The 50,381-nt window shown below is 33.8% G+C and carries 53 protein-coding genes and 7 pseudogenes; 51 read left to right on the forward strand and 9 right to left on the reverse strand.

Features of this window, described 5'->3' with window-relative positions; all coding sequences use genetic code 11:
• From ACEWK1_RS15565 to ACEWK1_RS15585, 5 genes are all read left to right on the forward strand, one after another.
• Window positions 1–611, forward strand: a 611-nt coding sequence (locus ACEWK1_RS15565) for a PKD domain-containing protein (protein ID WP_416636463.1), incomplete at its 5' end; no start/stop codon positions are given.
• A gap of 183 nt (window positions 612–794) precedes the next feature.
• Window positions 795–1,688: an Abi family protein gene (locus ACEWK1_RS15570; protein ID WP_098797082.1), complete on the forward strand. Its 894-nt coding sequence runs from the start codon at window positions 795–797 to the stop codon at window positions 1,686–1,688.
• A 1,428-nt stretch (window positions 1,689–3,116) separates the two neighbouring features.
• Window positions 3,117–3,710: a peroxiredoxin family protein gene (locus tag ACEWK1_RS15575; protein ID WP_098797083.1), complete on the forward strand. Its 594-nt coding sequence runs from the start codon at window positions 3,117–3,119 to the stop codon at window positions 3,708–3,710.
• Complete coding sequence (locus ACEWK1_RS15580; RefSeq protein ID WP_098797084.1) at window positions 3,707–4,504, forward strand: RnfABCDGE type electron transport complex subunit D; 798 nt, start codon at window positions 3,707–3,709, stop codon at window positions 4,502–4,504. The genes ACEWK1_RS15575 and ACEWK1_RS15580 overlap by 4 nt, the downstream gene beginning before the upstream one ends.
• A 248-nt stretch (window positions 4,505–4,752) precedes the next feature.
• Complete coding sequence (locus tag ACEWK1_RS15585) at window positions 4,753–5,823, forward strand: PIN/TRAM domain-containing protein (RefSeq protein WP_098797085.1); 1,071 nt, start codon at window positions 4,753–4,755, stop codon at window positions 5,821–5,823.
• Window positions 5,824–6,147: 324 nt separating this feature from the next.
• Here the strand turns inward: ACEWK1_RS15585 and ACEWK1_RS15590 are convergent, their stop codons facing one another.
• The 3 genes and pseudogenes from ACEWK1_RS15590 to ACEWK1_RS15600 all read right to left on the reverse strand — a co-directional run.
• Window positions 6,148–6,414: a Na+/H+ antiporter NhaC family protein gene (locus tag ACEWK1_RS15590; protein ID WP_176551056.1), complete on the reverse strand. Its 267-nt coding sequence runs from the start codon at window positions 6,412–6,414 to the stop codon at window positions 6,148–6,150.
• Complete coding sequence (locus ACEWK1_RS15595; RefSeq protein ID WP_098797087.1) at window positions 6,369–7,070, reverse strand: Na+/H+ antiporter NhaC family protein; 702 nt, start codon at window positions 7,068–7,070, stop codon at window positions 6,369–6,371. Before ACEWK1_RS15595 ends, ACEWK1_RS15590 begins: the two co-directional genes overlap by 46 nt.
• 479 nt (window positions 7,071–7,549) lie before the next feature.
• Window positions 7,550–8,595 (reverse strand): annotated as a pseudogene (locus tag ACEWK1_RS15600) (transposase); the annotation flags it as partial.
• On the opposite strand from ACEWK1_RS15600, the pseudogene ACEWK1_RS15605 reads away from it, so the two are divergent.
• The 14 genes and pseudogenes from ACEWK1_RS15605 to ACEWK1_RS15670 all read left to right on the forward strand — a co-directional run.
• A pseudogene (locus tag ACEWK1_RS15605) lies at window positions 8,585–8,992 on the forward strand (recombinase family protein); the annotation flags it as partial. The pseudogenes ACEWK1_RS15600 and ACEWK1_RS15605 overlap by 11 nt on opposite strands.
• On the forward strand, window positions 8,984–9,193 hold the full coding sequence (locus tag ACEWK1_RS15610; RefSeq protein WP_255301606.1) for a helix-turn-helix domain-containing protein: 210 nt from the start codon (window positions 8,984–8,986) through the stop codon (window positions 9,191–9,193). The pseudogene ACEWK1_RS15605 and the gene ACEWK1_RS15610, both read left to right, overlap by 9 nt.
• Window positions 9,194–9,385: 192 nt before the next feature.
• Window positions 9,386–9,787, forward strand: a complete 402-nt coding sequence (gene merR, locus ACEWK1_RS15615) for an Hg(II)-responsive transcriptional regulator (RefSeq protein WP_098797088.1) — start codon at window positions 9,386–9,388, stop codon at window positions 9,785–9,787.
• A 13-nt stretch (window positions 9,788–9,800) separates the two neighbouring features.
• Complete coding sequence (gene merF, locus ACEWK1_RS15620) at window positions 9,801–10,022, forward strand: mercury resistance system transport protein MerF (protein ID WP_098797089.1); 222 nt, start codon at window positions 9,801–9,803, stop codon at window positions 10,020–10,022.
• A 3-nt stretch (window positions 10,023–10,025) separates the two neighbouring features.
• Window positions 10,026–10,326: pseudogene (locus ACEWK1_RS15625) on the forward strand (putative mercuric transport protein).
• A 175-nt stretch (window positions 10,327–10,501) separates the two neighbouring features.
• A pseudogene (locus ACEWK1_RS15630) lies at window positions 10,502–10,654 on the forward strand (heavy-metal-associated domain-containing protein); the annotation flags it as partial.
• Window positions 10,655–10,685: 31 nt separating this feature from the next.
• Entirely contained in the window at window positions 10,686–12,326 is a 1,641-nt protein-coding gene (gene merA, locus ACEWK1_RS15635; RefSeq protein WP_098797091.1) for a mercury(II) reductase, read from the forward strand.
• 331 nt (window positions 12,327–12,657) lie between these two features.
• Entirely contained in the window at window positions 12,658–12,822 is a 165-nt protein-coding gene (locus tag ACEWK1_RS15640; RefSeq protein ID WP_176551057.1) for a hypothetical protein, read from the forward strand.
• 139 nt (window positions 12,823–12,961) lie between these two features.
• Window positions 12,962–13,228 (forward strand): glutaredoxin family protein, encoded by a 267-nt coding sequence (locus ACEWK1_RS15645; RefSeq protein WP_098797092.1) that lies wholly within the window; start codon window positions 12,962–12,964, stop codon window positions 13,226–13,228.
• A 271-nt stretch (window positions 13,229–13,499) separates the two neighbouring features.
• A complete protein-coding gene (locus ACEWK1_RS15650; RefSeq protein ID WP_098797093.1) occupies window positions 13,500–13,745 on the forward strand; it encodes a DUF2933 domain-containing protein in 246 nt (81 codons plus the stop codon).
• 143 nt (window positions 13,746–13,888) lie between these two features.
• Entirely contained in the window at window positions 13,889–14,290 is a 402-nt protein-coding gene (locus ACEWK1_RS15655; protein WP_098797094.1) for a MerR family transcriptional regulator, read from the forward strand.
• 122 nt (window positions 14,291–14,412) lie between these two features.
• On the forward strand, window positions 14,413–14,628 hold the full coding sequence (gene copZ, locus ACEWK1_RS15660) for a copper chaperone CopZ (protein WP_098797095.1): 216 nt from the start codon (window positions 14,413–14,415) through the stop codon (window positions 14,626–14,628).
• A 171-nt stretch (window positions 14,629–14,799) separates the two neighbouring features.
• Window positions 14,800–17,232, forward strand: a complete 2,433-nt coding sequence (locus ACEWK1_RS15665; protein WP_098796897.1) for a heavy metal translocating P-type ATPase — start codon at window positions 14,800–14,802, stop codon at window positions 17,230–17,232.
• A gap of 339 nt (window positions 17,233–17,571) precedes the next feature.
• Window positions 17,572–17,964 (forward strand): rhodanese-like domain-containing protein, encoded by a 393-nt coding sequence (locus ACEWK1_RS15670; protein WP_231309816.1) that lies wholly within the window; start codon window positions 17,572–17,574, stop codon window positions 17,962–17,964.
• Between the two features lie 211 nt (window positions 17,965–18,175).
• On the opposite strand, the gene ACEWK1_RS15675 is transcribed toward ACEWK1_RS15670, so the two are convergent.
• Window positions 18,176–18,562, reverse strand: a complete 387-nt coding sequence (locus ACEWK1_RS15675; protein ID WP_098796893.1) for a GerD family protein — start codon at window positions 18,560–18,562, stop codon at window positions 18,176–18,178.
• Between the two features lie 355 nt (window positions 18,563–18,917).
• On the opposite strand from ACEWK1_RS15675, the pseudogene ACEWK1_RS15680 reads away from it, so the two are divergent.
• The 7 genes and pseudogenes from ACEWK1_RS15680 (at window position 18,918) to ACEWK1_RS15710 (ending at window position 25,029) form a co-directional block, all read left to right on the forward strand.
• A pseudogene (locus tag ACEWK1_RS15680) lies at window positions 18,918–19,606 on the forward strand (peroxiredoxin).
• A gap of 13 nt (window positions 19,607–19,619) precedes the next feature.
• A complete protein-coding gene (locus tag ACEWK1_RS15685; RefSeq protein ID WP_098796890.1) occupies window positions 19,620–19,829 on the forward strand; it encodes a hypothetical protein in 210 nt (69 codons plus the stop codon).
• Between the two features lie 117 nt (window positions 19,830–19,946).
• Window positions 19,947–20,795 (forward strand): annotated as a pseudogene (locus ACEWK1_RS15690) (PLP-dependent cysteine synthase family protein).
• 692 nt (window positions 20,796–21,487) lie between these two features.
• Window positions 21,488–22,315, forward strand: a complete 828-nt coding sequence (gene lgt, locus ACEWK1_RS15695) for a prolipoprotein diacylglyceryl transferase (protein ID WP_098796888.1) — start codon at window positions 21,488–21,490, stop codon at window positions 22,313–22,315.
• Between the two features lie 324 nt (window positions 22,316–22,639).
• Entirely contained in the window at window positions 22,640–22,840 is a 201-nt protein-coding gene (locus ACEWK1_RS15700) for an anti-sigma factor domain-containing protein (RefSeq protein ID WP_098796885.1), read from the forward strand.
• 336 nt (window positions 22,841–23,176) lie between these two features.
• A complete protein-coding gene (gene cysK / locus ACEWK1_RS15705; RefSeq protein ID WP_098796882.1) occupies window positions 23,177–24,127 on the forward strand; it encodes a cysteine synthase A in 951 nt (316 codons plus the stop codon).
• A gap of 701 nt (window positions 24,128–24,828) precedes the next feature.
• On the forward strand, window positions 24,829–25,029 hold the full coding sequence (locus tag ACEWK1_RS15710; protein ID WP_098796879.1) for a hypothetical protein: 201 nt from the start codon (window positions 24,829–24,831) through the stop codon (window positions 25,027–25,029).
• 260 nt (window positions 25,030–25,289) lie between these two features.
• Here ACEWK1_RS15710 and ACEWK1_RS15715 read toward each other — a convergent pair whose 3' ends face one another.
• Window positions 25,290–25,790, reverse strand: coding sequence for a ubiquinol-cytochrome c reductase iron-sulfur subunit (locus tag ACEWK1_RS15715; protein WP_098796877.1), 501 nt, complete (start codon window positions 25,788–25,790; stop codon window positions 25,290–25,292).
• 162 nt (window positions 25,791–25,952) lie between these two features.
• Here ACEWK1_RS15715 and ACEWK1_RS15720 point away from each other — a divergent pair, with 162 nt between their 5' ends.
• The 23 genes from ACEWK1_RS15720 to ACEWK1_RS15830 all read left to right on the forward strand — a co-directional run bounded on the left by ACEWK1_RS15720 (window position 25,953) and on the right by ACEWK1_RS15830 (window position 43,273).
• Entirely contained in the window at window positions 25,953–26,108 is a 156-nt protein-coding gene (locus ACEWK1_RS15720) for an SHOCT domain-containing protein (protein ID WP_141549674.1), read from the forward strand.
• 151 nt (window positions 26,109–26,259) lie between these two features.
• Window positions 26,260–26,721, forward strand: a complete 462-nt coding sequence (locus ACEWK1_RS15725) for a cytochrome c maturation protein CcmE (RefSeq protein WP_098796874.1) — start codon at window positions 26,260–26,262, stop codon at window positions 26,719–26,721.
• Window positions 26,714–28,696, forward strand: coding sequence for a heme lyase CcmF/NrfE family subunit (locus tag ACEWK1_RS15730; protein ID WP_212137848.1), 1,983 nt, complete (start codon window positions 26,714–26,716; stop codon window positions 28,694–28,696). Before ACEWK1_RS15725 ends, ACEWK1_RS15730 begins: the two co-directional genes overlap by 8 nt.
• Window positions 28,689–29,189, forward strand: coding sequence for a cytochrome c-type biogenesis protein (locus tag ACEWK1_RS15735; protein WP_098796868.1), 501 nt, complete (start codon window positions 28,689–28,691; stop codon window positions 29,187–29,189). The genes ACEWK1_RS15730 and ACEWK1_RS15735 overlap by 8 nt, the downstream gene beginning before the upstream one ends.
• 15 nt (window positions 29,190–29,204) lie before the next feature.
• Window positions 29,205–29,555: a hypothetical protein gene (locus ACEWK1_RS15740; protein WP_098796865.1), complete on the forward strand. Its 351-nt coding sequence runs from the start codon at window positions 29,205–29,207 to the stop codon at window positions 29,553–29,555.
• A complete protein-coding gene (locus ACEWK1_RS15745) occupies window positions 29,545–30,477 on the forward strand; it encodes a hypothetical protein (RefSeq protein WP_098796863.1) in 933 nt (310 codons plus the stop codon). The genes ACEWK1_RS15740 and ACEWK1_RS15745 overlap by 11 nt, the downstream gene beginning before the upstream one ends.
• A 12-nt stretch (window positions 30,478–30,489) precedes the next feature.
• Window positions 30,490–31,191, forward strand: coding sequence for an ABC transporter ATP-binding protein (locus ACEWK1_RS15750; RefSeq protein WP_176551041.1), 702 nt, complete (start codon window positions 30,490–30,492; stop codon window positions 31,189–31,191).
• The gene (locus ACEWK1_RS15755) at window positions 31,178–31,855 is read left to right on the forward strand and encodes a heme exporter protein CcmB (RefSeq protein WP_176551040.1); all 678 of its coding nucleotides are present in this window, start codon (window positions 31,178–31,180) and stop codon (window positions 31,853–31,855) included. The genes ACEWK1_RS15750 and ACEWK1_RS15755 overlap by 14 nt, the downstream gene beginning before the upstream one ends.
• 1 nt (window position 31,856) lies before the next feature.
• Complete coding sequence (locus ACEWK1_RS15760; RefSeq protein WP_176551039.1) at window positions 31,857–32,549, forward strand: cytochrome c biogenesis protein; 693 nt, start codon at window positions 31,857–31,859, stop codon at window positions 32,547–32,549.
• A 10-nt stretch (window positions 32,550–32,559) separates the two neighbouring features.
• The gene (locus tag ACEWK1_RS15765; RefSeq protein WP_098796854.1) at window positions 32,560–32,682 is read left to right on the forward strand and encodes a CcmD family protein; all 123 of its coding nucleotides are present in this window, start codon (window positions 32,560–32,562) and stop codon (window positions 32,680–32,682) included.
• Between the two features lie 26 nt (window positions 32,683–32,708).
• The gene (locus ACEWK1_RS15770) at window positions 32,709–33,236 is read left to right on the forward strand and encodes a TlpA family protein disulfide reductase (RefSeq protein WP_098796851.1); all 528 of its coding nucleotides are present in this window, start codon (window positions 32,709–32,711) and stop codon (window positions 33,234–33,236) included.
• A gap of 33 nt (window positions 33,237–33,269) precedes the next feature.
• Window positions 33,270–34,178: a cytochrome c oxidase assembly protein gene (locus tag ACEWK1_RS15775; protein WP_098796849.1), complete on the forward strand. Its 909-nt coding sequence runs from the start codon at window positions 33,270–33,272 to the stop codon at window positions 34,176–34,178.
• 13 nt (window positions 34,179–34,191) lie between these two features.
• Entirely contained in the window at window positions 34,192–34,890 is a 699-nt protein-coding gene (locus ACEWK1_RS15780; protein ID WP_098796900.1) for a response regulator transcription factor, read from the forward strand.
• Window positions 34,887–36,296: an ATP-binding protein gene (locus ACEWK1_RS15785; protein WP_176551038.1), complete on the forward strand. Its 1,410-nt coding sequence runs from the start codon at window positions 34,887–34,889 to the stop codon at window positions 36,294–36,296. Before ACEWK1_RS15780 ends, ACEWK1_RS15785 begins: the two co-directional genes overlap by 4 nt.
• A 1-nt stretch (window position 36,297) precedes the next feature.
• On the forward strand, window positions 36,298–36,507 hold the full coding sequence (locus tag ACEWK1_RS15790; RefSeq protein WP_098796844.1) for a hypothetical protein: 210 nt from the start codon (window positions 36,298–36,300) through the stop codon (window positions 36,505–36,507).
• On the forward strand, window positions 36,507–37,700 hold the full coding sequence (locus ACEWK1_RS15795) for a F510_1955 family glycosylhydrolase (RefSeq protein WP_212137850.1): 1,194 nt from the start codon (window positions 36,507–36,509) through the stop codon (window positions 37,698–37,700). The genes ACEWK1_RS15790 and ACEWK1_RS15795 overlap by 1 nt, the downstream gene beginning before the upstream one ends.
• Window positions 37,701–37,764: 64 nt before the next feature.
• Window positions 37,765–37,998 (forward strand): SHOCT domain-containing protein, encoded by a 234-nt coding sequence (locus tag ACEWK1_RS15800; protein ID WP_251406353.1) that lies wholly within the window; start codon window positions 37,765–37,767, stop codon window positions 37,996–37,998.
• Window positions 37,999–38,202: 204 nt separating this feature from the next.
• On the forward strand, window positions 38,203–38,433 hold the full coding sequence (locus ACEWK1_RS15805) for a hypothetical protein (protein ID WP_098796839.1): 231 nt from the start codon (window positions 38,203–38,205) through the stop codon (window positions 38,431–38,433).
• A gap of 342 nt (window positions 38,434–38,775) precedes the next feature.
• A complete protein-coding gene (locus tag ACEWK1_RS15810; protein WP_098796837.1) occupies window positions 38,776–39,465 on the forward strand; it encodes a hypothetical protein in 690 nt (229 codons plus the stop codon).
• A 21-nt stretch (window positions 39,466–39,486) separates the two neighbouring features.
• Entirely contained in the window at window positions 39,487–41,406 is a 1,920-nt protein-coding gene (locus tag ACEWK1_RS15815) for a copper resistance CopC/CopD family protein (RefSeq protein WP_098796835.1), read from the forward strand.
• A 14-nt stretch (window positions 41,407–41,420) separates the two neighbouring features.
• The gene (locus ACEWK1_RS15820; RefSeq protein WP_212137852.1) at window positions 41,421–42,155 is read left to right on the forward strand and encodes a sulfite exporter TauE/SafE family protein; all 735 of its coding nucleotides are present in this window, start codon (window positions 41,421–41,423) and stop codon (window positions 42,153–42,155) included.
• Window positions 42,156–42,245: 90 nt separating this feature from the next.
• Entirely contained in the window at window positions 42,246–42,992 is a 747-nt protein-coding gene (locus ACEWK1_RS15825; protein ID WP_098799772.1) for a YwmB family TATA-box binding protein, read from the forward strand.
• Between the two features lie 176 nt (window positions 42,993–43,168).
• Complete coding sequence (locus ACEWK1_RS15830; RefSeq protein ID WP_251406362.1) at window positions 43,169–43,273, forward strand: hypothetical protein; 105 nt, start codon at window positions 43,169–43,171, stop codon at window positions 43,271–43,273.
• 200 nt (window positions 43,274–43,473) lie between these two features.
• Here the strand turns inward: ACEWK1_RS15830 and ACEWK1_RS15835 are convergent, their stop codons facing one another.
• From ACEWK1_RS15835 to ACEWK1_RS15845, 3 genes are all read right to left on the reverse strand, one after another.
• A complete protein-coding gene (locus ACEWK1_RS15835) occupies window positions 43,474–43,629 on the reverse strand; it encodes a hypothetical protein (protein ID WP_176551259.1) in 156 nt (51 codons plus the stop codon).
• Between the two features lie 707 nt (window positions 43,630–44,336).
• Window positions 44,337–45,014: a response regulator transcription factor gene (locus ACEWK1_RS15840; protein WP_098799773.1), complete on the reverse strand. Its 678-nt coding sequence runs from the start codon at window positions 45,012–45,014 to the stop codon at window positions 44,337–44,339.
• A 1-nt stretch (window position 45,015) separates the two neighbouring features.
• Window positions 45,016–46,386 (reverse strand): HAMP domain-containing sensor histidine kinase, encoded by a 1,371-nt coding sequence (locus ACEWK1_RS15845; protein WP_098799774.1) that lies wholly within the window; start codon window positions 46,384–46,386, stop codon window positions 45,016–45,018.
• Window positions 46,387–46,836: 450 nt separating this feature from the next.
• Between ACEWK1_RS15845 and ACEWK1_RS15850 the strand changes: the two genes are divergently transcribed.
• On the forward strand, window positions 46,837–47,421 hold the full coding sequence (locus tag ACEWK1_RS15850; protein ID WP_098799775.1) for a YdhK family protein: 585 nt from the start codon (window positions 46,837–46,839) through the stop codon (window positions 47,419–47,421).
• Between the two features lie 545 nt (window positions 47,422–47,966).
• Window positions 47,967–48,983 carry a stage II sporulation protein P gene (gene spoIIP / locus ACEWK1_RS15855; protein WP_212137854.1) on the forward strand — a complete coding sequence of 339 codons (1,017 nt, stop codon included), beginning with the start codon at window positions 47,967–47,969 and terminating at the stop codon, window positions 48,981–48,983.
• A gap of 502 nt (window positions 48,984–49,485) precedes the next feature.
• Here the strand turns inward: spoIIP and ACEWK1_RS15860 are convergent.
• Window positions 49,486–50,381 (reverse strand): annotated as a pseudogene (locus ACEWK1_RS15860) (IS110 family transposase); the annotation flags it as partial.

Here is a 50,381-nt window from a genome sequence, read left to right on the forward strand (position 1 = left end):
TAAATCCAGAAGGCTCATATGATGTCGATGGTACGATTGTTTCTTATGAATGGAGCATAGCACCAACTATTGGAGCAACGAGCAGCAGTACTGAAAAGTATCCAGAGTTTATTGCTACTTCTAGCCAGTATGAAGTTACTCTTAAAGTTACTGATAACGACGGAGATACGGATACTATTACGAAAACTATAGAAGTTAACATTGCAAAGCTTCAAGCATTTGTTACTCATACAGATGAATGGAGAAATAGATGGGCTGCTGAAGGGTTTAATCCTGATATTAATATGTTTAAAGCGGGTGAAAAGTTTGTTATTGAGTTAACAAGTACACCAGCTGCGTATGTATGGGGATCAATTGATTTAGGGGTAGATATAGGTAAAGTAGAAATTCCTTCCGCAAGTTTTAATCTAGTTTCCACGAGTTCAACGAAATATGTTTGGAGAGCGGAATTGTGGCAGGATAACTTTAAATACATTCCTAATGGCGAGTATTTATTTAACTTTTCTTCCATGCACCCTGTAAATTCACCCTACGTTCAAGCAGATGCAAACTACTTAGTAATGATTAACCAATCTATATACGATGCATTTAAGTTTCATAGAGCTAAATAATTAAAAGGGCAGAAAGCAACCTAACTCCTATAGATCTCTTTAGAACGATTACTCTCCAACTTAGATAATATAGATACCTTGACTATAATTTTAATAAGTATTAATATAAAGGTAACAGAACCCACCACGCCTCTTAACAATGCGGACCAAGGTGGGTCATTTTGTATTTAAGGGGTTATTTCTGTGAATTCTGATAACGATTATATGAAAATTAAACCACCTACTACATATAGAGAGCAAGTAGAAATTTTCCAAAAGAGAAACTTACATATAGAAAATTCAGAATTCGCTGAAAAATATTTACAAAGAGTTAATTACTACAGGTTAAGCGCATATGCAATAACATTCAAAGATCCTTTATGTAAGGAACACTATACAGAAAACTCAACGTTTGAAAAATTAACTTCGTTATATGAATTTGATCGAAGATTACGCCTTTTACTATTAGGAGTTCTAGAAACAATAGAAATATCTTTTCGCACTCATATTTCATATGAGATTGCTCATAAATTTGGTCCACTTGGGTATAAAGATAAAGAGAATTTCATTAAAGAAAAATATCATAAAGAATCCTTAGATGAATTAGAAAATCTAATAAGTAGAAGTCGCAAAGGTGAGCTCTTTATTGAGCACCATTTTAAAAAATATAATGGTAATATTCCTATATGGGCAGCTATAGAAGTTACATCATTTGGTTATATTTCTAAGCTTTATCGTAATTTAAATGAAGACTTAAAAAGGCATATAGCTAAAGTATACTATAATATCCCTTATCTATATTTAGAGAGTTGGTTACAAACACTCTCAAATGTACGAAATGTTTGTGCGCATTATGGACGACTTTATAATAAGAAGCTGACGTTTAGACCACGTTTATTTAAAGAAGATTTAAAAAGGTTTAATAATCAGAAAATATATGCTGCTATTTACATTATTCAAAGATTACTAACAAGAGAAGAGAGTCGGAGATTTATAATTGATTTAGAGGCATTAATCTTGGAGTACGATGAAAACATAGACTTCCTTCATATTGGTTTTCCTACTAATTGGAAAGAGAACTTAATACATCAAGAATGAAAAATGTACAAACTTACCATATTTTATTATGTCCCAATATAAGATATTAATAGCAAATTAACATTTTCATAAACAATGCTGAATAGACTTTATAATAACCTGATAAATCAATGGATCTTCTGGAAAGAATGAAAAATCCCTTTATCAAAGAAATTATTATAAAAAAGTCTCAACCAGCGTTAACGGGTTCCGTTTTAAGGTGCAAACAGGGAAGTACAAATACTGTATCTCCTTGAAAATTTGGTAGTAAACCACACCAATAACCACATAAGAAACCGCTGTCGTTTTGAACGACAACAGCGGTTTTTTTATGTTAAGAACCTTTTCTTTCAATAGCTATCATTAAGAAAAAGGAAACAAGGTAACAAATGAGTAATCCGTTAATTCCAAGGAATTTTGTTAGGATAATTTTAAACCAAGGAAGACGTTATTGATCAATTAACCGATTCCTTCCGTTCATCACTAAATAGTAAGGGATATAGACAGTACATTTATAGATCCAAGATTATTATAGTGTGTGTATAGTAATTTATGATTAATCTACAAACACATAAGATGTTGTTCCTTCTATTTGAGCTATTTCTACAAGATGAATAAATTTAGAAAGTGTTGTTTCTTCCATTAGTTTTGTTACTTTAACTTCCAGCAGTTCATCATAATTTAAAATTTCTGCAAATACTTCACAGCGCTTTCTTTACTGGAACACTTTAACCAATTATTGTAGCATCGATTATCTCAATAGTCATAAATGTATTCATATCGTATCGAACTTTTCATCAATGGATAGCCAAAGTTAAATCTATGGTAGGTACATTTTACGTTCTGAAAACATATCGTACATGAATATAAAGATAAAGAAAATGGATATTTACTTTATGTACTAACTTGTAAACACCCCTAAATAATTCTGCATATCCATACCTCTTCTTGATTTATTAGAAAACTAAATCCATAAGGTAAAATACTTCCGCTATACATACTAGAAGGTATCTCCTGCTAATACCTCCTTTTCTATTCTCTGATAAAATAGTGTCTGTTATAAAAAGATAGGTTCTTTTTAAGTCAATTTCATCACTTTCTTATTTCAGAATTGAGTCCGATAAAAGCTAAATATAAAACAGTCAAAGTTATAAAAAATATACATTCCCAGACAAACAAAGGATCCAAATTATAAATATTTAAATTTATTTGTTATACTTCACAATTCCTTCAAAATTCTACATTATACTTACTATTGTCCTAGTTTTAAAAGTAGGGGAAGACAACCTAGTATATGTGTCATTTAAATGCATGTTTTAGCAGTATATCTTTGAATATCGCAGCTATACATGCATTAATTGTCATACACCTTTTAGTTTATTTCACTAAATCGATAACTTTAAATATAAAGTTTACTTTGTAATCTATGAAAGGGAGTAAAAGAATACAATGATAAATAATATTAATAAAAGCCGAGTAAAAGGTAAAAATAAGGGGATTTTCTTCGTTATTGGTTTTATAGTCCTTATATTCATTCTGTTATTTTTAATACAAATGTTAAATGAAAAGGAAAAAAACACAAGCGGATTACAGCCAGGCACAAAGGCACCAGAATTTAAACTTCAATCAACTCAAGGTGACATTGCCCTAAAGGATTTTAAAGATAAAAATGTTGTTCTTTATTTTTATGAAGGAAACAATTGTCAGGCCTGTATTGATCAACTTGAAGAACTTAACAATAACCTTGATAAATTTGAAAAACTAAATGCAGTTGTAGTTGCTGCTGTTACTGACCCATTGAAATATTCGCAAGAGGTTGCAGATGAAAAAGATATAAAAATCCCAATCATGTATGACCCAAACCACCAATTAGGAGATAAGTATGGTGTTTATAATGTACCAGGAGGAATGGACATGGGCCCAGTAGATACTCATTCTGTTTTTGTTATTGATAAAGATGGGAGTGTAAAGTGGAAAGAAATATCGGTGGATGATATGTATGTTCCTCTTAAGTCGATATTAAATGAGTTGGAAAATCTATGAAATTTGGTCGTGATCCAAGAATATCCCAAATTATTATTTTATCTATATTTTCGTGGATTGGATTAAATTATTTAGAATTTAGAGTAACAACAATACAGATCATCGCAGCCATTTTAACAAGTGTTGTGTTAGAGATTTTATTTACTTATGCAAAAACAAAAAAAATAGTTGCCCCATATAGTGCAATAATTACTGGGTTAAGTACAGGGTTATTATTGCGTGCTGATTCAATTGTTCCATTTGTATTAACAATATTCGTTGCTATAACCTCAAAGCATTTTCTGAAATATAAGGGCAGTCACATATTTAACCCTTCCAACATCGGTATTGTAGTTATTTCATTTGCTTTCCCAATTACTGTCGCAACCGCGCCGCTACAATGGGGATTTTTTTGGGCACTATTATTTATAATTGCAACCGCTGGTACTTATATGGTGTATAAAGTTAAGAGGTTTTCAACAATTGTTTCTTTTCTAGGTATGTTTTTCTTAGCAGGAATTGTTCGAATGATTATTTGGGACAAAACATTTACTTCTATTTTTAATGAGTTTATGTGGGGTGGACTATTAATCTTTACATTCTTTATGATCACTGATCCAAAAACATCGCCAAAAAGTGTTAAAGGACAGATGCTTTTTGGAGTTCTTATTGCAATTCTTGGGCAAGCGATGATCCAAATGCAAATTCATGGGGCATTATTCGTAAGTCTATTTATCATTTGCTTGGCAAGAATATTATTTAAAATTTGGCAAGAAAGAATAAAAGTGAAAACAAGAGAACATTTGGCAACATAGTAAATATCCGAATAACTCTCATCCCCATTTTGAACTTTTAAGTAAGTTTTAAATGGGGTTTTTATTAGCAAGAAATAACTAGTTCTAATTTTCCTGATTAATAAAACACAATCTAGTCTGTAAAGGATACGATCGTTCCATAAAGGTAAAATAAACTTTAAGAAATGAGATATGAAGGCTGAAGAAGGGTATGTGCCATTCTTTAAATAACAGGAACATTTCATTGAAGTCATAAAGAAGGTGAAATAATGTTAAAAAGGATTTTTAAATTATTTATTATTGTTGTGGGTGGAACAATTGGGATATTTCTTATTCCGGATCTCATAACCGCTATGACAGGTGGGATAATGCCCTTATGGATGAGTTATTTAATAGGATTTATTATATTATTCTTTACGATATTTTGGTTGATTAATTCGGGTCTTAACATGATACATTGGATGGAGGAAAAACTATTAAAGGTACCCATAACGAATGTTTTATTTGGAAGCTTCGGTCTTATTTTAGGATTAGTTGTAGCATTCTTAATTACGAGTCCCTTGAAGGCAATGAGTATAGAGTTAGTTAATACAGTTTTTCCAATATCTCTTACTATTTTGTTTGGATATTTAGGATATCAAGTAGGGTCTAAGAAAAGAAATGACCTTGTAAATTTATTTTTATCTATTTCGAATCAAGGTGAAGCTAAAAATACGAAAGTAAATCTGGAAAGTGTAAAGGAACTTGAAAGTAAATTAAAAATTCTAGATACAAGTGTAATCTTAGATGGTCGAATTGAAGAAATATGCAAAACGGGTTTTTTAGAGGGGACATTATTAATCCCACAATTTGTTTTAGAAGAAGTACAACATATAGCAGATTCTTCTGATGTTATAAAAAGAAATCGTGGAAGAAGAAGTCTTGACACTTTGAATAAGATCCAAAAAGAGCCGGATATAAAAGTTGAAATTTATGAAGGTGACTTCAATGGGATACAGGAAGTAGATAAGTTTGTGGAGATTGCAAAGTTACTAAACGGTAGTGTCGTTACAAATGACACAAATTTGAACAAAATATGTAATTTACATGATGTTAAGGTTTTAAGCATCAATGACCTAGCTGAAGCTTTAAAACCAGTTGTCTTACCAGGAGAGAAAATCAATGTCCAAGTAATCAAAGACGGAAAAGATGATAAACAAGCAATTGCCTATTTAGACGATGGTACAATGATTGTGGTAGAACAAGGAAGGGATTATTTAGGTGAATATATTGATGTCTTGGTAACTAGGATTTTACAAACCTCAGCAGGAAGAATGATTTTTGCTAAACCAATAATTTAAGGGTTTCACTTTTAAACTTTTGAGTTATTCATACTTGTAATGAATTGAATGCACCCTATAAAATGGCGAGGAATTAATAATCCTTCGCCATTTTGAAGTATCGGGTTTGAAAATCTCTACTAAGAGAAAGTTTTCTTATAGATTCCATCATAATAGCACCTACGGTTTATTCCTTCTTTTTCCTTATATCTTGTTTTCGCATAATGCGAGCAAACCCTATTTGCTTTGATTTTCCATAATTAAAAAAGTAAATGCTTCACCTATCGCAACCACTAAAGCAATAATATACAGTAATTCATCCATTTTAATCTTTCCCCCCTATTCTTAAGAAATAAAATAAGGAATTATTAAAAACAATCCTGCAGCTAATACTGCCGCTAATATATTGTAGGGAGTCATTGCCTTAACGTATTTCATATGGTCTGCCTGTGCGGCGCCCGCAGACATTGCAGTCATACCGGATACGGGAGAAGTGACATCTCCAAAAGTCTCTCCTGAAAAAACAGCAGCTACAGCAAGAGGAACACTCCCTCCAGTTGTTACAGCTAAAGGGATTGCAATTGGGGCAACATTAACGCCCGTGCTCCCCAAGACGACCCTATAAAATAAGTAACAGCTCCTGAAACGATAAAAATAAGAACAGGAACCCATACTGGTGTTAGTGTTCCGCCTAAAGTTGTTCGAATAAGGTCGGTTAAACCGAGATCCTTCCACCACATGAGGAAAAAGCTTAAAGGAATTAGCATCAGGATAGGGACTAAAAGATTAAACAGTCTTGGTTTCAAAGCAGGCTTGCCTAAGCCCATATCCATATCCATTTCTTCCATCTTTCCTTTTGTGGTCACACCCATTTGGTCTTTGGCTGTACCCGCCTTATCTGTATTTCCAAGTTCTTCAGACATTTCCATAGCATGTGCAGGTTGTTTGAAGGTAGTTCCCTTTTTTGAACCTTGGGTAGATTGAATTAATTCCTGCATGCTTCCAAAATTCCAGCCTATAAACACAGATAACAAGGCAATTGTAACCGATGTAAAACTAAAAAATTGAAAGGGTAAACTGGACAAAAAGAGTTGCATAGCTGAACCTTCTATTCCAGCCGCACCCATTCCTATTCTTATTACTCCAATAATGTAGCCAATATAAGTAGTCGCAACCGGAGTAAATACAATGACTGGACTAGCAGAATTATTTAACATGTAGGCTAATCTTTGACGTGAAACTGAAAAACGATCAGCTAGCGGCTTCATGATAGAACCAGTTGCAACAACGCGAAATCCACAATCAATAAATGTGATAGGAAGCAGTAGCCATGAAGCGATTAGAGTCTTTTTTTGCCAAGGTAATGTAGTTATCCATTACCTTGACAAAGGCTTGTACACCACCCGATAGCTAAATGAGAGCAACTAAACCACTGAAGACGTATAAAAAAAGTAAAACGTCTAAGTTTCCAGGATCGGAAAGCACCCCGACAATATAATCAACTGTTTGAGAAATGGACCCAAGAAAAGACCTTGTTAAAATCAAACTCCCTACCCATAACCCGATCAACAGGGAAGGAATCACTTGTCTAGTCCAAGTAGCTAAAATAATTTCAAGAATGAATGGTACAATAGATAGCCAAAGTCCATATTCAATATAAAATCACCTCTCTTTGGGGTACCGTCATGAAAATGCGGATTTACAACGTTAAGCCCGTTTCCGAGACGGCCCCCCAATTTTAACAACGCTAAGTAAGTTTCAGTGGTCTTATAGTATCTAATGAGACCACTTTCTCTGAATTAAAATGGTATTCTCCTAATAAATTGATATGTTCCCAGCCTAAAGGTGAAATATGATGAAATAAGTCTTCATTAAAACTACCTGTCCGCTTTTGATATTCAACTGCTTTAGTTAGATGTAGAGTATTCCAGATACTGATGGCATTGATGATTATGTTCAAGGCACTGGCCCTTTGCAATTGATGCTGTATGGTTCGTTCTCTAAGCTCTCCTTGCTTTTCCGAAGAAAATAGCTCTTGCCAGTCCATTCATGGCTTCTCCTTTATTCAATCCTTTTTGTATTTTTCTTCTTAAAGATTCATCCGAAATGTAATTAAGAATAAAGATTGTTTTTTCTATACGTCCCATCTCACGTAGGGCTGTATCTAAGCTATTTTATCTTGAATAAGATCCTAATTTCCCCATAATCAAGGAGGCTGAGACTGTCCCTTCTCTTATTGAATGAGCTAACCGTAAAACATCCTCATAATTTTCTTTAATGACTTTTGTGTTTATTTGCCCACATAAAATAGCTTCTAGTTTTGGATACTCACCTGCTTTATCTATTGTAAATAATTTTGAGTCCGATAGATCTCTTATCCTTGGTGCAAATTTAAATCCTAAATAAATGGGTTAATCCGAAAATTTGGTCTGTGTAACCAGCAGTGTCTGTAAAATGTTCCTCTATGTTTAGGTCAGTATCATAATGCAATAAACTGTCCAAAACATGAATAGCATCCATTGAATTAGTATGAATGATCTTTGTGTAATAAGAAGAAAATTGATCACTCGTAAACAGATAGATGGTGGTGCCTTTTCCTTTTCCATAATGAGGGTTTGCATCTGCATGTAGTGACGAAACACTTAGCTGCTTTCTCATACCATCTGACGAAGAGGTTGTACCATCGCCCCAATAGGAAGACAATTGTAATTTGTGATGAAAATTTACTAATACGGCCTGAGCTTTATTCATTGCGTCTTCATACATGCGCCATTAAGAAACATTGGCTAGTTGCGAAATCGGTTACATACGTGTCAGTTCGACTAGCCAGAATCCTTCAAGGAAATTTCAGCAACTGAATGAAATCGGAATGGATATTTTTGAAGAAAAAGTTTCTGGAGCAACAAAGGATCGTGAACAACTTCAAAAAATGTTAGAAGATTTACAGGAAGGTGACGTTATTTTTGTTACTGACTTAACTTTGAATTACACGTAGTACATAAGATTTATATGAATTAATCGATCACATACGGAGTAAAAAGGCAAATTTAAAATCCTTAAAGGACACATGGCTCGATTTATCCGAAGAAAATCCATACAGCCAATTTTTAATTCGGTAATGGCTGGTGTTAACCAATTAGAACGAGATCTTATTCGTATGCGACAACGTGAAGGAATTGATTTGGCTAAGAAAGAAGGGAAATTTAAAGGTCGGTTAAAGAAGTATCATAAAAAGCACGCAGGAATGAATTATGCAGTTAAGCTATATAAAGAAGGAAATGTGACCGTAAATCAAATTTGTGAAATCACAAATATATCTAGAGCTTCATTATATAGAAAGCTATCGGATGAGAAAAAATCATTTCTTATTTCAATTAAGGGTAGCCAGTAATTTTAAAGGCATACATAATTTTATCATAATTCGATGTATAGTAATTTTTTCTATTCAAATAACGGGATGCGTTTCTGTAAAAGGCAGGAACGCTTTTTTACTAACTGCAGAATACATGAACAAAAAATTAGAATAACACACTTGACCGTGTACTATGGTACACGGTTTATACTTTTTATGAGGTGAAATAAATTGAGCTATCGCATTAGTGAATTTGCAGACAAATGTGGGATAAATAAAGAGACGATTAGATATTACGAAAAAAAGAGATTGTTACAAGAACCATCAAAAACGACTGCTGGTTATCGCATATATTCAGATGATGATGTGAAGCGTGTAGGCTTTATTAAACGAATGCAAGAGCTTGGTTTTTCTTTAAGTGAAATTTATAAATTATTAGGTGTTGTAGATAAAGATGAAATTCGCTGCGAAGATATGTTTGAATTTGTATCAAAAAAAGAAATGGAAGTTCAAAAGCAAATAGAGGACTTAAAACGAATTGATCGTATGTTGAAAGATTTAAAACAACGATGTCCAGATGAAAAAAGGTTACATGCGTGTCCGATAATTGAAACCTTGATTGAGGAAGAGTGAAAGGAAATTTGAGATGAAACATAAAAAGACCTTTATTGCAGGATTGATAGGTACATTTGTTGTTTTGTTATGTTGTGCTACACCTATATTAGTTATTTTATTAGGTGCTATTGGTTTAGGGGCGATAACAGGCTATTTAGATTATGTTTTGATTCCTGTTGTAGTCGTTTTTCTTGGTTTAACCCTTTATGCTTATTCTAAATATGAACACTTAAATAAAAATAGGGAGATGTAAAAAATGAAAGAAAGAGTTGTTGCAATTGCTTCAATGTTATCAGCTTTTTTAGCAAGTCTTTGTTGAATTGGCTTAGCGATTTTGATACCACTTGGTATCTAAGTGGTTTAGCTGGAACACTTGCCGTTACGTTTGCTCCATATCGAATGTTGTTTATCGTTAATAGGGTTATTATGCTTTCTATCGCTCATTTACTTTATGGGAACAAAAAAATAGTTCAAAGAAAACGAAAAAGTTGTTATGGATTAGCACATTCATTTCTGGAGCAATGCTTATCTATACATTATTCAGTCAGGGGATATAAGGGGATGATGAAATATTTAATATATCTATCTATATTATTTGGAGTGGTTTTCCTTTTGTCCGGATGTGGTAAGGCAACTATAGAGAATAGCACTACAACAAATGAAGTTCAATCGGAAAACTTAGAATCTGTTTCGTTTAAAATAGATGGATTTACTTGAGTATCTTGTGCGTTTACGGTGAGGTCCGCCGTTTCCAATTTAGAGGGTGTTCAAAATGTAGAGGTTGAAGGTTCAGGAGAAACTCAACTTACATTTGATTCAACAAAGATAAGTTTAGATGAAATTGAAAAAGGAATTAATGATTTAGGCTACGAGATAAGAAAGTAGGTAAAACTAATATAAACAGGAGGAAGAGGGAATGAATAAATATAAGATCAGTATCCAAGGAATGACATGTACGGGTTGTGAAGAACATGTAGCTGTAGCACTTGAAAATATAGGTGCTAAGAACATTGAAGCTAGTTTTCGTCGTGGTGAAGCAGTATTTGAATTACCTGATGATATTGGGGTGGAAAGCGCAAAAAAGGCAATTAATGAAGCAAAATATCAACCTGAAGAAATAGAAGAAGTACAATCTAAAGAAAAAATGGTTTTAGGTGATGAGGGAGACTATGACTTACTTATCATTGGTTCTGGTGGAGCTGCTTTTTCGGCTGCGATTAAATCAGTTGAATACGGGGCAAAAGTAGCTATGGTCGAGCGCGGGAGGGTTGGGGGAACATGTGTCAATATTGGTTGTGTGCCGTCAAAGACACTTCTTCGTGCTGGGGAAATCAATCATTTAGCAAAAGTAAATCCATTTATAGGTTTGGAAACATCTGCTGGAGAAGTGGAATTAGCACCTTTAATCAAGCAGAAAGATGAGTTAGTTAGTGAGCTTCGGAATCAAAAATATGTGGATTTAATTAGTGAATATGACTTTGATTTAATTGAAGGTGAAGCAAAATTTGTTAATGGAAATACCGTTGAAGTTAACGGGAAGAAACTTTCTGCAAAGCTTTTCTTAATTGCAACGGGTGCTTCTCCTTCTTTACCCCCGATTTCAGGACTTGAAGAAGTGGATTATCTAACAAGTACTACACTACTTGAATTAAAAAAGGTGCCTAAACGATTAACGGTTATTGGTTCAGGATATATAGGAATGGAGCTTGGGCAATTGTTTCATAATTTAGGTTCAGAAGTCACGCTTATGCAAAGAAGTGAGCGACTTTTAAAAGAATATGATCCAGAAATTTCAGAAGCAATAGAAAAAGCGTTAATTGCACAAGGTATTAACCTTGTCAAAGGGGCAACTTTTGAGCGTGTAGAACAAGGTGGAGAGATAAAAAAGGTTCATGTAACAGTAGATGGAAAGAAAAAAGTAGTGGAATCAGAGCAATTACTTGTTGCAACAGGAAGAAAACCAAATACGGATTCTTTAAATTTAATTGCAGCAGGGGTTGAAGTCGGAAAACGAAAAGAAATACTGATAAACGACTATGCTAGGACAAGTAATGAAAAGATTTATGCAGCAGGCGATGTAACATTAGGACCTCAATTTGTTTATGTAGCAGCAAATGAAGGTGGAATTGTTGCCGATAATGCGATTGGTGGGTTAAATGAAAAATTAGATTTATCCGTTGTTCCTGGAGTAACATTTACAAATCCTTCGATTGCAACGGTGGGATTAACAGAAGAACAAGCAAAAGAAAAAGGCTATGAAGTAAAAACATCTGTATTGCCTTTAGATGCTGTTCCAAGAGCGATAGTAAACCGTGGAACAACAGGTGTTTTCAAGCTTGTTGCTGACGCGAAAACATTAAAAGTGCTTGGGGTTCATATCGTATCTGAAAATGCAGGAGAGGTGATATATGCAGCGACATTAGCTGTTAAGTTTGGTTTAACCGTAGAGAATTTAAAAGACAGCCTTGCACCATATTTAACAATGGCAGAAGGATTAAAATTAGCTGCTCTTACATTTGATAAAGATGTATCGAAATTATCTTGTTGTGCAGGGTAAAGCACCTTTTGGTAGGAGCTTTACAATAAATACACTTAACTATCCTTCGTTAGCTGAATAGCCATTAAAAAAGTCGGTTCCTAATGTTAGGGAATCGACTTTTTTAATCTTAACGTTGTAAATCCGCATTTTCCTGACGGCACCACTCTTTTTTCTTACGTTTATTTATCCCTTTTCATCCGTTTCGTTATTCTCTAGCGATTTTTATATAGATACAATTTATAAACATAGTTAAACTACTATTGTATTTAAATAAATGAACTGGAGATAAATTTATTATGAAACGTATTGTGATCAAATATTTGTAACCATATTTTTGTTAGTTGGAGCTATGTCTTTATCAGTAGTAACATCAACTTCTGCAGAGGAGCCTAAAGAAACAAAGCAAATGAATTGCTGTAAAAAAATGGAAATGATGAACAAGCAAATGAAACAGATGATGGACAATCACAAAATGGTAATGAATGATATGAAGAGTTTGTTTGAAGAATTATAAAAGAGAGGTCAGTTAACGCAGGAACAAAAAGAAAAAATGATGAATATCGAGAAAATGATGAATCAAATGGAATAAAAGATGAAAAAAATGTCATCTATGAGAAACGAAGAATTAAAGTGAAAAACTAGGGGGAAAAGACATGAATGATTTTGCTATCGAAATCTATACAACTCCGACTTGCCCAGATTGTAAAGCAGCAAAAGAGTTTCTTTCTCAACATAATCTCAATTATGCTGAACATGATATTGTGGAAAATGAAGAAAACATTAAGGAACTAAACAAATTGACAGGGAAAAAAATATTGTTCCGACAATTAAGATTAATGATGAGTTTTTTATTGGATTTTCGCAAAACCGAGAGACTATTGAAACATTACTGTTATCATAGGGTGAGTTTATTATATTAAATATAATAGAAATATTCAGCACATGTTTTTTGAGTTGGTACATACTTTGCTTTATCAGGGTTTAAACTTTCAAGGTAAGAGTTTGTAAAAGGAGAGGATTTCTGAAAATGTCTAAAATCCCCTTAATTTACACTATATTTTGATATTTAGGTTTAAGAGCATATACCATATAAGTAATTCATAAATATTTTTGAGTTTTTTAACTTCTTCACAATTTCCTCAAATTCCTTGTTTATAATGAAAACTAACATGAAACAAGGAGGTGTGGAATGTGGGTTGGGAAACTTTATTATTACTGGCATGTCCTCTTATGATGTTATTCTGTATGAAAGGTATGTTTTCGGGAAATAAAGAAAAAGAAACCAAGGGAAATCAAACACAACAATCTGATTTACAATCATTACAAATTAAGATGGCAGATTTAATAGAGCAAAATCACAAACTGACACAGGAAGTAGAAAATTTAAAGAATCAAACAAGTGAGGATTCAAACATAGTTAAATTTAAACAAGCTTAAATAGACACTTTTGTAAGCGAGGGAGGAAATTCTTTCGCTTTTTTTGTAGCCATTTTTGGCATTCGTTAAATTAATTTTTTAAAATGTATTGACTCTGTTCCTAGATACAGACTTTAAAATAGATTATGAAAGGAGGGAATCTTATGGAAGTTCTATCAATTAGTAAAGTAGCAAAGCAGGCTAATATAAACCTTGAGACAGTCCGTTATTACGAGAAAAGGGGTCTTATACCTGAGCCACCAAGAACATCAGCGGGGTATAGGATATATTCTAGAGAGTACGTTGACCGAATCAAGTTTATAAAAAGAGCACAAGAGCTTGGGTTTACACTTGATGAAATATTGCAGCTGTTAAAAATTTCAGAAGGTGGACATGATGCACAGACTGTAAAAGAATTTACATCTGAAAAAATAAGTGGAATTACTGGTAAAATCAATGACTTACAACGAATAAAGGGTACATTGCAAAAGCTATCAGACGAATGCCCAGGGTCTGGTGCACCCTCAAATAAATGCCCCATTATTCAAGATTTAACCAATAACTAAAGATAAGAGTTTTTTAGAGGTCCTGACTTACGAAGTAAAACTAACCAATTTGATAATAATATAAATTAACTAACGTATGATAAGGCTATTTTAAAATTTTTAAATAAAATGGAGGAATTAATATGGCTAATGTAACAAAATCAATTTCAGTAAAAGGAATGTCTTGTAATCACTGCGTGAATTCAATCGAAGGTTCCTTAGGACAACTAAACGGTGTTCAATCGGTTAAAGTAGACCTTAAACAGGAGTTAGTTGCTGTATCGTATAACGATGAGGTAGTTAATGCACAAGATATTTATTCGGAAATTGAGGAATTAGGATACGATGTTGTGGCATAAAAGTTTTTGACCCATCTGATTCCAAGTTATAGGGGTTAATCAATGTGTAAGGTTAGTAATTTAAAAAGAATTGTTTATGAATGCTTCACTTGGCCAGTTAAACAATTCAGAATTACATATTGGTTTTCCCATTATTTTTAGAAGAATATAGCTAAAAGGAGGGATAGAATAATGAGTAGCGAAGCTAAAGTTCGTGAATCAATGGATAAACAGGTTTCATTAGGCATTACTGGTATGACGTGTGCTTCATGCGCAACTCGAATCGAGAAAAATCTATTAAAACTAGATGGAGTGAGTAAGGCAAACGTTAATCTTGCATCCGAAAAAGTTAGCGTTTCTTATAATCCCGCCCAAACATCTGTTGAGCAACTAATGGCAAGTGTGAAAAAGACCGGTTATGGGTTTCGTGAAGAAAAAACGACGTTAGCATTAACTGGTATGACGTGTGCGGCATGTGCGACTCGTATAGAAAAAGGGCTTAAAAAGGTAGATGGAGTAATTAATGCGAATGTTAACCTAGCAAATGAAAAAGCAAACATTGAATATATTCCAGGTAAAACAAATGTAGATCAGCTAATTGGCGCTGTAAAAAAAGCAGGCTATAGTGCAAAAGTCGCAGGAGATGCCAATGAAGATACAGAAAAAGAAGCACGTGAGAAAGAATATAAAACACAAAGAAATAAGTTCTTACTAGGAGCCTTTTTATCCATATGGTTCCTTCCACAAATGATTTCTGACTTGCAAGCCCAGTATGAGTTTAATGTAGGATTTCAATTTCATATTAATCCTTGGATTCAATTGTTATTAGCAACACCAGTACAATTTTATGTAGGGGGCCACTTCTATCGAGATGCTTACAATGCACTTAGAGGTGGAAGTGCCAATATGGCTACACTAGTGGCTTTAGGAACATCTGCTGCTTACTTTTACAGTTTAGTTGTTACGATAACTGGTGCAAATACTGGACTTTATTATGAAGCTGCAGCCATTATTATCACGCTAATTATTCTTGGAAAGCTTTTAGAGGTTCGTGCCAAAGGACAGACTTCCGAGGCAATTAAAAAATTAATGGGATTACAAGCAAAAACAGCTCGGGTCATCCGTGATGGTGAGGAAAAAGATATTCCAATTGAGGAAGTAGTAATGGACGATGTCATCTTCGTGAGAGCAGGAGAAAAAATACCGGTGGATGGAGAGATTATCGAAGGTAACAGTACAGTAGATGAATCGATGCTTACCGGTGAGAGTCTGCCAGTAAGCAAAAATGTTGGTGACTCCGTTATTGGAGCTACTGTTAATAAACATGGATCATTTAAATTTAAGGCAACTAAAGTAGGGAAAGATACAGCATTGGCTCAGATTATTAAACTTGTGGAAGAGGCTCAAGGTTCAAAAGCACCGATTCAGAAATTGGCTGATAAAATCTCAGGTGTTTTCGTGCCAATTGTCATTGGTATTGCCATTGTGACATTTCTAATCACTTATTTTTTAGCAGGATTTACCCCAGCTCTTTTCAGCGCGGTAGCTGTTCTAGTTATTGCATGTCCTTGTGCACTAGGTTTGGCAACACCAACAGCTGTTATGGTTGGGACAGGAAGAGGTGCTGAAAGTGGAGTTCTCATAAAAGGGGCTGAGCACTTAGAGAGTGCGCACCGGATAACGACGGTTGTTTTAGATAAAACAGGTACGATTACAAAAGGTGAACCAGAAGTCACTGATATCATTACAACACAGAACTTCCAAGAAGATGAATTGCTTCGATTAGCAGGTTCAGCAGAAAGAGGTTCTGAACATCCACTCGGTGAAGCGATTGTAAACGGTGCTAAAGAAAAAGGTTTTACATTAAGTGATCCGACTGACTTTAATGCAATTCCAGGCCATGGTATTGAAGTGAAAGTGGATGACAAAAAAATCCACATTGGAAACAAAAAATTGATGCAAAAACAAACAATTGTATTTGAGTCATTAATCAATCAAATGGAAGAACTAGAAGGCCAAGGTAAAACAGCCATGTTGATGGCAGTTGACGGGGAACTTGCTGGGGTAATTGCGGTTGCAGATACGGTAAAAGAAACCTCAGCAGAAGCGATTTCACAATTAAAAGAAATGGGAATAGAAATTGCGATGATTACTGGTGACAATCGACGTACAGCAGAAGCTATTGCTAAACAAGTAGGGGTTGATCGCGTATTAGCAGAGGTACTTCCTGAAGATAAGTCTGCTGAAGTGGAGAAACTGAAGCAGGAAGGAAAAGTTGTTGCAATGGTTGGTGATGGTATCAATGATGCACCAGCTTTAGCTGAAGCAGATATTGGCATTGCGATTGGTACAGGAACAGATGTTGCTATAGAAGCAGCAGATGTAACACTCATGCGTGGAGACTTAATGGGTATTGTAGATACAATCCGTCTTTCTAAGGCAACGATGCGAAAAATAAGACAAAACCTTTTCTGGGCATTCGCATACAACGCAATTCTCATACCAGTTGCTGCAATCGGATTGCTCAACCCAGTACTTGCAGGTGCAGCGATGGCATTTAGTTCCGTATCAGTTGTTACCAATACGTTATTTTTACGGAGATGGAAGCCTGTCCGAGCAGCATAATTAATGAGATTTGAGGTTACTTAAGGGTAGCCTCTTTTAGGTGATTAACTCCATACTAATTTACATGTTAAAGGTTTTATAAATCAGCAAAGTAGCCTAGATGGGTAACTAATATCGTAAGTACCGAAAGCCATCGATTTACGGGAACTCTGGGGAATAAAAGTTGTACCTATCGTAAGAGTTAAGAAGGTTACTGCATCGAAGTTAGTCATTAAAGCTGGTAATGGATCAAATAGCATTAGGAAAATAGGATACTGACGATAAGCAGAGTCTCCTATACTATTGTAAATATTAAAACTATCAGTTAAAGATTATTTGGGTTATAGAGGGGGACTTAATTTGGATTTTAGCACTATTCTTAATATATTTTTATTTACTCTGGTTGGATGGTTTTTTTATAAACGAATCGCTCCTGTTAAAGGTTTGAAAAATTTAACACAAGAAAAAGTGTGTGAAAAAGTAAGAAATGGAAACAGCATACTCGTTGATGTTCGGGAATCTCATGAATTTAAAAATGGTTATATTCCTAAAGCTATTAATATTCCTTTATCTAAATTAAAGGAACGGTTAAATGAAGTTCTTATAGACAAAGAGCTGATCTTATACTGTCAAAGTGGGATGCGTAGCAAACAGGCAGCAAGAATTTTTCAAAGTAAAAAATACACTGATATTTCACATTTAACTGGAGGCATCTCTTCTTGGTCGGGAAAGGAAATGTATGGGAATAGGTAATTATTTTATTACTATTTAATTAGAAGTACTAAATTTAGTACTATTTGGACTTATTGAAATAGTGAATGATCAATCCATAAGGGACCTTGCAAAGGATATTGAGGAACGGTTTAATATGATGTATTGTTAAAGATATTTAGTCATCAATATTAGACTAATAAACATATTGAGAGATTACGACGATGGTGATGAGGTCACTATCGTCGCTTTTTTATTGTTCATTAATTATACCCCTTAATATTTCCTTCATTTCCGGTGTTTGCATAATTTCAATCATAACACTTTGCATTTCCGGCTCTTGCATCACGCTAATCATACTATCTTGCATTTCAGGTTCCTTCATTAGTTTAACCATTGTATCCTGCATTTCGGGTTGCTGCATCAATTCAATCATTTGATCCTGCATTTCAGGGGAACTCATCACACGGACAATCGCATCTTGCATTTCCGGTGTTGCCATCATGTCAGCTAACATGGTAGGGCTTAAGCCCCCAGAGTTCATCATATCACTGGTATTTCCCCCATTCATGCCCCCACATCCAGCAAGATAGAGTAAGACCAAAATAGTTACGACAGTAAGCTTTCCTTCTATTTTCATTTGAATTCCTCCCTTATTTAGAAGCTATTTTTATTAATTTTCCCAACTGCATATCGTTTATCATTAATCTTAACAAATTCTTGACCTTCTCCTGATAAGATCTGAAAATTGATTTTTTATATTGTTAATAAGGGAAAGAGGGGGCGCATTTTTTCATTAGAAAATTTAAGTGCCAAAGAAGAGGATAATTGCTGAATGCAATGTTATTAGTCCAAATGTAGAAATATAAAAGCTTGATTTGTTGGAATGTATTTATAATTATTTTAAATTAGAAAATTAGAACTTTTTGAAATCTTCACGGTTTCTTCAAAGTCTTTCTTTATAATTTAATTTGTAACATATAAAATTTTTATTAATGGAGGAATGGACATGGAAAACAATAATAGTGAAAAAAGTTTATAGTTTACCAAGAATAGGGGATCCAGCGCCACAGTTTGAAGCCACTACGACACAAGGGACAATTATATTAGAAGACTATAAAGAGGATCCTGGCTGATTCTATTTTCTCACCCAGCTGACTTTACACCTGTTTGTACAACAGAATTTGTTGCTTTCCAAGGCATTTATCCGCAGTTAAGAGAATTAAATACTGAATTACTTGGTTTAAGTGTGGATAGCTTACCAACACATATTGCATGGGTTCGTAATATACATGAAAAACAAAATATTAAAATTGAATTCCCCGTGATTGCTGACCTTAACAAAGACGTAGCTACTAAATACGGGATGATTCATCCAGGGGAAAGTACCACTGAAACCAATCGGGCAGTTTTTGTAATCGATGATAAGCAAGTGATCCGTGCGATCATATATTATCCATTGACAACTGGACGTAATATGGACGAGATCCTTCGATTAGTCAAAGCCCTCCAAACAACAGATGAACATAAAGTATCTACGCCAGCTGGATGGAACCCTGGTGAAAAAGTGGTTGTTCCACCACTTGCTTCACAACAGCTTGCTGAAGAAAGAGTTGCAGATAAGGATTTAGAAGTTATTGACTGTTATTTTGCAAAGAAAGAATTGGCTAGAATAAAGGAATAGGAGGTCTATTTCTATGCCATGTAGCCAAGGAGATACATCGCTGACTGTCACCGAAATCGATTATATTTTAGGCCTTTTAAAAGAAAAACCATTATCGGATGTGGAAGTTTCCGAAAATATGAGCCTCCCTTTGTTTAAGGTAAGAAGTAAATTACGTGAGTTGGTTCAATTAAAATACTTAGAAAAAAAGAACGAAAAGTATAGTATTAACAGGCTTAAATAATAAAAGCTTAGTTAATCATTGAAGAAGTTTTTTATATCAACTTCAGGCTGTCGAGGAATTCGACAGCCTGTTTTAACTATGAACAAAATGGAAGAAACGATAGGGAGGTGACAAAAAATGAAAGTTGTACAAAATATTACTGAGTTAATCGGTGAAACACCTGTTGTGCGACTAAATCGCCTTGTTCCGAGAGGTGCGGCTGATGTTTTTGTTAAACTAGAAATGTTTAATCCATCTAAAAGTGTAAAAGATCGTGCAGCCTACAAGTGGTAATACAGGGATTGGTCTAGTCATGAATGCAGCAGCTAAAGGATATCATGCAATTTTGGTAATGCCCGATAATATGACAAAAGAAAGAATAAATATTTTAAGGGCTTTTGGTGCAGAGGTAGTACTAACCCCGAGTATGCAGAAAATGCAAGGGCCATTGAAAAAGCGTTAGAACTTCGGAAGGAAATTCCAAGAAGCTTTATACCACAACAATTCGAGACCAAGGCTAACCCAGACATTCATCGTAAGACAACAGCGCTTGAAATTTATGAACAAATGGATGGGCGTTTAGATGCTTTTGTAGCTACAGCTGGTACTGGTGGAACGGTGACCGGAACGGGGGAGTCATTAAAGGAACTAATATCTGACCTTTATATTGGAGTTGTAGAACCTAAAGGTTCACCAGTTTTGTCAGGCGGGAAGCCTGGCCCTCATAAATTAGTGGGAACAAGTCCTGGATTTGTACCTAAAATACTAAACACGCGGATTTACAATGAAATCATACAGATTGACGATGAGAGTGCTGTGAAAACTTTTAAAGACCTAGGGCGCAAAGAAGGGATATTTGTTGGTTTGTCATCCGCTGCAGCAGTATTTGCATCCATAAAGATTGCTGAACGTTTAGGCTCTGGCAAGCGAGTGCTATGTATTGCTCCCGATACTGGTGAACGTTATCTAAGTATGGACTTATTTTAATAGAATTAACTATAAAAGTATTCACAACTTAATGATTCCGCTGAGTTGGGGTGGTGGTAAGAAGGCGGGAGGAAAAATTATAGACCGGTAATTCTGATATCAGGAATTACCGGTACATTCGTTAAATGAATTCACCTTATCACATATTTATCGGAGTGCTTTAAAAATTATATCATTTCCTAAATATCGAGTTGCAAAGAGTGTTAGTTTGCTGATTCTATCTCATAAAAAGATAGGACCAAATTGATTCCTATCATCGTAGTTAAAAGTAAAGTTCCCGATTGCAAGATCCCGAAAATAACTCCTAAGAATAAACCTACACTCATCCCATTTGTCATTGCAATCATCATACAGGTCATAAATGGAATATTTTTTCTGTTATAAACAGTTTTTGTAATTACTATGGTTGAGAGTATGAGTAATACTAAAAAAAATAAAAATTAATGGTAGTGCCAATTTTGTTTCTCCTCTCACAACTAGTCAAGATATTTCATTTTACTTCTGGTAGATATTCTTTCTGACAGATTTTATAGGTTGATACTTTCTAAATTGAGTATAAAAAGCTAGTATTTAACAAAAAAAGTTTGATATTCTTCACAAAAAATCTATATTTAACACGTATAATTTCTTTTGTATTTATGATTATTAGAACATAGCTAGGAAAAATCATTTGATGAAATGAGGAATATCTGATGAAACCCCTTTTTAGTTTTGGACCTTTTACGATTCACTTTTTTGGTTTAATGATAGCTATTGGTGCAATAGCAGGTATCCTGTTATTTATAAGAGAAGCAAAACGTAGAAATATGAATCATAAGTTATTATTGGATGGAGTTATGTATTCCTTATTTGGAGGAATATTAGGAGCTCGTATCTTCTTTATACTTTTCTATAATCCTTCCTTTTATTTTGCCAATCCAATGGAGGTATTTTTTATCCAAAATGGTGGTTTGTCCATTCATGGTGGTATTATAGGTGGAGTATTAGTCGGCTATTTATTTTTGAAGAAACATAAATTGCCGATATGGCAAACATTGGATGTTGTTGCACCTTCACTGATATTGGCACAAGGAATAAGTAGAATTGGCTGTGACGTATTTGGTGGACCAATTTTTAGTGTTCTTCCATGGGGAATTGAAAAAGGCGGGGAGCTGTTGCACCCAGCTCAAGCCTATGAATTTTTGTTGGACTATCTCTTGTTCGGATATTTATGGTTACGATTGAAAAAGTCTTCCTATACGGGGCAAGTCTTCCTTCACTATCTAATTGGTTACTTGGCTATTCGAGCTATTGTAGAATTTGCTAGAATAAACCCAATGGTTGTTGGACCTTTTAGTGTTAGCCATGTGATGAGTTTAGTAGGTATAATTTTTGCTATTTTCCTTATGAGGTATTGTAAGAGAAATGGAACAATTGACAAAGTTAATCCGATCTCTAAAAATGAATTTGCCAAAACTGGAATATATGTAATATCACTAATGATTATTTCGTTACTTGTCTATTATGGAGTACAAGGGTAATGATTATACGGGAGATTGGATACTATGGATGCATAATTAAAAAACGAATTTATGGACAAATTTCAATTAGATGAATATATGTGTTTGAAAACGAGCAGTGGTTACTAGGTAGCTTAGGTAGCCATAATGCTCGTTTTTTATTTGATTTTAATCAAACAGTTTAATGTGTGACAAAATCAAGTTATTCATTTTTGACTAAATTGTGACTGTTTTATTTCTTCACAATTTCCCCAAACTTCCTTGCTAATATAACTAACTGTAGTTTAACTTCTAAGTTTAAGAATCTAGTTTAGGACGAGAGTCTATCAAAAGGAGCATCCATTCATGAAAAGAGGGCTTGTTTTAGATTATAATGAAAAGTTTGTGATATTCTTAACAGAAGATGGATGTTTTTTAAAGGATCATAAGAAAAAAAGGAAATATGAACTTGGAGAAGAAGTAACTCTTTTTGAAATATTGGATGAACATGAAGATACTACTTCAATAGGTCCAGGGAACAAGGAAAGAATCTCTGAGAATATATAATACATTACTCTGTATTAATGTTAATTATGTTTTTTCTAAATGATTATCTGTTATTTTTTATATGCAGGGATATTGTTTTGGTAATTAGTTTGCCATGGATCGAATAGAGATAACAAAAAATTGATAAAACATAAAGTACCCAAAAAAGTGTGGATGACACTTAATATCTTCGTACTTAACACTCTCCCGAACCAAATTGAAAGCCTTATCATTATTATGATAAGTTTGTTTTTAAAATTTAATAATAGATCTTTATCTTTATCGTTTATCACAATTTCTTCAAATTTATTAGGTATAGTATTAATATAGGATTTCACACTTTTAGGAGGAAAACAAATGACTGATGTATTAAAACGTCCAAAAATCGCAAAGAATATTACTGAATTAATAGGTCGGACACCTTTAGTAAGACTAAATCAGATTAGTGACTCAACTGGTACTGAAGTACTTGCAAAATTAGAATACTTTAATCCGTTATCAAGTGTAAAAGACAGAATAGGTAATGCTATGATTGAAGATGCCGAGCAACGTGGGATTATTAATAAGGATACAGTCATTGTTGAGCCAACAAGTGGAAATACAGGTATTGCGTTAGCTTTTGTTTGTGCAGCTAAAAATTACCGTTGTATTCTTGTAATGCCTGATACAATGAGTACAGAAAGACGTAGCCTTTTAAAAGCATTAGGTGCAGAGCTTGTGTTAACTGAGGGAGCTAAGGGTATGAAAGGTGCAATCGAAAAGGCTGAATCATTAAGTAAAGAAATACCAGATGCGTTTATTCCTCAACAATTTAATAACCAAGCAAACCCTATGATTCATAGAAAAACAACAGCTGAAGAAATTTGGGCTGATACAGATGGTACTGTTGATATTGTAGTTAGTGGAATTGGAACAGGTGGAACTATTACAGGTATTTCAGAAGTCTTAAAAGAACGCAAATCTTCTTTTAAGTCTGTTGCTGTAGAACCAAAGGATTCCCCTATTTTATCAGGTGGATCCCCAGGACCGCACAAAATTCAGGGTATTGGTGCAGGGTTTACTCCAGAGGTATTAAACACAGATATTTACGATGAAATTGTCCAAGTCATGAATGATGAGGCATTTGAGGCATCAAGGTCGCTTGGAAAACAAGAGGGAATATTAGTTGGTATATCCTCTGGTGCAGCGATTCATGCTGCTTCAGTTATTGCAAAAAAACCGGAAAATAAAGGGAAAACAATTGTAGTTATATTACCTGATACAGGTGAACGTTATCTCTCTACAGCATTATTTAATGAGCAAGAGTAAAATTAAAATGAGATAACCGAAATGTAAGTTAACCGGTTTAAAGGGTCTCAACATTGGTATCAACCACTTTATTTAGACAGCTTTTCATAGCAAAGTTTGCAGATCGGAAAATACGAAGCTTATTTATTTATTATCTAAGTAGAAAAGGATAGATGACTCGCTGAATCTTAGCTATATCTATCCTTTTTATTATTGTAATACTAAACTAAAAAACATTTTAACTATAATCTGTTCGGAATCTGATGCATTAAAAAATATTTAATCATTGTAATCTCCATAATCTTCCTGAATGAGGTCTTGCTAAATCAATAATTATGGCAACTTAATGTTTGACGAGACATTAGAAAGAGCAAAAGTTGACCAAATTGGCACAGTTATCAAACTGCTGATAGACCGCATCGGAAACTGGCTTCAGAAGCGAAATCAATTATTTCTTTATTAGCAAAAGACTTAATTATTATAATTAAGCTGGGAAACCGTCTTTAAAATTTCTCTTTTTAGATTATCCAATTCCATAAATGGTTTATATCAACCTTGTAGAGTTGTTCTATTCTTATCCTCCTTATCTATTTTAACCATAAGTAAGATGTATCGATCGAGTACTATTCAATGTAAATAGATTTAATAAAAAGGAATGGAAAATTTATTAATCATTGTTATAATGCATATTAAGTTAAATTACATTATAAAAGGTGGTCATAATGGGGAATACGTGTCGCTATGTTGTTAACGCTGTTGGTAAAGGTGGAGAGACATACTATACCCACTTTAAAGATAAAAAAGAGTTAAAAATATGGCTTAAAGACCATCAAGATAAATTATTAATGAATGAATTAAAGATAATTGATAAGAATAAGCATCCATTTTTAAATCGTTTAACACTATTAAACTTTTTAAAATAAGTTGGCCTCCTTTCTATATAAGAAAAAAGAATTTGTATAATTTAAACAACAAAAGAGCTGACACAAAAGGTTGGTAAATAACGATTCTTTTGTGTCAATCTCTTTAAATTATTTATTAAATGGAATTCACCTACTGTCTTACCTATTCCAGGGATTATGGAAATTTACAATTATTTTCTATCTATCCTAAACATTTAGGAGATAAACTTATGTTTTAATAGAATTAACACACAATTCAACTATAGGGTCCCATATCTTTTTTAGGAGCGTTCTTTTGCACTTAAAATTGGAATATATACATTTCCATCCTGAATTATTGGTTCAAAAATATCTAGAGGCCTTGGTGGAGGTCCACCTATATTAATACCAAATTCGTCATATTTACCTCCGTGGCATGGACAAAAAAATGAAATACCTTCAATTTTAAGATTATTATCAGCATGTGTTGCCGTGCAACCAAGGTGGGTAAAAATAGGTGACATGACTAACAATTCTTTAGTACTACTATCTATGTTTATATATACAAAACCTTTTCTTTCTTGTTCTACCCAAGCATCCTTAATCTTGGTGTTATAGTTTACTTTCTTAGGAAATGGTCCCTTTTTTAATTTTTCTAATGGACCAAGGTTAGCCAGTGCACTAGTATCTATTTCTTCTTTGTTACATGCTGTTAAACTAAAATGTATAACAGTAAGTGTTAATAGTCCTATTGTTCCTTTTACACTTTTCTTCAAAAACTTCCTTCTATCTAATTGTGTCATCAAATCCCTCCTTGCTTTAAATTCTAAACTATAAATATGAAGAACCTATGGTGTTTCAAATTACACTGGATTTTTCTATACTATCTAGATATTTTAAGAATTTCACAGTTTCTACAAATCTTTATGTCAAAATATAATTATACTTCAAAAGGAGGGAATCGAATGAGTTGTTGCGGATCTTCAAATATAAGTAAAAATCAGAACAAAAATACCAGTAATGCAAACTTAACCCCAATCGAACAGTTGAAGGTACGATTAGCACAAGGTGAAATCTCTATTGAAGAATACCTGAAAACAAAAACTGTATTAGATCAATAATGAGTTCATTGGTACCCAGCTCCATTGGAGACTGGGTATTATAATGGGCTTTTTTCAAATTGAATAGAATTCATCACAGAATCTTCATATTTATTGTCTATAATCCTAGAAGATGGCTTCTTTAATACAGTATGAAATGAGGTGTTATTGATTGGGAAAGAAAACAAAAATGATCATTGCTCTTGGTATTTTTTTAGCAGTAATAGGTACACTTATTTATACTAGCATCGGTAATGCAGCAACTTTCTATCTAACTGTTGATGAATTAAAAGATAAACAGGAAGAGGCAGTTGGAAAACGGATTAAGGTAAGTGGGAATATTGTAGGAGAATCAATTAATTTTGATTCATCCCAAATATTACTAATGTTTGAACTAGAAGGAGAAAATGGTTTTCGTGTACCCATTCAATATGATGGTGTCAAACCAGACACATTAAATGATGGGTGGGAAGCGATAGTGGAAGGAGAATTAAACTCTGAGGGTGTTTTTATTGCCTCTGAATTACTTGTAAAATGTCCTTCAAAATACGAGGCAATGGAGGAAAACGGAGAGGAAATTCCAAAAGACCACCCAGCGACACAGAAACAAGGAGGAAATGAAACTAATGGGTGATATCGGCCGTTTGGCCCTTATGTTCTCAATTGTCATAGTTGTTTATGGAATAATAAGTCATCTGATGGCAATTCGAACGAAAAATATACGTTGGCTTAAGAGTGCGAAAACCTCTGTTTTTATTCTTGCTTTTTTAACCACTCTAGCCTCGGGTTCCTTAATTTATTTACTAGTAACAGGGGATTTCAAATACGAGTATGTTGCACTTTATTCAAGTACTGACATGCCTTTGTTTTATAAAATATCAGCCTTTTGGGGAGGAAATGCTGGTTCTCTCTTACTATGGTTCTGGATATTAAGTTTATATACAGCGTTGGTCACTTGTTCTAAACATAAGGATAGTACTAAATATTTACCTTGGGTATCTACTATATTATTAATCATCAATGCTTTCTTCGTACTCGTACTTAATACTATTGAACAACCTTTCGCGTTAAATCCAGAGCAGATGTCGGAGGGTAATGGATTAAATCCGTTATTACAGAACCCCGGAATGGCGGTTCATCCTGTTACCTTGTATTTAGGTTATATCGGATTCGCTGTCCCGTTTGCTTACGGAATGGCTGCATTAATTCTTAAAAAGGCGGATGCGGTTTGGCTTAAGGTTACGAGAAAATGGACATTAGTATCTTGGTTATTCTTAAGTATGGGGATACTATTTGGTTCCCAATGGGCCTATGTAGAACTAGGATGGGGTGGTTACTGGGCGTGGGATCCAGTAGAAAATGCCTCATTACTACCATGGCTTACAGCAACAGCACTTTTACACTCAAATATGGTTCAAGAAAGAAAAGGTATGTTAAAAAGGTGGAACATGACCTTGGTCACTCTTACATTTGTCCTTACATTATTTGGGACATTCTTAACGAGAAGTGGTTTGTTATGGTCTGTGCATGCATTTGCAAATGGTCCAATCGGTGCTTATTTCCTTGCCTTTATAGGGATCATTATTATAGGTTCTATTTGGAATATTTCAGCAAATTGGTCTGTGCTAAAGTCAGATGCCCAATTTGAGTCTTACATTTCTAAAGAAAGTAGTTTTTTAGTAAACAATCTATTATTAGTAGCATCAGCATTTACGGTTTTTTGGGGAACCATTTATCCTGTTGTGTCGGAAGCTGTAACAGGTTCAAAGACAATGGTAGGGGCTCCTTATTTTAATAGAGTCAATGTTCCGATCTTTATTGCCATAATTATTTTAATGGGGATTGGACCAGTTGTTGCATGGAAAAGATCTACCACAAAAGCTCTTTGGAAAAATCTTCGTGTCCCATTAATTGTAACAATTTTATTAGCTCTAGCACTATTTTTTACTGGAGTGAAGAATTGGATGACCCTTTTATCCTTGTCAAGTACAAGCTTTGTGGCTTTGATTATTTTCCTTGAATTTACAAAGGCTGTACAAGCTAGGGTGAAGGTAACAAGTGAATCACCACTTCGCTCATTTTTTATGCTTTTTGTTAAAAATAGGCGGCGTTATGGTGGGTACATTGCTCACTTTGGAGTCATTTTAATTGCCATTGGGTTAACTGGAGCTAGCACTTATTCAGTAGAGAAACAATATGGATTAAATGAAGGGGATTTTATCAATCTAGGAAAATACACATTATTGTATAGAGGTCTGGCCGAGAATAATAGTGAGGCTAAGCAAACGGTCTATGCTGAATTATTAGTAGAAAAAGATGGTGAAAAAATAGGTGTTGTCCGACCTGAGAAGGTGTTCTATGTAAATGGTACTCAACCTACAACTGAAGTATCCATTGTAAGTTCATTACAAGAGGATCTTTATGTTGTACTAAATGGTTGGTCTGAGGAAGATGGCAAGGTGTTTATTCAAGTTAAAATTTTCCCTCTCATGTCATGGACATGGGCTGGAGGCTATATCTTGATTCTAGGTACATTAGTATCTTTATGGCCTAATCGATCTGCCAAAAGAAAATCACCGTTTAACATGGAGTCGATGACCTATGGGTAAATGGCTAAAAAATGTATGGTTTTCACTATCTTTAACGATATTCTCTCTTGTAGTATTTGTTCCTAAAAAAGGCTTTGCTGAAGGGGAAAACGTTTCTATATCTCGTAATGATATGCTTAATGTTGCCAAAGAACTACATCCACCAGGGTGTACAGATTCTATGACTGCTGATTATTGTACGTTATCAACCGCGTATGATTTGCGACAAGAGATATGGTCTCTGTTAGAAGAGGATATGGATAAAAAACAAGTTATTAATTATCTAGTTCAAAAATATGACGAACGTATCCTTGCGGCTCCTACACCTGAAGGTTTTAACCTGATAGCATGGGTTTTACCTGGGGTAGGAGTAGCAATTGGTGCAATTCTCATCCTTTTTCTAATAAAAAAATGGAAAAAGGGACAGGTTGAATCGAATGAGAATCAACAAAAGCTGTCTGTTACGGACTATGATGCGAATAAAGTCCAAGAGGAACTGAAAAATTGGTTATAAAGAGAGGAAAACGTTATGACAGATACTGAAATTTTTATGGGTGTCATTGGGCTAATCATCTTACTTCTTCTCGCTTCTCCTTTCTTTATAAAAAGAAATCCAACGATAGAAATGCCAGAAGAAGATTTCCAAGATGAGAAAGAGCAAGTGTTTATGCAACTTTCCGAATTAGAATACGATTATCAAATGGGAAAGTTACCAGAAAGAGACTATATAAACACAAAAAGTGAGCTTACGTCAAAGGCATCTAAATATGTTAGTCACTCTAATGAAGATTTCATTGAAATTGAACGAACGGTAGATATAGAAATAAGAACGGTGCTTAAGAAAAGTGGGGTGGGGAAGGAGATAATGTATGAAAAGTAAAATTATTTCACTTTTAATAGTGATCATCATGCTTCCTCTTGTGTTAGTACCCAATAAAGGTTCAGCTGATGGCAAGTATCCAGTAAGGATTACAGAACAAAATATAGTAGCCTCTCCCATAGATCAGAATACACTTCAGCTTATTCAGATAGTGAATTTTAAAAACAGTGGGAATAAGAAAGAAGAGCAATTACCTATTTATTTACCTGAAGGTTATTCCGAGCTTCAAGTTCGTTCTGGGTTAGAAGAAAAGGATATGAAGGTAATAGATAAAGGGGTTGTTGATGTAACAGGTCTTGACCCTGGTAAAGAAAAGCAGATTGTACTTTCCTATATTATGCCGCTCACCCAAAGAAAATCTCAATGGGCGATTGAGACATCCTATGTAACTGAAAGTTTTCAGGTTATTATACAGCCTGGGATATTATCTTTTGAAGCAAGCAATTTAGTCACACAATCTGATTTGTTCGAAATGAATAACCAGGAATTTAGGCGATTTACTCGAGTAGATCTTCATCCTGACACACCTTGGACACTTACTTTCAACTTTATTGGCCAATCAAGTGCAAACAATGAGACAAGCAAAGTAGAAGATTCATCTCCATCTAACTATACAGAAGATGGATATAAGATTATTGGGAAAGAAGGAATTGGATACGGAAAGGCTGCTATTACAATAGCCATAATTGTGATTGCATTATGTATGACATTAATCGGATTAAAAAGGGATTATCAAAAATCGATAAACAAATCGGTAAGACCTACACGTACGTGGTTACAGACGGAAAAGGAAATATTATTGCAAGAAATGGTTCAACTAGAAAAAGATTATCAGTCGAAATTAATTAGTGAAAAAACATATAAGGAAACTTATAACGATATAAGAGAGAAAATGATACGGGTTATAGCAGAACTCAGGTAGGTGGTCTCCATTTTGGAACTTCAAAATCTTGAATTTATCATAAATGAACGAAAGGTATTAAAATCGATTAATTTCTCTTGGAGAAAGGGGGAAACGGTTGCGTTTATTGGAGGGAATGGAGCGGGGAAATCTACTCTCTTAAAGATAATTGCATTACTTTCTCAACCTTCTGACGGGAAGTTATCGTTAGCAAAAGGAGTTAGCAAAAACAATTGGAAAAACAATCTAGGTGTTGTTTTTCCTGATAGTTTTTTACACGACTCCTTAACAGCTATTGAAAATTTACATTTTTACCAGAAAATTTATGGGAAAGATGACAAACATTTTATTGAGCATATTCTTAATAAAGTACAATTAGTCACTGTGAAGGATGAACTTGTGGGTACCTATTCTAAGGGAATGAGACAACGTTTATCCATCGCAAGAGCGTTGGTCCATCAACCTGAGTATCTACTTTTGGACGAACCGTTTGATGGGTTAGACTTGAAATCAAAAATGATCATTGAAGATATTCTTAATGAACATGAGTCACAAGGGAATGGATATATCTTAGTCAGTCATGATGTAAAACAAGCTTTTGATCTTTGTGAACGAGCAATTTTACTACATGATGGGGAAATTATTGTTGACGAAAAGAGTTCCCAAATATCTCTCTTATCTTTTTTAGATAGGTATCAATCATTGTTGGAGAGGAATGAAAATGAATTTCTATAAACAGACATTATTAATTCTTAAAAGGGACCTAACGTTAGAATTTCGCCAAAAATCACTCCTCTTTTCAATGATTATTTTTGCATTAATGCTTCAAGTGTTTTTAAACATTGCGTTTGATACAGATATGGAAGCTATGCAAAAATTGGCGGCAGGGATATTATGGATTCCTATTCTTTTATCTGCCATGCTCGGTTTTAACCGAATTGTTGCAATGGATAAAGAGAATAGTGTCCTAACTGGCTTGTTAGTCTCTCCATTAGACAAGGGTGCACTGTACCTTGGGAAATTTTTAGCGAATTTAGTATTGATTTTGATAGTAATCTGCATATCAGTTCCTGCCTTTTTTTTATTTGTTCAACAACCTTACCCAGATTCACTCGGTTTACTGATAGCGGTATTGTTATTGGGCAGTTGGGGGTTTGTAGCGATGGGTGTTTTTTTAGCAACCCTTGCACAGTCAAGCAGAATTACTGAATTATTACTACCAGTAATGCTTTTCCCATTAAGTGTTCCACTGTTTTTAGGAATCGTTCAGCTAACTGAAGTAGCCTTATATCCTTCTATAGAAATGTCGCAAAACGTATGGCTGATACTTTTAGTTAGTTATGACATTCTTTTTACAATCATCCCACTTTTTTTATTCGATTACTTATTGGAGGTGTGACATGGTTAACAGACTACTGGGAATATCAAAAATTCCACTTACTTTAATAACAGCAATCGTCATAATCATTCAACTATACATGGCTTTTTACTATGCACCAACTGAAAAGTATATGGGAGAGATACAAAGAATTATGTATTTCCATATCCCAAGTGCTTTTGTAGCGTTTGTAGCTTTTGCAATCGTGTTTATCGGAGGAGTTTTATATTTATATACGAAAAATAAGCAATGGGACTATTTAGCTGTATCAGCAGCTGAGATTGGAGTACTCTTCACAACATTTGTTCTAGTGACGGGCTCGTTATGGGCAAAGCCTGTGTGGAATGCATGGTGGGTGTGGGAAGACCCACGATTAGTTACTTCGCTTATTCTATGGTTTATGTATATCGCTTATTTATTCATTCGAGCATCTGTGCAAGGAGAAGAACGTCATAGGAAATTTGCTGCAATATTTGGTATCATCGCCTTTTTAGATGTTCCACTCGTTTACTTCTCGGTAAAGTGGTGGAGAACCATCCACCCAAAGGTAATCGATGAGCAAGGTGTTCATATGCCGGTTGAAATGGCACAAACCTTGTTCTTCAGTATAATTGCCTTTCAGTTTCTATTTTTCACACTATTAATCTATCGTTTCTTTCTTGAAAGACAAAAAGAAAAGATAAAAGAAATAAAGAATATAGAATTAAAAAGATAGGAGAATATAGATGAATTTTTTATTCGTAGGAGTATTAATTATTTGGGTTGGGATTCTCGCATACGTTATTCGAATTTTTAACGAACAGAAAAAGATAACGAAACAATTAGAGAAAATCAAAAGTTATTATTAGATGTAAGTATAGGAGGGGTGAAAAGTGTGTTACGTAAGCTGGTGCGTGTAACGATTATTGTGCTTATAGGAGTTGCATTTATTTACATGGCTATAAATCTTGCTGAAAAATCAACTGCTGCAGAAGTGGGTGGCCTTGCTCCTGATTTTACGTTAGAAGGTATGGACGGTAACATGGTAAGTCTAACAGACTACCGAGGTGAATTTGTTATTCTGAATTTCTTTGCATCCTGGTGTCCCCCATGTCGGGAGGAAGCTCCTGAACTTCAGGCGTTTGAAGAAGAGTATGGAGATCAGGCAAAACTTTTAATTCTAAGTCGAGCGGAACCAAAAATACAAGTGCAGGAATTTATTGAAGAATTTAAGTCTACCTCAACGTATCTTCTAGATTATAATGATTCGATGGCTAAACCTTATGGTATAGCTGGACAACCTGAAACTTTTTTTATTGATGAAAGTGGGATTATTAGGTACCACCATGTAGGTCCGATGACAAAAGAATTTATGGTTGAAACTGTTAATAAATACAAAAAATCACCATTATCAGAAAAGTAAAAGACCCAATAAATAGGGTATGGATGGGAAATTATGTCATTTCGTAGGGTTTCTTTAGCGCTTCCTGGTTTGTTTTTTCTTTTAGGACCAACGGGTGCTTTTGCTCATAATGGACAAAAAAGTGGTTTACATGATTATTCATTTTTTGAGCTTTGGAACCCGGCATTATTTATAGGAGTTATTCTAGTTTTTCTGTTATACCTTCATTTCATAAATAAAAATCGAAGGGGTAATCCTGATTTTACTCCCGTATCCATAAAAAGAAAACTTTCCTTCTTAGGTGGACTGATTGTATTTTATATTGCGCTAGGTAGTCCGTTACATGTTTTAGGTGACAGTTTCTTATTTAGTGCGCACATGCTGGCACAGTCTTTAGTTTATATTGTAATGCCACCGTTACTATTAATGGGTATAGAAAAATGGATGGTCCAATCTGTTATAAAAATTGGTTTTAAATATAAGATTCTTTCAATAGCAAAGGTTCCATTAATTCCATTGTTACTATTTAATATTCTGTTTTCTTTTTACCATATTCCAATAATTTTTGATAAAGTGGTTTCAAATACAATTTATCATAACCTTACTCATTTGATTTTAACAGCTTCAGCATTTTTAATGTGGATTCCAATATTTCCTGTTAGTGATGAATTAGATAAACTTTCTCCTTTGCAAAAACTTGGATATATTTTTGGCGCAGGTGTGTTATTAACTCCTGCTTGCGCATTAATTATTTTTGCCGATGAACCATTGTATGCGATGTATACTAATGCCCCACAATTATGGACTTATCTTGGTCCGATAGATGACCAACAAACCGGTGGTATCATCATGAAAGTCATACAAGAACTAATCTATGGCACAGTAATAGGATATATATTTTTTAAATGGGCAAAAAAAGAACAGGTTCATGATGAATATGTACCAATAATAAATGAGGGATAAGTGAGTGATAGGTATGAAAGACAAAATTCTTATTGTTGATGATGAGTGGAATATGAGAAATCTAATAAAGATTCATTTACTTCCTCACTTCGATTTAGAAGAGGCAGCAAATGGTAAAGAGGCGTTAGAAAAGGTAAAAGATCATAATTTTCAACTCATTATTCTGGATGTAATGATGCCTGATATGACTGGATGGACAGTCTGTGAAAGAATCCGCGAGAAAGAAAACATTCCAATTTTGATGTTAACTGCTTTAACGGATGTAAAGGATAAAGTACACGGTCTTAACATTGGTGCAGATGACTATTTAGTAAAACCATTTAACCCTGAAGAACTGGTAGCACGTGTTCATGCATTATTAAGAAGGTCTGTTGAATTTAATAATGAAAATGATAATGGAACAATTACAATCTCTGACCTAACAATTATTAAAGATAGTAGACTGGTTCTCGTAAACGGCAAGGAAGTTGACCTTACACCTAAGGAATTCAATCTAATTCATTTATTCGCAACAAATCAGAAACAGGTATTTACACGTGAAATTTTACTTAATGCTATATGGAATACAAACAACGTTTTAGATGTTAGGACGGTTGATACACATGTGAAAAATGTAAGAGAAAAACTTAGAAAAAATGGATTATCGTTTAATCCAATAAAAACAGTATGGGGTGTTGGGTATATCTTTCAAACTCCAGATGGAAAAGCATGAAATGGAATAGTATCGTTATTAAGTTAGGAGTAGTCTTTATCCTGCTTTTTTTCGTTGTTATTTTCCCTTTAGGGTTTAGTATAAATAAAATTTTTTCCGGATTCTTTTATAATGAGGTAGAAAGCCAAGTTGATAAGCTGTCTACTCGATACTCTCGAACAATAACAGATATTAAAGATGAGAAAATTCTTAATATGTTTGAAATGCTGGCAGATTTGACAGATCATGAAATAATTATAGTGGATAAAAATGGGGAAATCGTGGCAAATTCAGGATTACCTAGTCTTCCTAAGGGTTCAAAGGCAAACATCGAACTTTTGCCTTCTCTTAAGGAAAAGGAATCGGTTAAAATCGAAATTCAAGATGTAACTACAAAGAACAGGTATTTATCAATTGGAAAACCAATAATTTCAAACAAGGAATTCCTAGGTGGTATATTTGTTTTAGCTCCAATTGATGGCATATACTTATCACTTGACCGTGTTAGAGATATGCTTATCCTTGCCGGAATGGGTTCCATATTTTTAGCAATTGGATTTGCCTTCTTTTTTACAAGAAAACTGACAACTCCATTACTTGAAATGGAAAAGGCTACGAGGAATATTGCACATGGCGACTTGAAAACAAGAGTGAGTGTTGAAAGTAAAGATGAAATAGGATCTCTAGCAAAAGCTATTAACTATCTTGCTGTAGAATTAGATAAATACCAAACAAATAGAAGGCAATTTTTCGCTAATATATCACATGAGTTACGAACACCTTTAACATATTTAGGTGGTTATATAAAAGCGATTCAACAAGGCCTTTACCAATCTGACGAAGAAAGAGATCAATATCTGCTTATTATAGAGAATGAAACGGAAAGAATGACGCAATTGGTGAATGATCTTTTTGAATTGTCGAAAATGGAAGAGGGAAAATTAGAGTTCCACTTTGAAGATATAGACCTCTGTGAAGTTATTCAAAGTTCTATAGAGAAAACAAAATTAAAATCAAAAGAAAAGGGAATCGAGATTTTCCTTAAAGGTGATACAAATCTTCCCTTAGCCAACCTTGATGGGTTACGAACTGAACAAATTGTAATAAACCTCTTAGAGAATGCCATTCGTTATACAGAAAAGGGGTCTATAACCGTAAAGCTTTGGAGTGAGAGACAAAAGATAAAAATATCAATCGAAGATACGGGATTAGGTATACCAGGAGAAGATTTACCTTATCTGTTTGAGCGTTTTTATCGAGTGGAAAAGTCAAGGTCTAGAGCAACCGGAGGAACAGGTTTAGGATTATCCATTGTTAAATCATTAGTTGAACTTCAACAAGGTGAAATTCAAGTCAAAAGTGAAGTTGGTAAAGGGACAAGCTTTATATTGACATTCCCTGTAGTAGACTTTAGTCAGGAGGATTAGGATGAAACGAATTGAATATGTTATTGCGGGTCTACTCGTGATTATAGGTCTGGCTTGTCTAACAACTTCAGGATCTTATCTGATGGGGGCTGGTATAGATGCATACATCATGACTTTTTTACAGTTGTGTATGTGGTTAGGAATTCCTATTGTTGTGGTTGGCGTAATTTACTTGATACTAATAAAGTTTAAAAAAGGTGATAAAAAATGATGAAATTAAGACTTTTTACATTAATGTTTTTTATGATGGCTTTACCTCTTAATGCATTTGCTCATGGTACAGAGGAAGAGTATCAAAAAGAGGGTTTAATGTTTGATAAGATAATTGGTGGGGGATTAGTAGTATCAATTCTTTTATTAGTAGTATCTGTGGTCGGAATCGTAGTGATTTCAAAGAAAATAAAATCAATAAGTGTTAAAAATAAGCAGGGTCAGAAAAAAAGCAATCAATTAAAAAAAAGTTCAACAATCCTAAAATGGATTAGTGCTATAACTTTGTTAAGTTCAACAATTTTTGGGTTTATAACTTTAAAAAATAATGAGGTTGAACAGGGAGATACTATTGGATTCCAACATATACATGGGCTTGGATACTCCGCAGATGGTAATAGTTTTTATATACCAGCTCATGATGGCTTAAGAGTTTATTCAAAGGGTGAATGGAGGATTCCAGAAGGGGAGAAACATGACTATATGGGTTTTTCTATGGTAGATGACGGATTTTACAGTAGTGGTCATCCTGGACCAGGCTCAAAATTAGAAAATCCTTTTGGAGTCGTAAAAAGTAATGATTTTGGTAAGTCACTAGAAGTATTAGATTTATATAAAGAAATTGATTTTCACGGAATGGCTGTAGGATATTTTTCACATGCAATTTATGTGCTAAATCCCGAAGCGAATAGTAGGATGGAAGATACGGGCCTTTATTATACATTGGATGAAACCAAAAAGTGGACGAAAAGCGATATGAATGGGTTAGATGGTCAACCTGCATCAATCGCAGTGCACTCATCAGATGAGAAAATCATTGCAATAGGTACAGATCAAGGTGTATTTCTTTCAACCGATTTTGGTAATACATTTGAAAGTATATTACCAGGAGTACCTATATCTTCCATTCACTTTACAAAAGAAAATAAATTAGTGGTTGGTGGGCTAGAGGATGGGTCCGTAATGTATGAAATTAATATAGATACGAAAGAGAAAACTAAGATTTCTATTCCGGAAATAAGTAATGAAGATGCAATATCATATATTGCTGTAAATCCTCAAAACAGTTCAGAAATTGTTTTCACAACATTTGAGAAACAAATTTATATAACAAAAGATAATGGAATTAGTTGGACACAGATTGCAAAGAGTGGAACAGCTATTGATCGTAAAGTAGAAAAGGTAGAAAATTAGGGAACTTTCAATGTAATTGTGAATGAATTAATCGAAAATAATTTATGTAAGGAGAATGGTAATGATGGGAATGATGAATTTTGGCATGTTATTAAATATGCTAATTTGGATATTGATAATTGGTTTTGCAATTTATGGTTTTGTTTTATTAATTATGAAACCATTTGAAAAAAACAAAGATTCTAGTGGGAAAAACAACAGCCAAGGAAATGCACTAGACATTTTAATGGAACGCTTTGCTAGAGGTGAAATTGATGAAGAAGAGTATGAGCAAAAAAAGAGAGTATTACAAAGATAAAATATAAATTAATCTCTTCACATATTCTTCAAATTAATAGGGTACAATATTTCTTGTAACATAAAACTAAACAGTAAACAGACTAAAATGAAAGGAACCTTTAACGGTTCCTTTTATTTTTCACATAAACTTTAGAATCTCCACAGTTTCATCAAATTTATGGTCTATACTTATATTAACGATATAGAAAGGAGGTAGAGCAAATTGAAAAAGAAAATAGCATTTGTTTCATCTTTTGCTTTAGCAGCTCTTTTAGTTGTAGGACAGTTTACGTATGCTGAGGAACCTGAAAAGGGTATGGGAAATATGATGAACGGAAATGGAAACGGTATGATGAATATGATGGAGGCTATGAATTCACCTGAAGGTCAGAAGATGATGACGGCGTGTGGAGATTTCATGGAATCCTATGATGATCAAGAAAGTAATGATTAAGAGTAACGTGCTCACATATTAAATACTCCCCTTTTAAAAAGGCCTTCTTAGGCCTTTTTAAATTATTTCTTGGTGAGATTCACCTTCTTTATTCATAAAAACTACATAATTATGTGATAATGTAGGACTCATGGGTTTTTTAGGATATTGATCGAAGTAAATGTAATTGGATTTATTGGCTGAATACTGATATAAAGAAAAGAAATTAGATTTAACTATAGTGACAAACTTGGTTGCTTTTACTGTTTTATTTAAGCTATTAGTGGCAATTGAGTGTATTTAATAAAAAAAATTTCCTGAAACGTCCTGTAGATAAGATTAATTGAAAGAGATGGAAATAATATGTATTGGGACTGGATTGATCAATTATCCGGATTACTCACAAGTAGTCACAATTTTTTTTGGGATCTTTATCAAAATAGTACTTTTTATATTAAATCAATTTGGCTCGGAGTCATGTCGTTACTTACATATAGTCAAGTAACATCAAACGTTCTTCTAGTTATTTATTTGCTTTTTCTATTTAAAAAGGAAAATTGGATAAAAGAATTAGTTTTGATTTGCGTGGGAAGAATTGCCGGATTGTTTATAGGGATTTTGATAACGACAATGTTTGGGGATTACAATTTTCAAATCTTAATAGGCCTAGTTAATTATAGTATTGGTCCATTAATTGTCATTATCTTACTCGTTCATTTTTGGATAAATAAAAAAGGCATTGATTTTAAAATTAAAACATGGTGTTCTTTCATTTTTGGTTTAATGTTATCATTTTATCTTGATCCTGTTTTCTATGGTTTTTCTAGATTTTTACCATTCTTCTTTGGTAGGGATGTTTTTAGTTTCATTAAGCCTTTTTTGTATTCTATGATTTTGATATCCCCTTTGACACTATTTGGATTCATTGCATATGGTTTTGAATTTGATAAATGGGTTAAAAGAAATAAATATTTTTTTAAAGTATTACAAAAAGTCATGTATAATTTTTTAATACTTATAGCAATTAATTCTTTCATTATATATTGGTTTTAAGCTCTGAAAGGAGTAGGACAAGTGAGTAGGTCAGTAAAGTTTTTAATAATGTTAAGTTTTGTTTCGATTTTTATATTAAATATATTCCCGGGAGTTTCTGCGTATGCCCATTCTTCTTTAGTGAGAACACTTCCTGAAGGCGGAGAAAAGGTGGAAACTAGCCCTTCTACCATAGAATTGTGGTTTAAGGACCCTGTTGTACTGCATTCTAAAGCTTTGAAAATAATAGATTCATCGGGTAGGTCATTTCAATTAGGTAACACATATATAGATCCTAACAATCAAACTCATATTATTGGTGAATTGAAGGAACCATTGCCAGCTAATCGATATAATATTGAAATTAACGTGATAGCTTTAGATGGAGATATCATAACAGAAAAATTCTTTTTTGAGGTTCTTAAGGATGAAGTTCTTAAGGATGGGTCTAATCAAAAGGGTCCATTGAAGTTAAATAAGCAGATACCTAATGATGGACAAATCATCAAAGGCAGTCTTGATAAGATTGATTTATGGTTTAACCAAGAGACAGAACTTTCAGCCATCGGAGTCTTTGACAAGAACCAACAGCCAGTGAAATTAAAGGAACCATACCAGGATCCATTAGATCCCACCCACATAACAGTAGAATTCGATCAATCGTTAGCAAAAGGGACCTATCAAGTAACATGGTATGCACATCCAAGCAATAGGGTTTCTAGTAATCAACCAGACAGTCTCGATGTTTTTTATTTTGCTGTGGATGAGTTCACACCAATCGAAGAGGGTTCAAAGGGTACACCTGTTCATAATGCATGGTTTCCAGATATGGGATTAAAGCAACTTGGCTATTGGCTCGTTTTTATTGGATTATCGATATTATTTGGCTCAAGCTTATTTATTCAAATCATTTCAAAAAACCTTAAACAGGATAGTGAATGGAAGTTTATTTCTTTAAGTTTAATTTTCATGACAATGGCTGGTGTTACTCTATTAATTCTCCAGCAAAGAATGGAGTTACTAGAACTACCTTTAAAAGAGTTCTTCACATTAAAATTTATCTTGGTACCAATTATCCAAGTCATTTTATTATTACTAGGATTGATGTTTAGAAGAATTGAGACTTTTGCCTTTGGACTAGCGTTATTTATGACACCATTTGTGATGGGGCATGCCTCGTATCCTCGTTATGGAGGTTACTTTACTATCTTCATAAATGAATTGCATCTTTTTGGGGCATCAATTTGGATGGGCGGCTTATTGGCATTAATTACGCTTGTTAAGAAAAATGAGGTTTCTGATTTTATCGGGAAGTCTGCATTGAAATTCTCTAGATTAGCCTTTTGGAGTCTTATTGTTATAATCTTCTCTGGGATCATAATGACAATCCGTTATATTCCTTCCTTCTCAATTGAAAGTTTCCTCGATAGTCAATGGGGAAAAGCGGTTATCGTAAAAGCAGTGTTAACGATTCTAGTTGTTTTGGTAGGATATCTCCAAAGAAGAACGATTAAAAGGTTCACTGTAAATATGGTAACTAAGTTTAAAATAAGAGGTATTAATGAAATTGTGTATGGCATACTTATCTTATTATTTGCTTCGATTTTAGTGGTATCAACTCCTAGTGCTGCTGAACAGGGTATATATCCTGAAGGAGAAAAAAATGAACAAGATTTAGAGGTGAAAATGTCTCCATTAAAGCCAGGACTTAACGTCTTAACTATAGACCTAAAAGGAAAAAGTGATGTCGAGAATATAAGGGTTAAAATCACGATGCCACCGGATTATAGTGTTGAGTATGATGCTTTTAAGATAGATGAGGACACTTTTAAAATAACAGGTAATATTATCCATGCAGCCGGAACATTGTTTATGGAGATTGAAGCAATAAAAGAAAATGGTGATAGTAATACCTATCAATACACGATTGTTGTTCCAGGTGAAGTACGGTTTAATGAGTAAAAGGAGAGGGAAAGATGTATGAATTCTTTAGTCAAATAAGTAATTTCCTTAGTCAACCTTTTCTTACTCTTAGGTATACTACAGAAAGCATCCCTATTCTTTCAGCTTTTATTTTAGGGATTATCGGTGCTTTAGCACCTTGCCAATTTACTGGTAACCTAGGGGCTATTACGATATATGGAAATAAGTCTGTACAAAAAAGTATGGCCTGGTCTGAGGTAGTCCTTTTTATTTTAGGAAAAATTGTCGTTTTTTCAGGTCTAGGCCTTGTTGTTTGGTTATTAGGCAGTGAGTTTGAATCAACATTGACTCTCTATTTTCCATGGATACGTAGGGTAGTTGGACCTATATTAATATTTATTGGATTATTTATGATTGGGCTCATTAAGTTTAGGAAGTCTTTATCACTTGGGAGCATACCAGATCGTTTTCTGAAAAAAGGAAAGCTTGGCTCCTTTTTAATGGGAGTTAGCTTTTCGTTAGGGTTCTGTCCGACAATGTTTGTATTATTTTTTGTAAGCTTAATGCCGATGGTTGTGTCAGTATCTTATGGGGCAGTATTACCAACCATCTTTGCCATCGGAACATCCTTGCCTTTGATTATTGCAATTTTTCTGATCTGGTATTTTGAATTAAGTGGAAAGTTAATGAAAAAGAAAGGGAGAAAACTTGGTTCAGTCGTTCAAAAATTAGCAGGTTGGATAATGATTATACTTGGGATTTTAGATACTTTAACTTACTGGACGTAAATTAAGGTATTTTAAAAAGTTAAAAGATTAATAGAAAATATGTATACTCACCTCACGAAAAGGTAAAGATAATCGTGAGGTGAGTTTTTTATGAAATCTATCAAAATGACTATAGTATTTCTCATACTATTAAGCTTTTTCTATACAAACAGGGCAGTTAATAGTCAAAGTAATACAAATGGATTATTGGAGTTAACAGAAATTGTTCAAAAGGAAAAAATAACATTAAATTCATGGAAAATTTATATAATGAAACCGGTTAAGGATGTAACCAGTGAAAAAGATATTCAAAGAGAAATAGAAAGAATACAAAAAGATGAAGAAGGATATAAGTGGGATATTAGACGTGATGAAGGCAGTGAAGAACAGCACTATATTACAGTTGGTTACAAACAAATCGAACCAAAAGAAATAGAGATGCGAGTTAAAGTTACTGCCTTTCTTGTAGGGAATAAGTACAGAATATATCATTCTTATGAAATTAAGGGTCAAACTTGGAATAAAGAATTATGGGAATTTATTAATGCTAACTTTAAAAATGAAATTAACGGACAAAATGAAGTCTTTTATACTCTTAAAGGCACAATGAAAGAAAAGAATGGCTTTGAATTAAGGGATGAGGGGGATCTTCTCTTAAGAGAATTCTCTGGTACCTTTGTGGAAGGATTAATTGAAGATGATTTGGTTTCATTATCTGCATATACTAATCTTTTGGAGTCATATACATTAAGGATAAATGAAAAGAAAATTAATCTTCAAATAGGTCTTAGGAAAAATCAAAAGGATGATTTAATTGATGTTACGATTGGTACCCCTATAATAACTTCTGGATACTAGAAAACAATATTATCAAAGAGTAACAGGATCATTCATTTTTAAGTGTACATAAAATTAAAGGTTTTAAGTAGAGTATAATTGACAATTTATTAGAAATCTTAAATGATCAAGAAATTGTTGTAAAACTTTCATTCTAATTAAAGAAAAAAATAGAAGGGACCTTACTAACACTTGCTATACAGCAGTTTCTAGACGTTCGGAAATCGGAACGAGAAAGTTTAAAAGATCTTGAAGGCACTGAATATGCTTCGAGGCGATGCTTATATAGTTGGAATTTGTGAAAACATTTGAGGCACGAAATTACTTTGCCCTTTTTGTCACTTTCGCAAAGGCACTAACCATTCAATTAGTTGATATAGAATCCATATGGATCAATATCTTGTGTGTCACTGTTGTTGATTTCATTGTTCTTTTTGTGCTAAAACGTTTTTGAATTTTGCGAAAAAATGACCACCTACAGATTAATAGGTGGTCATGTAGATTACAACAGGCTACGGCACTCATTGATGCACTCTTGTAAGTCTCTTGAAGCGTGTTGTAAACGTTCATTGCTCATTTTAGACATAGCGTTATTTAAGTGTCTCATTGCGCTTTCACATTCATTAATACATTCTTGGAGTTGTTGTTTATTATCCATGATAATCCCTCCTTTCCAAAAATTTATTGTTACCTAGAAGTAGGGAATTATTCGTTTAATAGTAAACCTGTTACTGAGTCACCTTTAACCAATATTGACTCACCTGTATTCTCTAAATCGTTCTGGGAAGGAGAGGCGTTTAGAGCGCTTGCCCCATCAGTGGAAATGAAACTATTTAGAAACGAGATGACGATGAACTTGGTGTTAGTATGTCATACTTTCCTAGGTCTAACCAATAAAAAAACAACAATTCTAGAACAAATCGATTTTCCTTGTTTTCAAGGGAATAGACTTGCTCTGTGTATATTTATCATGTTTACCCTAATTTGAGCATTAGCTGTATGGTAAAAAGAAATCCATGTATACAAAACCAAGCAACATGGTCGTTGTAAAACCAAATGTTAAAGAAATGATGTAAAAAGTATGGATCCCAGAAACCGTCATCATCCCATTCAGTCCCCAACTTGCCCCTGATTTTTGAGGTTTTATTTAACTGAGATCAAAAGGAAACTGATTCTGCTTTATAAGTCATTCAACATTGGCAAACATCTAAGTAGAAGAAATATTGAAAAGTCATCAGGTTTCTTAAAATGAATAAGGCGTTTGGCAGTATTCCTATAATAGCAATAATAATATTGAACCCAATACCTATTAAAACTGCTAGGAGGGTTAGAGGATAACCATTCAAGTAAGGGATTTTTCACTTTTTATTCCTTTCCAGCCCATTTATATCCAACTCCCCAGACTGTGAGCAAGTGATCATCAGAGGGAAAACCGGATTTTCGAAGCTTTTCACGTAAGTTTCTAACGTGAGAGTCAATCGTCCGGTCTTCAGTTGAAACTTCATATCCCCAAATAGAAGTTATTAAGTGTTCTCTAGTAAAAACTTTATTCTGGTTATTCAGAAATAAACTCATCATCCCAAACTCCTTAGGTGTTAATGAAATTTCCGTTCCGGAATAATGCATTTGAAAAGAATCATGATCCAGAGAAAGGCCTCGAAATAAGATTTTCCCAGTTTCACTCTTTTGTCTTCGCAAAACTGCCTCAATCCTTGCAGTCAGCTCTTCCTCGTCAAAAGGTTTGGAAATATAGTCATCTGCACCATTCTTTAATCCCTTTACAATATCCGTTTTTTCACTCATAGCGGTCAGCATAATAATGGGGGTATCCCAGTATTTTCGGATTTCCTGACATGCTTTCCAGCCGTCAATGTCTGGCATCATAACATCTAATAAAATAAGGTCTACTGAATGTGATGTTAAGTATTCAATTGCATCAATTGCTGATTCTTTCTTAATACAGTTGTATCCCAATGGTGACAAGTACAAGGATAATAAATCTAGCATCAACGTTTCATCATCTACTAATAAAATTGTTTTCATTCTACTGATCTCCTTTAAAAATTAGTTCGAATTCTGTACCAACATTTTCCTTACTTTTTACATTAATTTCGGCACCATGTGCGTGAACAAGCTCTTTTACAATCGCTAGACCAAGTCCCATACCTCCAAGAGATCGTGATCGAGATTTATCAACTCGATATAAACGATTAAAGATATAAGGGATGTCTTTTTCAGGTATCCCTTTTCCGTTATCCTGAACAGAGATATGAATAGAATTTTTGTATTTCCATACTTGTAATATGATTTGTGCCCCTTCATTAGAGTATTTCATTGCGTTGTCTAATAAATTGAAAATGATTTGTTCAAGTCTCAATGGGTCCGCTCTTAAAACTGTGCCTGAAGGGCAGATAACTTTAAAGTTCATATTTTTCTCTAGAAAAGCAGGAGAGAACTTCTGCTCAATTTTTGTAATAAACTTGCTTAAATCGATGTAGTCTTCCTGAATTTCAAAGGAATTTTTGTCGATTTTAGCTAATTCGAATAGCCCTTTAATTAAATGAGACAGACGATTCGTTTCTTCTACTATAATCTCCAAATATTTCCCTCTTTCCTCACTAGAGAGATTACGTTTATATACGATGTCTGCATATCCTTTGATATAAGTTAGAGGAGTCCGAAGTTCATGGGAAATGCTTGCTAAAAAATCATTACGTTCCTGTTTTAAATAATTCAGATCTGTAGCCAATAATTCAATTGATTTAGCTAAATCCCCTAATTCATCATCAGACGTTTTCGGTAAGGAAACAGAAAAATGCCCTTTACTGATTTGTGAGGTAACTTCTTTCATTTTAATAAGCGGTTTTGTGATTCCTTTTGATAGAAAAATAATAATAATAATAGTGAGAATAACGGAAATCCATCCTGCCAAAATAAAGTGCTCATTTAGCCGTTGAATTAAAGAATGAACAGATGCTGTATTTTGAAACATGTATATATATCCGATAAGCTGTCCGTCAGTTTGAATAGGACTGACGGTTGCAATAAAAGGTTCTTCACTCCAATTTCCTTCCACGATCTGCCCATTCCTAGGAATATTAGAAGTAGGTGTCTTTAGGTATTGTTTAAAAGGGTTAATTGGAGAGGAAGTGTCGAGCACCTTTCCAGTTATATCTGTAATCACAACATCCGTATTCGATTCAGACTCCATTAAAACAACATGATCTATCGTTTCGACATCAAACTGTTCTTCAAGAATAGCTCTATGAGAATTTCCCCTCGCTTGAAGAGCATTGAGCTCTTCTTCAACCATGGAATCAACAATTCCCTCGTGTAGAAAGAAAAAAATAAATGTCATCAAACCAAAAATAATCAGAAAGAATAATATTCCAAGTTTTACTGAAAGTTTTTTCACAGAATTCACCTATTTTCAATTAAGTACTTTTATTTTACTCTAAATGTTTGAAGATTTTGTGCAGGGAACTTGATAATACTTAAAAATGTAGGACTGGAATTCAAATAAACTATCGGAGTTCATGAATAGGGTCAATGAATACTCATTTTGCTTAAGAAAAGCATAGAAATGAATTTGTACATCTAGTAAGTGCAGCCCATAAATAAAAAATTGTTACAAAATAGGGGCTTGAATTCAGTACAAAAGCATTTAACCTTGAAAAGGTCTAGGAACTCTAACTATAAAGTTTCTCGTTTTATTAAGTGCGCAATTTTGCATTGATTGTGCTTTTATGTATGGTCATGGTCAAGTATTTTACCTGGGGTTTAGTTAAAAAATTGAGCCTACTCCATAATTTCTGCACATTTTGTTGATATGGTATTGTCAAATGTCAAAGGAGGAGTTATTTACATGTTGACAAAAAGAATAAAAAAATCAGCATTACTATCATTATTAGCAGCCCTTTTCTTAGTATTAGGAGCATGCTCCGACCCTAATAATGAAAACACAGAAGGCACAGAAAATACAGAGAACATGGATGGAATGGATCATAGTAACATGAACCATTCTAGCTCTGGTGAAGTTCCTGAAGATTTGAAAGTAGCAGAAAATCCAACCTATGGGGTTGGAAGTCAAGCGATTATCGAATCAGAACACATGGAAGGGATGAAGGGTGCCAAAGCAACAATTGTAGGTGCCTATGATACTATCGTTTATGCTATTTCGTATACTCCGACAACTGGTGGAGAAAGAGTGGAAAACCATAAGTGGGTTATTCACGAGGAAATTCCAGACGCTGGTGAAGAACCTTTAGAACCTGGAACAGAAATCACAATAGATGCAGCTCATATGGAAGGCATGGATGGAGCAACAGCTGAAATTACTTCAGCCGAGGCAACGACAGTTTATATGGTTGATTTCACTCCAACTACCGGTGGAGAAGAAGTTAAAAATCACAAATGGGTAACAGAAAGTGAATTATCACCGACTGAATAATGTTTGAACAAACAAAAACAATATATTTTTAATCAATCAAAAGAGTGTATAAAAGAGTTGATATACGAAGAAAGAGTTCACTTTAGATAATATCAAGCAAATACTCTGTTCAATATTAAATATCTAATAATTGTGTGACTTAAATCATAATTTTGACGCCGATGCTCTGATTCTAAAAAAATTCTTGAAAGAAATGTAGACAAAGGGTCTACATTTCTTTTTTTAGTATTTAAAGTTGTTTGAAATTGCAGTAGATTAAAGTTATGAAGGGTATTTTCCTAACCCCTTCATTTAATACATATTGTTTCTTTACTGAATATGTACTGGGACCAGTTAACCCAATTGCACAATTGCAATTAAAATGACTCCAAAGTGAGCAAGTATTAGAAAAAATATTCTGCTTTTCTTCCAAAAAAAGCCCCTTATTTAATGCATTTTTAAATATATCTTAATTTCTCAGCTTTATTTAATCATGTTATTAATATAAACATTATCTCTATTTAAACCGATAAATATAATAAATAACTACTAATTGAGGTATTATAGTGAGAAACTTAAGTGAAAAAGATTTAAAGCTTTTAATAGTTATTTCAGTTAGTTTATTGATAAGTTTATTAATTTACATACATTTCTTTCTTTTAAAAGATATGAATGATAAAGAAACTACTTTTGAAAAAAAGCAAGGTAATAATAGTGAAATTCCGAAAATGCATTTAACTGCTGGGACTACTTCAAAGATAATTAGTGCGTCTAAAGGTGAAGAGAAATTAATGGAAGTTAGTGGAAAAGAAATAGTCCCTAAGGAAGAAGCTCTTAATAATGATGGGGCCTTAGACCAATTAAAAATAAATGCACATTTAGATAATATTTTTAAAGAGCCAAGAGTGCCAATTATAGATAAAAACAAATTTCATAGCACATTCGGCAGAAAGGTTGTTTTTATTTACTCTTCTCATAATCGTGAATCCTTCTTACCTTATTTTAAAAAGGGCACAGCACCCGAGATGTCTTACCATTCAAAATTCAATGTAACCCTAGTTGGAGACCGCTTAGGAAATGTGTTGAAACAGAATGGAATAGGGAATAGAGTAAGTGACGTTGATATCATCAGTATTCTTGGGGAACGGGATTTGGATTTTGGAAGCTCATATCAATTGTCTAGAGAAATCGTGCTGAATGAGATGAAGTTTAATCCAGATTTAGAAATGAATTTTGATATTCATCGCGATTCATTGCCTAGAAATTTATCAACAACTACTATTAACGGGAATACCTATGCGAAGATTTCGTTTGTAATTGGAAGTTCACATGAAAACTACGAGGAGAATCTAAAATTCACTAATTCAATTAATGATATGATCGAAAAAAGTTACCCGGGTTTATCGAGGGGTGTAATTATTAAAAGTAGCGAACAAGGTAACGGTGTATATAATCAAGATTTATCTCCTAATAGTGTCATTATTGAAATTGGTGGAGTAGAAAATCGAATTGATGAGCTTTACCGTACTGCAGATTTATTAGGAAATGTTATAAGTGAATATTATTGGCAAACAGTGCATTAATTTTATTTAATGGGAAATTATTGTTTAGGTTTAAGAGTAAAAGAGAGAGAATTTAATTTCTATCGATTATGTTAGTCTCTAATTCTAAAATATATGAATAGGACTTTTCCTACTTATGAATTAATGAACAAAATGCAGAAGCGAGGGAAGCAAACAGGTAGTTTGTTCATAAACTTTTCGTATTATATGAAGAGGAATATCTTTATTTTAAAAGATAGTCTTTTCTAATGAATGCAGCAGGATACTTGAGGAAGAAAAATAAATAATATACTTGACCGTGTACTATGGTACACGGTTTAAATTTGTTATGGGGTGAATTATTTGAGTTATCTTATTAGTAAACTTGCTGATAAAAGTGGGGTAAATAAAGAGAAAATTAGATATTACGAAACCAGCTAATAGTTGTCAACATTTTTCAATAAAAAAATTAAAATAATGATGATATACTAAAAATGAGTATGCTAAATAACCTTCCTTATCTTCATATTTGGAAGGTTTTGTTTTATATTGATAAATATAGTCTCCAAGCTAATTCTTGGAAAGTAGTTTTGTTCTTTAAAAGTGCGTAAATTAAGTGTAAAAGCTTATTAACACAAGCGATACTTGCTACTCTATAGGGTTTACCTTCGTTGCGTTTTTTATCGTAAAACTCTCTTAATTTTCTATTCCTAGGAATAACAGTGTCACTCGTCTTTTGCTTTCGGGCATCTCGAATTCCACAGTATACAGCCATAAATAATGCTTGCCTTAGCCTTCTGGATCCTCTTTTCGTTATCCGATTTTGGGTTGCCGTAAATCGTCCAGAAGAGTAAACGCTTGGATCTACTCCTGCAAAGGCAACTAATTTTTTAGGGTGATTAAACCGATCTATTTCTCCAATTTCGGATATGATTGTTGCCGCAATCTTCCCTCCGATACCAGGGATAGACTGGATAATCTTATATTCTTCCATTTCTTTAGCGAGGGCATCTATTTCTGCTTCAAGTTGTGATAGATGCTCTTGGTATTGAAGAACAATGGCTATTAACATCTTTAAATTAAAAATAAGGCTTTCATACAAATTGCTTTGAAATGGATTTCGTAATGCTGCTTCACCCACTTTTCAGAACGTCTTGTACATAACGATACAATCTTTTCAGTTAATACTGATTCTGTAGTACTTAATACATGTTCAGAAGTAGGGAACAAGGAAAGAGTCTGTAAAGATACTTTCGAATACAAATCACCAAAGACCCCTCTATACTCAGGAAATACCTGATCTAGTACTGTTAGAAGCTGTATCTTGGTTTGCGAAGAGATACTTGAAATGGTCTCTTGTTGCCTTGTAAGATTACGAAGGTTTAAGAGTTGGATACCTCTTTTCTTATACGGTTCAATTTCTTCTTTATAGAATAATTC

This window comes from Metabacillus sp. YM-086 (genome assembly GCF_048059995.1).
GTDB classification, from domain to species: domain Bacteria; phylum Bacillota; class Bacilli; order Bacillales; family Bacillaceae; genus Metabacillus; species Metabacillus litoralis_B.

What these genes read in the sequence shown, in the direction of transcription:
- ACEWK1_RS15580 (WP_098797084.1), top strand. Translation starts at nt 3,707, where the DNA reads ATGAAATTTGGTCGTGATCCAAGAATATCCCAAATTATTATTTTATCT.
- ACEWK1_RS15780 (WP_098796900.1), top strand. Translation starts at nt 34,192, where the DNA reads ATGAAAGACAAAATTCTTATTGTTGATGATGAGTGGAATATGAGAAAT.
- ACEWK1_RS15840 (WP_098799773.1), bottom strand. Translation starts at nt 45,014, where the DNA reads ATGAAAACAATTTTATTAGTAGATGATGAAACGTTGATGCTAGATTTA.
- ACEWK1_RS15825 (WP_098799772.1), top strand. Translation starts at nt 42,246, where the DNA reads ATGAAATCTATCAAAATGACTATAGTATTTCTCATACTATTAAGCTTT.
- ACEWK1_RS15595 (WP_098797087.1), bottom strand. Translation starts at nt 7,070, where the DNA reads ATGAAGCCGCTAGCTGATCGTTTTTCAGTTTCACGTCAAAGATTAGCC.
- ACEWK1_RS15715 (WP_098796877.1), bottom strand. Translation starts at nt 25,790, where the DNA reads ATGACACAATTAGATAGAAGGAAGTTTTTGAAGAAAAGTGTAAAAGGA.
- ACEWK1_RS15790 (WP_098796844.1), top strand. Translation starts at nt 36,298, where the DNA reads ATGAAACGAATTGAATATGTTATTGCGGGTCTACTCGTGATTATAGGT.
- ACEWK1_RS15795 (WP_212137850.1), top strand. Translation starts at nt 36,507, where the DNA reads ATGAAATTAAGACTTTTTACATTAATGTTTTTTATGATGGCTTTACCT.
- ACEWK1_RS15755 (WP_176551040.1), top strand. Translation starts at nt 31,178, where the DNA reads ATGAATTTCTATAAACAGACATTATTAATTCTTAAAAGGGACCTAACG.
- copZ (WP_098797095.1), top strand. Translation starts at nt 14,413, where the DNA reads ATGGCTAATGTAACAAAATCAATTTCAGTAAAAGGAATGTCTTGTAAT.
- ACEWK1_RS15740 (WP_098796865.1), top strand. Translation starts at nt 29,205, where the DNA reads ATGACAGATACTGAAATTTTTATGGGTGTCATTGGGCTAATCATCTTA.
- ACEWK1_RS15810 (WP_098796837.1), top strand. Translation starts at nt 38,776, where the DNA reads ATGTATTGGGACTGGATTGATCAATTATCCGGATTACTCACAAGTAGT.
- ACEWK1_RS15775 (WP_098796849.1), top strand. Translation starts at nt 33,270, where the DNA reads ATGTCATTTCGTAGGGTTTCTTTAGCGCTTCCTGGTTTGTTTTTTCTT.
- ACEWK1_RS15700 (WP_098796885.1), top strand. Translation starts at nt 22,640, where the DNA reads ATGAAAAGAGGGCTTGTTTTAGATTATAATGAAAAGTTTGTGATATTC.
- ACEWK1_RS15730 (WP_212137848.1), top strand. Translation starts at nt 26,714, where the DNA reads ATGGGTGATATCGGCCGTTTGGCCCTTATGTTCTCAATTGTCATAGTT.
- ACEWK1_RS15765 (WP_098796854.1), top strand. Translation starts at nt 32,560, where the DNA reads ATGAATTTTTTATTCGTAGGAGTATTAATTATTTGGGTTGGGATTCTC.
- ACEWK1_RS15735 (WP_098796868.1), top strand. Translation starts at nt 28,689, where the DNA reads ATGGGTAAATGGCTAAAAAATGTATGGTTTTCACTATCTTTAACGATA.
- merA (WP_098797091.1), top strand. Translation starts at nt 10,686, where the DNA reads ATGAATAAATATAAGATCAGTATCCAAGGAATGACATGTACGGGTTGT.
- ACEWK1_RS15655 (WP_098797094.1), top strand. Translation starts at nt 13,889, where the DNA reads ATGGAAGTTCTATCAATTAGTAAAGTAGCAAAGCAGGCTAATATAAAC.
- ACEWK1_RS15720 (WP_141549674.1), top strand. Translation starts at nt 25,953, where the DNA reads ATGAGTTGTTGCGGATCTTCAAATATAAGTAAAAATCAGAACAAAAAT.
- ACEWK1_RS15665 (WP_098796897.1), top strand. Translation starts at nt 14,800, where the DNA reads ATGAGTAGCGAAGCTAAAGTTCGTGAATCAATGGATAAACAGGTTTCA.
- ACEWK1_RS15850 (WP_098799775.1), top strand. Translation starts at nt 46,837, where the DNA reads ATGTTGACAAAAAGAATAAAAAAATCAGCATTACTATCATTATTAGCA.
- ACEWK1_RS15645 (WP_098797092.1), top strand. Translation starts at nt 12,962, where the DNA reads ATGAATGATTTTGCTATCGAAATCTATACAACTCCGACTTGCCCAGAT.
- cysK (WP_098796882.1), top strand. Translation starts at nt 23,177, where the DNA reads ATGACTGATGTATTAAAACGTCCAAAAATCGCAAAGAATATTACTGAA.
- ACEWK1_RS15685 (WP_098796890.1), top strand. Translation starts at nt 19,620, where the DNA reads ATGCCATGTAGCCAAGGAGATACATCGCTGACTGTCACCGAAATCGAT.
- ACEWK1_RS15745 (WP_098796863.1), top strand. Translation starts at nt 29,545, where the DNA reads ATGAAAAGTAAAATTATTTCACTTTTAATAGTGATCATCATGCTTCCT.
- ACEWK1_RS15800 (WP_251406353.1), top strand. Translation starts at nt 37,765, where the DNA reads ATGGGAATGATGAATTTTGGCATGTTATTAAATATGCTAATTTGGATA.
- ACEWK1_RS15820 (WP_212137852.1), top strand. Translation starts at nt 41,421, where the DNA reads ATGTATGAATTCTTTAGTCAAATAAGTAATTTCCTTAGTCAACCTTTT.
- ACEWK1_RS15710 (WP_098796879.1), top strand. Translation starts at nt 24,829, where the DNA reads ATGGGGAATACGTGTCGCTATGTTGTTAACGCTGTTGGTAAAGGTGGA.
- ACEWK1_RS15640 (WP_176551057.1), top strand. Translation starts at nt 12,658, where the DNA reads ATGTCTTTATCAGTAGTAACATCAACTTCTGCAGAGGAGCCTAAAGAA.
- ACEWK1_RS15675 (WP_098796893.1), bottom strand. Translation starts at nt 18,562, where the DNA reads ATGAAAATAGAAGGAAAGCTTACTGTCGTAACTATTTTGGTCTTACTC.
- ACEWK1_RS15760 (WP_176551039.1), top strand. Translation starts at nt 31,857, where the DNA reads ATGGTTAACAGACTACTGGGAATATCAAAAATTCCACTTACTTTAATA.
- ACEWK1_RS15785 (WP_176551038.1), top strand. Translation starts at nt 34,887, where the DNA reads ATGAAATGGAATAGTATCGTTATTAAGTTAGGAGTAGTCTTTATCCTG.
- lgt (WP_098796888.1), top strand. Translation starts at nt 21,488, where the DNA reads ATGAAACCCCTTTTTAGTTTTGGACCTTTTACGATTCACTTTTTTGGT.
- ACEWK1_RS15835 (WP_176551259.1), bottom strand. Translation starts at nt 43,629, where the DNA reads ATGGATAATAAACAACAACTCCAAGAATGTATTAATGAATGTGAAAGC.
- merF (WP_098797089.1), top strand. Translation starts at nt 9,801, where the DNA reads ATGAAACATAAAAAGACCTTTATTGCAGGATTGATAGGTACATTTGTT.
- ACEWK1_RS15575 (WP_098797083.1), top strand. Translation starts at nt 3,117, where the DNA reads ATGATAAATAATATTAATAAAAGCCGAGTAAAAGGTAAAAATAAGGGG.
- ACEWK1_RS15585 (WP_098797085.1), top strand. Translation starts at nt 4,753, where the DNA reads ATGTTAAAAAGGATTTTTAAATTATTTATTATTGTTGTGGGTGGAACA.